Origin of the sequence: Streptomyces sp. NPDC048111 (genome assembly GCF_043202815.1) — a bacterium.
Lineage (GTDB): Bacteria > Actinomycetota > Actinomycetes > Streptomycetales > Streptomycetaceae > Streptomyces.
On record NZ_JBIDBD010000019.1, the window covers coordinates 1 to 57,671 of the forward strand.

The window sequence follows — 57,671 nt, forward strand, 5'->3', positions numbered from 1 at the left end:
ATCAACACCAACCCACAACTCCCCTGGTCATTCCTCACCCACACAGGACTCACCATCCATCCACCACACCCACCAAACTTACGAAAAGATCAGTAAGCACGTGCACATGCGGCCCGCCAACAGCCCGTGATCAGCCGTGCCGCCCTGGCGGGGAAGCGGCTCTGCGACGGCTCCTGCTACCTGAGGCCTCACTGGACACGCTGCCGTCGCGCCGCGAGGCGAAGAGTTTAGGCGAAGTACAGTCCGCCGCACAGTGTGACCCGCATCAGCCAGGCCACCCGGGTAAGCAGAGGCTGATAGCCGAGGTCGACCCACTCCTGTGAACGCTCACGTAATTCCCCAGCCAGAAGTTCACGTAATTCCCCAGGCGCCCGGTCCGGTCCAGGCTCTCGGGCCGACGGCGCGGCTCGTTAGAGTGCCTGCGTGTCGAAGACCAGCGTGAGTAACGAGACAGGCAGCCTGCTCTGCCTCTGGGTGGAGCCGTGGGGAACTGATCACTGGATGCGGCCGGGCGAGGAGTTCAGCGTCGTGACCGAGACGGAGCCCGAGGAATCGCCGTTCAACGTCGTCGTTCATGATCAGGGCATCACGGTGTGGGTGAACTCAGGAAGCGACGCCGAGGTCTTCGACAAGAACGGCGATCCGGCGCCTTGCGGGCATCAGCGGCCCGCCGACGCCGGATCCTGACCGGCCGGCCCGCCGACGCCGGATCCTGACCGGCCGGGTCGTCAGGCGAGGGGCTTGACGGGCCTGTCGGTGGGGTTCTTGGGCCGCTTGTTCGGGCGGTAGCTGGGCCCGTTCATGATCACCTGGTGGCTGGTGTTGATGAGCCGGTCCAGGAGGGACTCGGCGACGACGGGGTTGGGGAAGAGGGGATACCAGTCGCTGGGCGCCCGGTTGCTCGTGATGATCAGCGAGCGTCCCTGCCGCTCGGAGACGAGTTCGTAGAGGTCATCGGCCTGGGCCGCGGACAGCTGTCGCATCGCGAAGTCGTCGAGGATGAGGACGTCGGGCCGGATGAGTTCGCGGATCCGTTTCTCCCAGGTGCGGTCCGCGTGGCCGCCGGCGAGGTCGGCGAGGATGCGGCTGGTCTTGGCGAAACGGACGTGGGCGCCCTGGCAGACGGCGAGGTGCCCGAGGGCCTGGGCGATGTGGGTCTTGCCGACGCCGACGGGGGTCGGCAAGACACACATCGCCGTCGCCCTGGCCGTCGCGGCCTGCCGGGCAGGCTACTCGATCTACTTCACCAGCCTCGACGACATGGTCCGCAACCGCAAGACCGCCGAGGAGACCGGACGGCTGTCCAGCAAGCTCGGCACCTACTTGCGGCCCAGCGTCCTCGTGGTCGACGAAGTCGGCTACCAGCCTCTCGAACGCGCGGAGGCGAACCTGGTCTTCCAGGTCATCTCCAAGCGCTATGAGAAGGGCTCCATCATCCTGACCTCGAACAAGACCTTCAGCGAATGGGGACAGGTGTTCGGCGACGAGGTCCTGGCCACCGCCATCCTCGACCGCCTCCTCCACCATTGCGACGTCATCTCCATCAACGGCCCCAGCTACTGGCTGAAGAACCGCCTCATGGCCATCGAGCGAGAGAACGACGTCGCTTAGGGAGAACCAGCCCTTGGCTGGGAGGCCCTTCCTGCCTCACTCGGGCTTCATTACCTGGGCCAGGCCCTCGGGGGTGTCCTTCACCTCCGGCGGCGGCCCCGGATTGCCCCGATAGGTCACACCGTCGATGGTCACCTTGCCCGTCGCTTCGGCCAGCGGCCGGTGTTCGGTCAGACCATCGGCCGGACCGCCGACGAAGGTCACCAGGACAGTGATCGAGTTCGGGTCCATCGAAGCTGTCGCCTCCACACGCTCTGCTCTACTTCACTCGGGCCTGCAGCACCGTCGCTGGAACCACTGCACCCCACGAGCGCAACCAGCAGGCCGGCGCAGCCCACCATTCTTCGGATCTGCATTCAGGCATCCTGCCAGGGCCAGGTCAGACGGCCTACGGCAGAGACGATCTTGTGACCTCGGCGCAGCCCGGACCCCGAACGCGCGCCATCAACTGGGGACGTTCATCCGTACGCAACTGGGGAGCTGAGGCCGTACTCCGACAGTTGCGGACCTGGTTCTGTCGACCCCGCGCGTGCGGGGATAGTCCCGGCCACAGGCCGCACACCTGCACGCTGGTGCCGTCGACCCCGCGCGCGCGGGGTCGACTTGACGTAGTGCCAGCGGGCCCGCGGTCCAACGGACTATCCCCGCACGTGCGGGGATAGTCCGCGAAGACGATGCCGAAGAGCCCCACCGCGAACACCACCGCGGGCCTCGATGTGGTGGGCGCCGCTGCACCTCGACGGCAAAGCCGGTATCAACCTGGTAGGCCTGCTTCCGCGATCGACCCCGCGCTCTCGCAGCAGATGGCGCTGGTCCGCCGCTTGGTGGAGCTGGGCCGGGCGACGCGTGCGGAGTCGGGCATCAAGACCCGTCAGCCGCTGTCCCGGGCGCTGGTCGCGGTGGCGGGCTTCGAGGCGCTCTCCCTCGAACTGCACGCGCAGATCACGGAGGAGCTGGAAGTGTCGTCGCTCGCCTCGCTCTCCGAGGTGGGCGGCTCGCTGGTCGACACCACGGCGAAGGCCAACTTCCGGGCACTGGGCAAGCGGTTCGGCAAGGGCGTCCAGGACGTGGCGAAGGCCGTGGCCGCGGCGGATGCGGCGGCGCTCTCGGCCTCGCTGCGGGACACCGGCGCGGCGGCGGTGGAGGTGAACGGCGAGCAGGTCTCGCTGACCCCCGACGAGGTCATCATCACCGAGACCCCGCGCGAGGGCTGGTCGGTGGCCTCCGACTCGGGTGCGAGGGTCGCCCTTGATCTGGAGATCACTCCGGAGCTGCGGCTCGCGGGCCTGGCCCGTGATGCGATCCGGCTGATCCAGGAGGCGCGCAAGAACAGCGGGCTCGATGTGGCGGTCCGGATCGCGGTGCCCTGGCAGTCCTCCGACCCTGAGGTCTCCTCGGCCCTGTCGGCCCACGCCTCCCTGATCGCGGACGAGGTCCTGGCCACGGACTACGCCCCGGGCGCTGCGGACGACTCCTACGGCGCGCCCTTCACGGACGAGCCCCTGTCCCTGACGTTCCGCCTCCGCAAGGTGTAGCGCCCTCTGAGAGCGGCCCGCTCCTCCCCGGCCGGGGGTGGGCCGCTCTCGGCTATGCGACCAACGGTGCAGAGAGCATCACATCACCCGCGCTGCCCGAGCTGGCTCGTCGCGGCACCACCGGTGACTATCACCCAGGCCGCTGCCTGAGCGACCTCCTGACTGTCGTCGCCCGGGTCTGACGCGAAGCACACCATCGCCCTGGCCCACCACACCGCGTCCCTTGACCGGCTGGATGGCCTTGAAGCCGTAGGGCCAGGCCTTTCCCTGGGCCACGCGGCCCGGGCCCTCAAACCCCTGGCCCGCGAGCTGGCCGCCCCCGTCATCGTCACAGCCCCGCTGTGGGCCGTCTCGCGGCGACCACACTGGATGCCGGCTGGAGGACCTGCACGACGAAATCGCCTTCGCTGCGGACACCGTGATCCTGGTCCACCGCGAGGACGCGTACGACCGGACGTCTCGGCCCATGGAAGCCGACCTCGTGGGTGCGAAGGCGCGGAGCACCCGGCCCACCATCGCCGCCGACACGTCGGCGGCCGGGAGGTCCGGTCATGGGCTGTCGCGGACTCATGTGGGTGCGATGTCGGTAAAGCGCGTGTAGTAGGCCTGGAAGGAGAACATCCTGATCAGGTCCAACGGCACAGCCACCGCGGTGGACTTCGGCATCACCAAGAGCAGCGACGGCCGCAACGACGTCACCACCACCGGCGTCCTGATCGGCACCCCCGCCTACACGGCACCCGAAGCCCTCGCCGGCACCTTCGACCACCGCTCCGACCTGTACTCACTCGGCTGCGTGCTCTACGAGATGGTCACCGGCCGCCGCCCCTTCACCGGCACCTCCTGGCACCTGGTCAACCAGCACATCAAGGAACAGCCCGCACCACTGCGCACCCTGCGCCCGGACGCGCCCGTTCAGCTGGAGCGCTCGTTAGCCAGCTCCTGGCCAAGGACCCCGCCCAGCGGCCGGCCTCAGCGCGCAAGGTCCGGGACGTCCTCAAGGAGATCAACGACCGGAACTTCGGGACCACCCCGCCCCGCCGCGGCCGGGACATGGCGCACGACATCAACGTCAGCGCGGCAGAAGCCGCAGACGGCGCGATCATCCCGCTGCGGTTCACCACCCGCACCGCCTGCCCGGCCTGCGCCATCAGGACCGACGAAAAGGCGGCACGGGCGTGCGCGACCTGCAAGGGGGAGGGCAGATCGTGAGCGAGCAACGCACCTACAAGGTCCGCCTCCCCGCCGGCATCAGGGACGGCCAAGAGGTGCGGCTCAGGGAACTGGGCGAGCCGGGGAAGAACGGCGGCGCCCCTGGGGACATGTACGTGACCGTGCACGTTGACGCCTGAGCGGCCTCCTCGGACCCGGCCGGCTGCCCGGCGCGTTCGCGACCGGATGAACCGCTGTGCCTCAATGCCGCTGATGGCCCCATGAGTTGGGAGGAAGGGCGGGGACTCGGTGCGCGGCGACAGGCGGCAAATTCAGACGGCAGTCCGCCGAGCGCGCCGCCCTGCTGCGCAGCGCCGTGAAAGCCGCTGACCGGCAGAGCGTGGCCCGGGCCCAGCAGGAGAGCGTGCAGGAAAAGGCACGTACCGACCCGAAAAGCCTCGCGGAGGGCGAGCTTGAGGCCGCGCGCGAGGAGTTCGAGCAGGCGCACCAGGAGTGCAGCGACCTGTGCTGGGGCGGTGTCGGCGGAGTCCGCCGGATCGGGCAGGCTGGTGAGCGCTATCTCGCCGTCGAACTTGACGCGCTCGCCCAGCGTGCAAGCGCGCTGTATAACGACCTCGCCGGCACCGCCGCCTTCACCGCCTGGCGCGCCCGGCACGTCACTGCCGATCCGCTCTACGACCTGTGGCTGGATGGCGGGTTGAGCATGTGGCATGCCCCGCCGGTCCTCTATTCCGATGAGGACGCCTTCTACGCCGCTTGGGAGCATCGTGACCTCGCTGCGGCGCGGAAGGTGCTTCTGGAGATCCGCCCGGGTGCCTCCCTGGGCAGCGGGATCGGCGAGGTCGCCGCCCGTCTGCGCCCCCTGTAGCCGAAGCCGGGCAGGGGAGAGGACCCGTGATCGTGTGAACGCCGGCGGTGATGAGGATCTGCGAAAACCGGCCAGGCCCGCTCTCGATTCCCCACTTGGTTGAGCGTGCATCGAAAGCCGGAGTGCCGTCCCCGTATGGTCCGGCGTGGATGGTCTTCGTCGGCCCCACTCGGACGGTTTGTCCGGCCCCTTCGAACGGTCAGCGGGTGACTGCTTCGCCTGCTACTGGCGAGCAGTACCGGGGCAGCCGTTATCGCTGAGATGAATCACGCTCTGAGGCTGTAGCACGGGCGGCAATGACAGCCTCGGTTCGGACACGCTCGTCAAACGGTCCGCCGTCGGGAGCGAAGGTGTTCAGGGCCTGGCGGAGGTCCTGCTCGAAGGCCGCCCGGTCGGGGCCGAGTGCGGCCGGGCTGGTGAAGCTGTAGGAGAGCTGAAGACCGACGATCTCGTCCACGTTGCGGCTGATCGTCCGGTCCCAGTGGACCTCCTCGATCCGGGAGAACGGCGAGCGAAGCAGGACCTCCTGGTGACGCACGTCGGGGTATCCGGCCGGCCCGGATCCCCGCAGGCGTTCCGGGGTCAGGTGGCGGCGGCGGACCTCCTCGACCACGTGCAGCCAGGGCGGCGGTTCGAGGTCGTCGTGCTGGGCACCGCAGTTCGCCAGTACCACCGCGCCTCCGGGCTCGATCAGGGTGTCCAGGTCGCGTAGCAGCCGTTCCCGGTCCGTCCAGTGGAACGAGGCTCCCATCACCGTCAGCAGCACCGGTCCGACGTCCATCGCGAGGAGCGTCTCGGAGCTTCCGGGTCGCCAGTCGATGCCGGTCACCCCGACCCGGGCGGCGAGTCGGCGGCCTTCGGCGAGCATGGCAGGCTCCGGATCGACGGCGATCACCTCCCGCAGGAGGGGAGCCAGCGGCAGCGTGAGAGCCCCGCTGCCCGCCCCCAGGTCCAGCACGCGCTGGGAGCCGTCCAGAGCGAAACGCCGGCCGAGCAGAGCGAACAGACGGGGGTCGTACGCGGGCCGGAACCTCGCGTAGTACGGCACCGTCGAGGCAAACAACCCACCAGGCGAAGGCTTCACGGCTCCATTGAAGACCACCCGCCAGCGCGGGCCGATCCGGCCACCGTGATCATTCTCGGTGTTGACCGCTGCCCGCCTACTGCTCGCGGCTGGCGACGGGCCTCCTGCTGGCCAATCAAGTGAGCAGGTCTGTCCCGTACCCGAGCAGGGGGTGGGGATTTTCAAGGTTCTGACCGTGATTCCGTGAATTCCCAGGTCAGAGAATGCATGCAGGAACGTTCCTCCCGGGGATTACTCGATCATGGGGGCTGGATCGCTCGAAGATGTGTTGTTTCCCGGGATCGATGTGCGGTTGGAGCGGGTGAGCATCTCCGCCGAGGTGCTTTATATGGAGGCAGCCGCCTGCGGTCCGCCACCTCGGTGTCCCGGCTGCCGGGCGACGGCGAGGCGGGTGCACTCTGCGTATGAACGTAGTCTCGGCGAACGCCCTCTCGGTGGGCAGCAGTTGGTTGTCCGTCTGCGGGTGCGGCGGTTCTTCTGCGACCGGTCTTCATGCCAGCGCCGTACCTTCGTCGAGCAGGTCGACGGGCTGAGCGAGCGGTATCGACGCTCCAGTCTCGGCCTGAAGCAGTGGCTGCGGGCCGTCGCCATCGAGCTCGGTGGCCGGCCCGGCGAACGGCTGTGCCGCAAGCTGCACTTGGCTGCGGGTCGCAGCCGGCTGCTGGAACTGCTCGAAGCACCGCCGGTCGCCGGCCCGGCCCCGCGAGTGCTCGGGGTCGATGAGTTCGCGTTTCGCCGCGGGCGCCGGTACGGCACGATCCTGGTCGACGTCGAGGCCGGTCATGTGGTCGATGTGCTGCCCGACCGCACTTCGGAGACCTTCGCCGCCTGGCTGACCGCTCATCCAGGGGCGGAGATCATCTGTCGCGACCGGGCCAGTGCCTACACTAAGGCGATCAAGGAAGTCGCCCCGGCTGCCCTTGAGGTCGCGGACCGCTGGCACCTGCTTCAGAACTTCTCCGATGCCGTTGAGCAGACCTGCCATCAGCATCGGCCGTGCCTGAAGAAGCACGCAGAAAGGGGAAGCGAACGCCCGATCCAGATGCCGCTGGTGGACGCCTTGCCACCCACCCGCATCGTGCAGCGCGTCCTTCACCACCATGCCGAAGTCACGCGCATGGTCGCGGCCGGTCACCCGGTGAGCGACATCGCCCGCCGCCTCGGCCTGGACCGCAAGACCGTCCGTCGCTACCGGGATACCAGCCTTGATCACCTTCTCGACAGTGCCCGAGACCGTCGCTCCGAGCGGTTGGACGCCTTCAAGCCGTATCTCCAGCAGCAGTACGCCGCAGGCATCACCGACGGCCGCACGCTATTCCGGCAGATCCGCGAGCGGGGATACGGCGGCGGATACTCGACCCTCACCCTCTACTTGCGGACCCTGAAAGCCGGAACGGCCCCGGCCGCACCTGGGGAGATCCCGAGTCCGCGCCGAATCACCGCATGGATCATGCGCAACCGCGACTGCCTCAGCACTCAAGAGGTCGAGCACCTCGACCAGGCCCGCCTCGCATGCCCAAACATCGCGCGGGCCTGCGACCTCGCCCGGGCATTCACCGACCTCGTCCGCAACCGCCGAGGCCAACTGTTGCCCGCCTGGATCCGCCAGGCCGAACAATCCGACGTCGCCCCGGTCGCAAAGTTCGCGGCGTTCCTCCGCCAGGACTTCGACGCCATCACCGCCGGTCTCACCCACGAGTGGAGCTCCGGCAAGGTCGAGGGGCATGTCAATCGTGTCAAAACGATCAAGAGAGCCATGTACGGACGAGCCGGATTCCGACTCCTCCGGACCCGCATCCTCACCCGGCCATGACTTTCACGGAATCGCGGTCAGAACCAGATTCACCGAGCCCCATCAGGGGTGCCCGGACGAGCCTAGGGCGCCTGCCCCCATCGCACCTGCTCAAGGCTCTGTGTCAGGGCGGAGTTCGGGTTCGTCAGCCATGGCACGCAGGATCGCGACGGTCTGAGCGTCGGTGAGCACGGCCCCAGTGGCCCGGCGATGGGCATCCTCGGCAAGGGCGGCGAGACGGCCGTCGGCGCCGCGCTGATCGCGCTCGTCTTCATCCTCGATCACTCGGTCTGGTGGCTGGTCCTGCTGGCCCCGCACTCCGCGGGCACGGTGGCCGGCTGCTTCCGGAAGGTCGACGTCGAACAGCACCGTGACCGCCGTTTCGGAGCCGTCGGACTGCACGTGGTCGCGCTCTTGATGGCCCTCATCAGCCTGAGCGTGATCAGCCGGTGGTTCATCATCGCCGCCGCTATCGGCTGGATGCGGGTAGGCGGGTCCACAGCGGACAGCACGGACATGGGCCCGAAGGAGTCGCGACGGTGAGCGAGGACTACGGCCACCAGGTCCGCCGGCTGGAGAGCCGGACCGGCGGGATGGAGCACGAGTTGCACTCGCTGCGCTCGAAGCTGGGGGAGGTCGAAGACCTCGACTACGAACTGCGCGACATCCGCGGCGACATCCGCAGCCTCGAGGACGACCTCAGCACCGTCCGTAACGACCTCACCGAGCTGGACGACGACGTACGCGCCGACATCCAGGACACCGAGCAGGCCCTCAAGCGGCTGACCGGCCGCGTCCAGGCCCTCGAAGCGCACCCGCTCGCCGCGGGCCCAGCCCCACTCGCCGGCCTCGACACCACCGACCTTGAGCGGAAGAAGCTGGCCAGGGCTGCCAGCCACGGCTGGAACGTACGCGCTGGCCTGCTCCCCGGACACCAGCGCGAGGCTCACCGCCTGAAGGTCCGCGAGTACGAAGGAGCGGTCGAAGAGCGTGACGAGCACCGCGACAAGGTGGTGGAGGCTGCGGGCGTCCTGGCCAGTCAGCCGCGTACGTCCCGCGAGTACAAGCAGGCCGTCTGGGACTTCGGCATGTCCCGCCCTCTTGCTGAGCAGCACGATCAGCGGTCCAAGAGGCTGGCCGGCCCCGCTCAGAGGGCTCGGGCCGCACTGGCCCAGGAGGACACTCTGAGGCAGGCGAAGGCATCGTTGAGCGAGCAGGGCGACAAGGCGGAGCGGAAGCTGAACTGGCTGCTGCGCGGCCGCCTGGCCGACGCGGTCCGCGACCGCGCCCTGCCGCCCATGTGGTTCGTGACCGTCCTCGGTCCCGTGCCGCCGGCGCACAAGACCCAGACGTGGTTGGACCTCGCCACCCAAGTCCTGGCCTACCGGGTCACCTACGGGATCACCGACCAGGTCGTCGCGCTCGGACCTGCGCCCGACGAGTACCTGCCGCGCCGCACCGAGTGGCACGGCGAACTCGTCAAGAATCTGCGCCGCTGGTAACGGGCCAGCTGTCGCACCGTTGCGCGTGGCAGCAGCCCCCTATCACGCAAGGCGATGTGTACCGAACTGTGTGCAACCGGTACGGTCACCGCATGTCTGGGGAGCACAGCACACAAGACGCTGCTCGCGGGGGAGTTGGCGTGGGGGTGGTCGAGACCGGCCTGCCCACGCAGAGCGGACCGCCGCTGACGGAGTTCGAGCTGTCAGCCGGCGAGCGGAAGACCCTGCAGTTCAAAAGGAAACCGCAGATCACGGCCGTCGCTGAACTGGTGTGGAACGCTCTGGACGCCAATGCCACCGAGCTCGACGTCGAGCTGCGCCGATCCAGCATGAAGGCAATCACCGACGTCGTGGTGACCGACAACGGCCACGGCATGACACCCGAGCGAGCCCGCACCGCTTTCCAGGCCTACGGCACCACCTGGAAGACCAGCAGGACACATACCGAGGGCGGAGAGCGGATCCTGCACGGCCGCAACGGCGAGGGCCGCCTCTTCGCCTTCGCCCTGGTGGACCAACTTGCCTGGGAGTCGGCGGCCGTAGTTGACGACACCCTGGTCGGCGTCAGGATTCGAGGTAACGCCGACCACGCCACCATCTGGCAGGTTGAGGAGACTGACCCGCCCGGGAGAAGCCCGGCACGACCGTCCGGATCTCCCGTGCCCCAGGGCAAGCCGCTCAGCCGCCTGGAACGCGACGACGCCGCCAATCTCACGGCGAAGCTGGCGTTCTACCTCCGCGCCCACCCACACGTGCGCGTCACCTTCGACGGCAGACGGCTCGACCCCAGTGACATCATCGTGGGCGAACCCGTCGACCTGGAATTGGACCTGCCCCAGGAGTACGCCGACGAGGACCCGCCTCCGGTCGTCACATTCGTTGAGTGGAACAAGCGGATGGGCGACCGCAAGATGCTCCTCTGCAACGCCGACGGCATCGCCCTCGGAGAGCACGGCAGTGACTGGTCCGACGGCATCATCAGCTTCACCCCCTACCTGCGGACCAACCTGTTCAACGGCCCCTCCCGCCGAGGATCTGCACGGCCTGACCATGTCCCACTCCGGACTCCTGGACGCGGCAGTCAAGGCCGTCCAGCAGCACCTGGCGGTCCGCGGCGCCCAGATCTCGGCAGAAGTCGTGCGACAGCTCAAGACCGAGGGCATCCACCCCTACGACGACCAGCCAGCCACCGGGGCACTGGCCATAGAGCGCCAGACCTTCGACGTCGTCGTCACCGCCGCCCGTCACGCCCTGCCCAACCGGGGACCAGCACGCAACCTCTCCGTCAACCTCATCCGCACCGCCCTGGAGAGCAGCCCCGGTGACCTCCACGCCACTCTCGAGAAGGTCCTGGCCCTCAGCGACGACGACCGCCGACACCTGAAGAACCTGCTCGACAGCACCGACCTGACCCACGTCATCGGCGCGGCCACCACGGTCACCAACCGCCTGAATTTCATCCAGGCGCTGCGCAAGATTCTCGCCGACGAACACCTCCGCAAGAACCTGCGCGAGGTCGACCAGCTTCACCCCATGCTCAACAAGAACCTGTGGCTGTTCGGCGAGGACTGGCACATGACCAGGAGCGAGCTGGGAGCTGGGACTCACCAACGTCCTCCAGGCTCACCCGGAAGACCACCTCGGTGAAGACGTCGTCCTGGAACACGAACTTGAAGCCGTGACCCAACCGGACGGGCGCAGCGGCCGGGTCGACATCCTGATGTTCCCCAGCCGCCGGGACGACAACTCCAACGAGCGCCTCGACGACGGCGGTGTCAGGCCCAGACAACGCCCAGCTTTCGTAGGGCGTCGCGCTGTTCCACGGTGAGCTTGTCCCGCCGGCTCTTGGTATTCGAGAGCCACACCCCCAGCTTCACCGGCACCGTCTCGCCATCGACTACCACGTCCACCACCGCGCCGCGCGGGACGGACCGCTGCCCCTCCGTCTCCACTCACTGCTTCAGGGCGGCCAGGCCCCGCTGGAACGCGGCCTCCGCCTTGCTCCCCGGCTTCTACGGCCCCTCAAGGGCGGCGGCCAGCGCCGGACGGAGCTCCGCCGGGGCGGCGGCCACCACAGGGAGGGCCGCGCCCCGCACGCCCAGTGCCTCCAGGCGCTCGCGCTGCTCGGGCATCAACTGCGCCCACGTGCCCGGCTCCTGCTGCCGCCACCGCCACGTCCCGATGTCATCGCCCTCGAACGTGACGCCCGGCGCGATGTAGGGCAGGACGCCATCGGCGTCGACCAGGTCGGCATCAAAGCCACGTCCGGAGCGGAGCTCGACAGGCGGGGGTCAGCGAATGGTGGGCCAGGCGTTGGTGCCGGTGGTGATGGAGCCCTGACCATTGCCCCGGTAGAAGTTGAAGCGCTGCTGGTTGTTCCACAGGCCGCCCATGTCGGTGTTGCCATCGCCGTCGAAGTCGCCGGAGAGGATGACGGGCATGGTGCCCCAGCCCTTGTCGGGCCACATGGCCGCGGCGTTGTCCAGCCCGCCGCTGTTGTTGCCGTGGTAGCGCAGGAGGCGGCCATCGCCGGCGAGGGCGACGACGTCGTCGCGGTCGCTGCCGGTGAAGTCGCCCGCGGTGATCCTCTGCATGTACTGCCAGGAGTTGTCGCGCCACATGTTGCGCTTCTGACCGTTCAGGACACCGTCGGCAGCGGTGCTGTAGGCGTATATGGCGCCCTTGGGGCCGCCACCCCAAACGGCGAGCAGGCCGTCTCGGCCGGAGCTGTCGGCCTTGAACCGGGTGAGCTGGAGCATCTGGCTCCAGTTTGTGCCGTCCGGCCACATGCGCTTGGCCGGGGCCAGCGTCTCCCCGGCTTGGCCGGCATAGAGCTGGAGGCTGCCGCCGGGCCAGATCGCGGCGATGTCCCCGCGCCCGTCACCGTTGAAGTCACCACCGATGATTTTCGTGACGTTCTTCCACGATCCGTCCTGCTTCCACAGCGGGCGCCCGTACTCGAATGTGCCGTCGCTACGGGCGTAGAAGGCGTGCAGATTGCCGTCCTTGGTAACGGCGGCGACGTCGGTACGGCCCTGACCGTTCGGGTTGAAGCGTCCGGTGGTCATCACAGCGGTGACGTCGGGGACCAGGGTGGCAAGACGGACCTGTCCCACCCAGCCGGCCACGTCATCGAGGCGCGTATTGGCAGCTGCGGTACGGGTCTCCTTGGCGTCGGTGCCGATGCAGCCGCCCTGCCAGGAACGGGAATTGACTGACACCACTTCGTAGCCGCCGCTCGGCTTGGTGCGCAAGGCGGGACCTCCGGCGTCGCCCTGGCACAGGGCGGCGTGTGCGGAGCCGTCCAGTTGCATCGTCGTGGCGTCCACGGTGCGAATGGTGAGGTCGGTCTGGTGGAGACGGTCAGGTACCCAGGCATCGGCGGTACGCCCGAACCCCAGCGCCCTGATCCGGTCACCCGGCTTGGGAGCAGTGGTGGCGATGGGCAGCGGTGTGACGCCCACGATCCGCTGGGCGAGCTTGACCATCACCACGTCCCGGTCCGCGCGCGGCACCAACTCCACCGCCTCCTGGACGCTGGCGCCGGGTTGGGTGAGGTCGGTGCGGCCGACCGTGACGGTGGTCTTCTGCTTCGGCGGGCCCGCCTTCACCGTGTCTGTTCCGTCGGCGAAGCAGCTGGCGGCGGTCAGCACCCACTCGGGCCCCACCAGCACCCCCGAGCAGGCACGCCGGACATTGCCGACCTGTAGCTGGGCGGTCGCGGCGTACGCGGCGTCGGTGGCCTTGTCGCCGACCAGGGCGTCGACGGGAGCCGCGGTGACCAGGCTCGCGGCCGTCATCGCGGTCAACGCGGCGGCGGCACCGGCCGCACGGGCACAGGGTGAGGGCATGACGAATGTTCCTTTACCGTGATGAAGGCAGTGGCGCGCAAGAGGAGCACATGCCGGGGCGCGGTCGGGGTTCCGCGCGACAGCGGTTACTTGCTGGTGCGGATTTCAACAAGGGTGTGGTCGCGGCCCTCGGGGTCGGTGGTCTCGCCGATGCCCTGCCAATCGTTCTTGCCGACGTCGTAGGACTTGGTCTTGTCGTCGACGGTCATGTCGATGTGCGCCTTGTGGTCGGTGGTCTGCACTCCGGTGACGGCGGGGACCTCCAGACTGAGATAACCGGTATCGCCGATGGTGCGGAAGCAGAAGTCGTCCTTGTCGCGGCCGATGAACTTCATGAGCTTCGGATCGCTGTCGCATTCGGCCAGGACGATGTGTCCATCGCCGCGTTTGAGTTTGAGGTTCTTCTCCTTGAGGATCTTTTCCGCGTCCGGATAGCCGAAGGTCTCCACCGTCGAGGGCATCGCCGCATCGGCACTCTTTCCCGAGCCGGCAGATCCGGTGTCGCGGTCGGGGCCGTCAGCGGCGGCTATCCCTGCGGCCAGCAGGCTGCACATCGCCGCGGCGGGAATCATCCACCGCCACCGTATACGCATCACTGAAGAAGCCCTCTCTGGAGTTCGCGGGTATGAGGATGGGCCGCCGACCGGGACAGCAAGGCTCGCCTGGGGCGGCGTCAGTTTCAACAATAAGCACAGGAGTTGACGAGCTCACTGGCGAGTTGACTGTGATCAACATCAACCCGCTCCAGATCTCTGCCAGTTCGGACAGCCCCGTGGGACCAAAGACCTGGCTCCAAAACTGCACGTCAGGACAGCATCCCGGACATCTCTTAAGCGCCACGGTGAGCGCCGCACGGGCCTTTGGTCCTTGATTTACCCGAGACTTAGGCGTGATGGGGTTTCCGATGTCGGGCTTCAGACAGATCCGCCCGAATCCCTTTCCCTGCCCATCTTTCTGAGGATGGTGACACCCCATCATGAAACGGTCCAAGCGGCCCCGCCACACCCTGTCCGGTGTGCGGGCCAGGAGCGCGGCGGTCATTGCGCTCAGCATGGCGACGGTGGTATTCGGAACCACCGTGGCGCAGGCAGCGCCTCCCAGTCCCACCCGAGAACCATTGCCGGCCAACAGCCGCGCGCAGGCGGTCGACGAGTGGCTTGCGGGCGGGAAGGGCGTGAAGCGCGAAGCCACCAAGGCCCTGCTCGGCGGCGATGAGGAGCTGCGGAAGTTCTTCACCAGCGGCCTGCACAAGGCAAGCGTGGAAGACGCCCGGGTCGCCATCCTGAAAATGCTCCCCATGGCAGACAAGGGCGTCCTGGCGGCCGCGAACAAGGCCATGTCCGGCACCGACCAGGACGTGCTGGACTTCGTGAAGTCCGGCTACGAGAAGCCGCTGCAGGACGATCGCAGGGTCTCGGTACTGCGCGCGATGGACGGCGCCGGCCGCGCGGTCAACCGCGAGGGACAGAAAGCGCTGAACGACGGCAGCGCGAAAGCGCTGGACGACTTCCTCGACAAGGGACTGGCCAAGGCCACCTTCGAGGACAACCGCGTCACCGTCCTCGCATTGATGAACTCCGGTGGCCCGGCCATGAAGGAAGCCGGGAAGCGGGCCATGAACGGCAGCCCGGAAGACCTGCAGGAGTTCCTCGACTCCGGCCAATACCTTGCCCAGGCGCGCGACCAGGAGCTGATGACGGTCAGCCAGCTCGCCCAGGTCGCCGTCGATGCGGGCAAGCGGGCCAAGACTGAGACGCAGGCGGCCAAGGACGCGGCCGACCGCGCCGAGCAGGCAGCCACCCTGGCCAAGCAGGCAGCCCAGAAGGCCGCAAAGGAGACCGAAGCAGCCAAGGGCGACGCGGACAAGGCCGGCGCCGCCGCCGGCCGCGCCGCCGCAGCCGCCGAGGGAGCGGCCGCCGCGGCCCGCAGCGCGGTATCCGCCTCCAACACCGCCGTCGCCGCGGCCCGTACCGCCGCGACCGCCGCCTCCAACGCGGCCGCCGCATCGGCTGCAGCCGGGCGGGCCGCCGCCTCGGCGTACCGGTCGGCGAACGCGGCGATCGCGGACCGCAACAAGGCAGGCGACGCACGCAAGGCCGCACAGGCCGCACGCGATGCCGCAACCGGTGCTCGAACCGCCGCTGAAGCCGCTGCCCACGCCGCAGACGCCAGCGACGCCGCGGGCAACTCCGCCTCCGCAGCCGCGCGAGCCGGCCAGAACGCGGCCGCCGCGGCAGATGCAGCCGCCACCGCGAGCGAGCAATCCGGCGTCGCCGCCAGTGAGGCGGCACGCGCCCGCGAGGCAGCGGCCACCGCGCGGGCCGCGGCCACCCAGGCCACCCGCGCCGCCGGCCGCGCCCAGAGCCTGGCCTCGCAGGCCGCCACCGCCGCCCGTCAGGCACGGACGTTCGCCACCTCGGCAGCCGAGCACGCCGAAGCAGCCGCCCAAGCCGCCGACGACGCGGCCGCCCACGCCGGAGAGGCCGACAAGGAGGCCAAGAAGGCCACCGCCCATGCCACCGCCGCCCTCAAGGCAGCCGACGACGCCGCCAAGGCGACCAGGCAGGCCGAGAGCGTGGACAAGACGGCCCGGGAAGCCGAGCAGTACCAGCTCGAACAGGACGAAGCCACCGCCACCGAGCAGGCCAAACTCCTCAAGGACATGCCGCAGGCCACGCTGCCGGACACCGAGATCCGCACCCAGGACCAGCAACTGGACGCCGACACCAAAAAGCTCCTGGCGGACGCGACGGAAGCAGCCAAGACTGACGGTGCCAAGGGCGCGGAGATCGCCCGCAAGGCCGCCCTCAACCTGCTGCAGTCCAAGGCATCATGGACACCCCACGCGGCCAAGGACGCCCTCGCCGGCGACGACACGGATGCCTTGGACTGGCTGAAGACCAAGCGCACAGCAGCCGCCCAGGAAGACGACCGTGAAACCGCCGTCACCCTGGCCGGCGTAGGTAACGAGAAGACGGCCCAAGCCGCCAAGAAGGCTCTGGCCTCCACCCCCGAGGCTGTCAAGCAGTTCCTCACCCACGACGGCTACGAGGCACAGAAGGACGACTACCGCATCCAGACCCTCCGTGCGAAGCAGGGGGCGGGCAAGGGCGTCATCGAGGCCGCCACCAAGGCCCTCGACGACGGTTCCGCCAAGGCCCTGCAGCAGTTCCTGGCCGTCACCTACCCCAAGGTACGTGCCGACGACAACAAGGTCGAGACGCTGCGGATCATGGAAAAGGGCGGGCCGAACGTGCAGTCGGCCGCCCGCATCGCACTGGCCGGGCCCGACTGGATGCGCGAAGCCTTCGTAACCCGCGTCCAGTACAAGGCCGCCGCCGCCGACCAGGCCACCAACGCCCACGTCGAAGCCGTCCGCACCCAGATCAGCATCGCCGCCAAGGCCACCGCCCAGGCCTACGAGGACGCCCAGACCGCCCTCGAAGCGGCCGAACGCGCCCGCGGCGCAGCCGCCGAAGCAGCCAAGGCCGCCGCCGCCGCCAAGAAGTCCGCACAGGAAGCCACCGAACACGCACAGCGTGCCAAAACCAGCGCCGACGCAGCCGACAAATCCGCCGCCCAGGCCGCCGAATCCGCGAAGCAGGCCAAGACCGCCGCCGCCACCGCGAACAAGGCGGCCCGGCAGGCAAACTACGCAGCCAACAACGCCACCGCCTCCGCCCAGCAGGCCGCCAGCCACGCCGCCAGCGCCGCATCATCCGCCGCCACAGCCCGACAGGCAGCCATCGACGCCGGCAAGGACGCCACCGCCGCACGCCAGGCCGCCAACGAAGCACACAGCATCGCGGTCGCCAAGCGCCAGCAGGAACAACAAGCCGCCGCCGAAGCCGCCCGCAAGCAGGCCGAGGAGAACGCCAAAAACAACTACAAACCCCAGGACGACCCCAAGAACGAAAAGGTCAACGAGCCCGAAGACGAAGGGAAATCAGAAACAGCCAAGGACTGGGCCGGACGGCTGTCTCAGGCGAGTGCGTGGGTAGGGGCAGCCTCCGTGGTGGCGGCATTCACCCCTTGGGCTCCGGTCGCCGTGCCGGTGACCGTCGGCTTGTCCTGGGCGCTTGGTATCAGCAGCACCATCGCCACCGGAATCGGCTACGGGTGGACCAGCCAAGAACTCCGGCAATCGGTAGGTAGTCTCGCTCTCAGCGCCGCCACAGCCGCCACGGGATCATTTGCCGCAGCGAGGATCGCTGGCCAGTATGGAAAGAAAGCAGCAGAGGCAGCCTGGGGAATAATACCTTCCGTCATGACCTGGTTCTCCTGACCAGATGAGCACCCTGTGGTCTGGCGGGTCCGCCGATCCGCCAGACCACAACCCCGAGGAGCCTTCGTGGAAGCACCCCATGTCACGCTGACCATCTGGTGGCTTGCCGCTATCACTGGCACACTGATTTTTCTGCTCTATTTCATGCCGATCATGCCCAACCGGCAACAGCAGCGGAACATATGCCTTGCCCCAGCTGCAGGCGCTGCTGCACTTGTGTTGTATGCGGTGTTCCGTCACGAGTCGATCCAGACGCTACTGCCCATGTACACGGCAATCGTTGTGGCCTTCCCTCTGGGGCTGATCGGCCACAGACGCGATATGAAGGAGAAGCTGCGGGACCGGGAGGTGAACGGCCCAAGCCGTGAGAATGAGCCTTCCATTGGCTCGACTATCCAGGTCCTGGTAGCGCTATTCGCTTGTGGCAGTGCTGCACTTTTGTACGTGAATCTCTAGCGCTGGAGATCGCTCCGGTGCGCGTGCTGCACATCGACGCGGAGAACGCGGACTCCCAGGCCCGCCCGTGGCTGCGCCGCATGCAGCACGCAGCCATCGAGGAAGGCGCGCCGGCCGAGCGCGGCCGATTCGCACTGCGGATGATCCCGGAGAGCCTGGACGTCACTCAGGCCGCCGACCGCTCGTGGCTGGCCCGCATGGTCGGGCAGACCCAGCCGGACCTGATCAGCATCGGGTCCCTGTACAAGCTCACCGTGAACGGCGAGAGCGACGAAAAGGCGGCGCGCCCGGTGATGTCGGCGCTGGAGATGATGCACACCGTGTCCGGCGGCGCCGCCATGCTCATCGAGGCGCACGCCCCCCACGCCCAGCCGGGCGGGCGGCGGGACCTGCGCCCCATCGGGTCGTCGTTGTGGCTGCGGTGGCCCGAGTTCGGCTTCGGCCTGGCGCCGGCGTCCGAGCCCGGCGCGGCGGAACCCCGCCTCATGGACTGGGTGCCCCGGCGCGGCGCGCGCTCCGAACGCTCCTGGCCCGAGCAGTTCTGTCAGGGCGTCACCTGGCCGTGGCAGGCGATCGAGTACGCGGGCAACGCCCCGGTCGGAGTCCGGACGCGCACCGCCGACCAGGCAACCGCGCTCGGCCTCGATGTCCCGCACCCTGCCGAGGCGTTCGAGCAGAGCGAGGCGTTCTGAGCCCCTGAGCGCCTCTCTGCCGCCCTCCCGCCCCGCCCGGTTCCTTCCGGGCGGGGCAGGGACTTTTGGGCCGTCAGGGAGGCGTACAGCGGCGCGGGTTGTGTCATGGGCGGAGGTTGACGAGCTTGACCACGCCGATGACTCCGAGACCGATGGCCACCAAAGCCCCCACGCCCTGGAGCGCGGGCAGCACCTGCGGGTGCTCGGTGAAGACGTAGAAGGCGAAGAGCAGGCCCAGAACCGCGACGGCGGCGGTGACGGCCTGGAGGGTGCGGCGCAGCGAGGCCTCGGCCGGGCTCGGCTCCGGCGCTGCGGGCGGCGAGGCCGGCGGCTGCACCGCGGGAGCCGGGCTCGGGTTGGCGGCGGGGTTCGGGTGGGTGGTCATGGCGTCCTCTCAAGTCGGTCGTGTGTACGGCGGGTTGTGGAGCTTGGCTACGGGGAGCGGGGGCCAGATTCCAGCCGGGAAGACAGGTATTCAAGCGTTCGCGAAAATCCGTTGAAACCCAGCTCAGAGCACGTGCGGGAAGGATTCGCGAACCGTTGAATACATGGCTGACTCCTGGTAGGCGGCCCGGTCCTCCCGAGCCGGGCATCACGATGGCGAGCCAGGTAGTTAGCCCCGCAAGTCCCTGCGGCAGCTGCTGCCGTGCCCGTCTGGCGCAGCCACCAACGAGCGCGCGCCCTGGCGGGTCTGCCCCCCGGTCCCCTGACTCGTTCCGCCGTGAATCGACCGGACCAAAGAGGAAACGTGAGACATCGTCAACTCGGTTGCCAAGCCGCGCCCTTGCTCGGGATTCTGAATTCACCAGAGACCCAAAGGAAGTAAAAATGACCAGGTTCAACACCGCCGACGACTTCCGCCACGAGAAGAGCGAATGGGAATCAATGATCACGAAGCGCCGAGAAGTTCTGGAAGAAGCGCGCGAGTCGGGAGATCAGGGGTATGTGAAACTCGCAGAGAAGCGGTTAGACAGCGCGCTCGACGGCTACTCACTGTGAGTTCTCATTCTCGCTGTAGTAGAGAACGGTCTCTGACCTGCGATGCGGCAGGTGGCTGAGAGGTGTCTTGGGCAGTTCTTTCGTGTCGTAACGGTGTTTGACCTGCGCTGCAGCAAGTTGGATGAAGAACCCGCAGATGTATTGAGAATCCTGGGGTCCAGCTGAGGATTCTTCGCCGCTCGCGCGGGAGGCAGCTGGCTCCGTCCTGCCTGGGCGGGGGGCAGCTCGCAGACCACCGGGGAGCGCCTTCGCTGGGTGAAGTCGGGAATTGGCTCAGTCCTGCCTGCGGCGTTGGCCGTACTGGAGCGTGCCCAGGGCTCGGGGATAGAGGTGGGGGCGATCACCGGCCCGGCGAGGCCTTCGCTTACGGAGCGCACAACTTCCTGATCTTGACCTTCAGGGGACCTCAGGTAACGGGAGACGTCCGCACATTCGGCTGGAGGAGTTCCGACGCTTCACCCGCTATCGGTCCTTGTGCTGTGAATCAGCCCGGATCCGCGGAGATCGAGTCGAGTGCGAGATCCCGTTCCCCGGCCTTGGGGCTCTGGGGCCAGTGCGTGAGCCAGTACGCCAGCTCGGCCACGGGGAGTAGTTCCTCGGACCACGGCGCGCGGTCGTCGTCCCAGACGGTCAGCTCCGCGTCGATGTCCGGGAGCAGCACCGCAAGCGGCCCTTCGGCCCGGCCGGGAACGCGTCGCGATGGCCAGCTCACCTGACGGTGCGACCGTTTCTGATCGCTGGGGCCCCTGTATCTGCTGGCCGTAGCCGGTCGGCCACGGCAATGACGTCATGAGACGAGGCGCTGCTCACCAAGTTCGGCGGGCGTCGAAAGTGAGGTCTTCTCTGCGGACTGAGTCGATCTGTCTGTTTGCGTAGTCCTGCAGTGCGGCGTACAGCCGCTCCTCCGGGGAGCCGGTGCGCAGCGTCGCCCGGACTTCCGTGGCGCGCTGCAGGATCTCAAGATCTTGCGGGTACGGTTCGCCGGGGGATGTCGATTTTGATCCGTCTGTCACGGAGCTCATCAGCCTGCCGCCGACCTTGCGGTACAGCTCCTCCGAGAGCTGGATGGCGGCGCTCAGCACCTCGGCCACGAACTGGGGCTCCTCCCAGAGGAGTCCGCGATGTGCGCCGCTCAGCAGTGGCGCAACAGCGTCTATCCGCTGGTGCTCACCCGACCTGAACACCTCCAGCAGCACGTCACGTGCGGCACTGTCGTACACGTTTCCGGTGACGGTCGCGAAGAGCTTGGTGCCGTACAGCTCGCGCCGCCAGGGATGCTCACGCTCTTCTTCGAACCATCGCGTCACCCTTCGCAACAGCTCGACGCGGCGCGGGCTGTTCGTGAAGGGGGATCGAGCATGCCAGGCGAAGGGCAGCGGATCGAAGCCCGGCTTGGGATCCTGCTCCCACGACTCCAGCCGTGCCAGCAGCAGGTCCAACGCTTCGTCTTCGTGACTTTCCGACAGTGCCGCGATGGCCGACTTGACTCGATGGTCATCGATCGTCCGTGTCTTGGCCAACTCCGCCAGACACCATTTCCGTTGCTCCGGAGTGAACTCGGACCACGACAGGCCGGCCGGGCCGATGAAGGCCCAGCAGAAGTCCGCCGCCCCGCGCGCCAGACCGGAGAACGGAACTGAGCAGACAAGCGCGATGGCGTCTTCGCGCGAAGCCGCATTGCGGATCATCGAGACGGCCAGGCGCAAGACATCCGTGCCCACGGGGCTGTCGGCACGGATGGCCAGCTGACGGGCAATCGCGAGTTCGTGCGGATGCAGTACGTCCCCTGCCGCCAGCCGTGCCGCGCTGGCCCGGAGCACGGCGCGGACCGGTGCGGCACGACTGGCGTCCGCAAGTTCCGCCGCCATCTGCCAGGCGGCGTCGGGCTCGTCCTTCCACAGGGCTTTCAACGCCTGCGGAAGGACGAGCTCCGCTGTGATGTCGCTGCACTCCAGGGCCCCACGGATGATTGCCGCCGCACGCATAGGTCGTTCCGAGGCCATGCCGGCGATGAGGGCCGTGCAACCTGGCGGAACCTCGGCGAATATCTGCATCCCTTGCTCCAGCAGGTCGCGCAAGACGTCCCAGGCCGTGGCGTCGTCCCAAACTGTGGCCTGGGAGGATGCCTCGGCCAGGCGACGGCTCCAGCTGTTCTCGGTCGCTTCGTAGTCGTAGTCCTCGCCTACCGACCATTCGTGGCAGTCGCTGTGCAGCAGTACGGCAAGCCGGTGCGGAAGCGAGTCGGGCAGGGCTTCCAGGACTCCGCACGCTGCGGCCGCAGCGTGCGGAGTCCTGGAAGCCACATGCCAGTGGACCGACCGCCGCACGGCCAGCGCCACCAATGGTCCTGGCCGGACTTCACGTGTGCGCGCGGCCAACGCCTCCAGGGCAGGCACCAGCCAGTCTGCGAACTGCCCGACCTGGCCGCTGAGAGCCTCCGCGAAACTCCGTGCCGCCACGCCCGCCCTCATACGGTCCGCCGAGCCGTACGCCTCGAGCAGTACCCGGTACGCCCGGTCGCGCACTGGCGCCACACGCTCAGCCAGCACTGGCAGACGCGAGATGGTGAGCGTCCGGCCGTCGAACTCGTGGCCCTCCGCCACGGGTTCGAAGATCCGGTCCAGCAGGGCGAATGGCATTCGGTCGGCGGGGCGCACCGGGCCTTGGCGCGCCCATCGGGCGACCGCTTCGACCACCGCTTCCTGGTAGAGCAAGGGCTTGTCGGGTGAGTAGGAGGCGAGGTCGCTCAATAGCCCGAGTGCCGACTGGGAGGACGAGCGGAGGGGGCGCATGTCATGCTGTCCGAGTTTCCACAGCAGGTCGAGGGCCTCACCGAGATGCTCGGGGTCCTGCGCAACCGCAGCCAGCACTGGAGGAACGTCGTCCAGCAGGCGAGGCGCATCGGCCGGGCCAGCCTCCACCTCTGGACGCAGGAGGCCGAGGACGCGCCGTGGCTGGAACGGGGCGATGTTGCGTATGACCTTCAGGAGCCGGCTGCGGGTCGAGGCATCGCCGTCGGTGTACTCCTGTTCGATGGTGTGCCACAGCGGCTCGAAGGGGGACCGGCCGGTCGGCCTGAGCCGGCTCCACTGCCAGTCCACTCGGCCAGCGTTGACCAGTACGTTTGTCAGCGGTTCTCCGTCGGTCTCGGCCAGGACGTGCTCGAGGAAGCCGGTGGAGGCGCCGGTGTCCGGATTGATGGCGGCCTCGGCCAGCAGCACGTCGCCCAGGAGATCAGGAAGGATCCGGTGCGAGGCACCCCTGCGTGCCAGCACTCCGCTGCTCACCAGCCGGCGCAGCTGGACGTGGAGGACGCTGTCAGGGGTGCCGAGCAGTGCCGCCATGGACTTGAGGAAGCACGGGACATCCGTGCGCACGGGCTGCAGAGCCGCGACGGTGTGCAGCACGGCTCTTTCCTGGTCGCGAGTCGCCGGGTCCGTCAGAGCCGTTTCGATGAACGCTTCGACTACCTCCCGGTGCAGGCGGGCATCGCTCTCCATCCGCTGGGGATCGAGCCTGCCGCGCGCGATCTCCACCGCGCTGAACACCAGTAGGAACGGTGAATCACCCACGGTCGCGGCAAGCCGGCGAGCCAGGTGCCGCTTTGCCTCGCCGAGCGCCTGTTCTGCGAGTCGGGAGGCATCTCGCGTCGAGAGTTCGCCGAGTTCCCACGTGGAAACCCGCGCGTCGTCCACCCGCAACTGCCTGAACGTCCCCCTGAGTACTGTCGTGCCGGACGGTCGGGTGGAGACGACCAGGACGGCCCCGGGCCGTTCACGGCGGAGTGCCCGGATGATCGCCGCCAACTCTTCGGGACGTTGGTGGGCGTCCTCGATGATGACGAGCAGGCTGTCGTGTTGAGGCAGTTGCTCAACAGCATGCTGATGTACGCCCTCGGTGGCGAGCAGCACTTGCACGACGCCTTCAGAGCGGCGGGCGAACTCTGCCGCGAAAGTCTGCAGCACACGGCTCTTGCCGCCGCCTGCCGCGCCCACGAGGACACCGAGCCTGCCCTCGGTTTCGTCATCAGCCAAGGCGAAGGAGAGCAGTTGTTCGACGAGATCGGATCGTCCGACCAGGTCCCAATGATGGCTGAAGTATGCGGCAGCCTGCGGATCGTTGAACGCTTCCCGCGGTGTGAGCCACGGATTAGGCGCGCTGGAATCCGCGTGAAAGTACTGATTAACCGTCAAATTACCGTTCTGTACTGCGTTTGCCGTGCCGCCGTGCGTCGCTGAGTTCGTCTGAACAGAAGCGTGAGTGCCAGAGCCCGTAGCGTCAGGAGACGTACCGCCTGGCCTGCTCTTCATGTCCATCGTGCGTCTTTCTTCTCGGCTACGTCAGAAACTGCGGCGCGTGGTACGGAAGCTGGCGAGCAGGCGAGCAGCGAGCTCCTCGGCGACGCTGTCGCTCTTGGCGTTCAGCTCCTTCATGGTGAGCGATTCGTCCGGGTGGACTCGCAAGAGGTCGTGTCTCATCGGGAACTGGGCCGTGCTACGGGGCAAGCGGCTCATGGCGTCTTCGCTGACCATGGCGGCTGGATCGATACCGATACCCAGGGCGACGGACAGCGGGTCGGGCAGTGGCAACCTGAGGAGGAGAGCCAGCAGCCGGGCGATCTGCTGGGGCAGCTCAACCCGGTCGAGTACGGCTCCCATGTCGTCGTGGGGGAGCGGCTGCCATGCGGAGCGTTGTCCTGTGCGCAGGACTGCCAGTCCGGTAGTGCCTTGGCCGCCGCCCGCTGTGGTCACCAGAGCGTGCTGGTCGTCGGCAGCTGTATCGAGTAGCTCGGAGAGAGTGAAGAAGCCGTCTTCCCGGCCGGTGCGAATGAGTTGGTCACCGAGCCGGGCCAGTCTACGTACCTCAATGCGGCTGCCGGAAGGGACCGGGACGAGATGGATCTCCAGGGCGGCCGCACTCGTGCTGGAGGGTGAGTTGTGGCCCGTTCTGCGCCAGTTCACCTCGACGGCATCGGCCATCGGCTCCCACTGGGGGCCCGAGCCGTCGGCCGTTGGCCGCCTACCTCCGTTGTGCGGGGTGCGCGCGGTGCCGACCTCCGCGGAATTGGCGGCGGGATAGGCGTTGGAGGCCGAGGTCGAGTGTGTGAGCGCCGTGATCACGGTGATGGCGGCTGCGGCGGCGTGAGCGGCTGCCTGGGGCTGGCTTCCTCCCACGTCCGCCGTGTGCTTGAGGCCGTCGGCCTTGTCGCTGATGCCGCGGATGGTGAGGGCCTGCAGTTGGTCGGCGAGGTGTGCCGCGCGGGCGAAGCCGGCGCTCTCCATCTCGATCGCCACCGCGTCGTTGTACGTGTGGTGTAGTTGGGCTGAGAGCGCACTGTCGGCTGAGTTGAGTACGACGTCGCCGGAGGCGATGGGCTTGAGGTGCACAGCGGGCGGGCGCGGTGGCCGCTGGCTGCGGATGTGCGAGGTCCACTCGTCAGACCGCAGGGCATGACGGGCGGCCTGTTCAAGCCGGTGGGAGGCGTCCCAAGCGTTCGGGCGGGCCAGGAACTGGGCGGGGTCCTGCTTGCCGCCCTGATAGGCGTAGATCTTGGTCGCAACCACGACGTCACCGAGTTCGACGCCGTCCTTAAGACCTCCGGCGACTCCGACGAAGAACAGGGCGGCCGGCTTCAGCCATGAGTTAATCCGCTCGGTGAGGGCGGCGGCATTCGTGTTGCCCTCACCGACCTCGGCGATCGCCACCCGCCAGGGCGTACCAGGCAGCGAGCCCTCCTCGATCCTGGTCCCCGCCTCGTGCTCGGAGCTCTCCAGGTTGGTCAGGTGCACGCGCACTGCCTGGTACTCCAGAGGAAGTGCGGTCAGGACCACCACACGGGGGTTGTTCGGTTGGGTCAAGGCAGATTCCTTGTCGCTGTCGGTGAGGGAGCCCTGGCGGCGGCTGTAGATCGCGCTTCACGGCTGAGCATCGCATCAGGGCAATGCCTGTTGCCGGGGCCTGAGAGCCTGGGCGAGGTTGGTGCCTGTGTGGGTCATTCGTCCAGCCGTTGCAGTGCTGGGGCACTCGGGTGTTGTGTGAGGGCGAGGCCGTCGACCACCGCCCGATAGTGGGGGCGGGCAGAAGGGGTCACCTCAGAGCGGAGGTCCTGCAGCCATTCGACAAGCAAGAACCCTGCCGAGTCGACTGCTCCGTTGCTGTTGACGCAGAGTTGCCGGACCCACCGCATACCTGGCTCGATCTGTTCATGGATCGGTTGTGCCTTGAGGAACCCGACGAGATTGTCGATGGCGAACCTCTCCGTGCCCGCGGAGGTGGTCCAGCTGTCGATCAGGTCACGCAGAGGGCCCAACGTCAGCCACGTGCGCCGGGCCCTGGCCAGCGTGCTGTCCACATGCAAGTCCGCGCTGGACGGCGTGGGGTTGGGGACCAGCTCTTCCATCAGCCGTTCCTGGTCTCCGAAGCGGTCAACCTGCTCGGTAGACAGTGGGCGGGTCAGAACCGATTCCATGATGTGAGGCCAGACAACGCCGAGAGTTTTCGCCAGCTCGGGACTGTAAGTGGCGGCAATCTTCAGGCCGTGCAGGAGATGGCTGAGCGCCGCGGGGGAGACCGTGAGCGTGTCCACGAAGCCGGTCATCACCGTCGGCTCTTCGGCACCGCTACGAAGGAGCGCTTCCGCCACCGCACCATGCTCTTCTGAGTGCCGGTGGTATCCACCGTCGCCCCAGACGCAGGCCGCGCGCGCATAGGCGTCCAGAACGGGGGCTCGTACTGACCGTGCATGGGCCGTCCTGCAATGCTGCAGGCGGGCGGCCTCAAGGATCGCAGGCAGCGCCGTGCCTAGGACGGGGAGCGACAGCTCCTCGCCGGTCAGCTGGTCCAGCGCCGCCGCAGGCGGGCGCAAGGACTCTGAGCGAGAGGCAAGGAGGCTGTTGGCGTCCTCGACCACGAGACGGAGGCTGGCTTCGACGGCCTCCCACGCCACGGCATGGTGACATGAGCGCACTGTGGCCGAGCACGGGGCGGACCACAACGGACGCAGCCCTTCGGCGGCGTAGGCCCGCACCTCATGGACCGGGTGCGCGCTACACCGCAGGACAGCTTCACGGATACGCCCGACACGCTCGGCGCCAAGAGGGGCCGTGGCCAACAACGCGACCGTCGGCAGAAGGCTGCGTGGTAGTGCGAGGGCCGCCTGACGGCTGCCCTCCCAAAGCTGGATTGTGTCAGACACATTCGCATCGAGATGCGCAGGGGAGTCGAGGATGACCTCCGTCAGAAGATCGACCGACCAGCAGAGTTCCTCGACCGCCACCAGGGTTCCATTCGCCGCCGCGCACACGGCGGCCGCAGCAACCGCATACACGCTGCCGAGCCTCTGTGTGCTGCAATCCGCGTGGTCGAGAAGGCTCCGTGCCGTCTGGAGGTCGCTCGCCAACTGGCTGGGTTCTGTCAGCGCCGACGGACCGATGCGGCCGGGAAGATCCTGGTGCAGCGCATATCGGTTGAGCAACTCATACTGCTTGGACGTGAGGTCCGACCGGCCGCGGCGCCGCTCAAGCTCCTGCCGGATGGCCTCGGACGGTTGTACCTCGACGGCCGCCTGACCGCCGTCTCTCACCAGAACGAAACGTTCACAGTCCAGGTGATCGGCCCAGAATCTGAGTGTCAGGTCATCAATGACATCGGTCGCGGCTGAACGAAGCCGTTCTGCAACGGCCTGCAATCGTGCCGCGGCCGCGTTGTCCCCACGTCGTTTGGCATAGATAACCAGAGACATCGCCACCTGGGCGGGGGAGAGGTTCAGGTGCTCCTCGCCCGGGAGCTCGTTACTCCTGCGGAACATCATGTCGGCGACGGTGCGACCGTTCTCAAGCTCCCAGACCAGGGGTGAGGCCAGGAAGCCGTCCAGCTCGTCGCTGATCTCGTCCAGATGCCGTACCAAAATGCCGTAGGCGAGGCCGGCCCCGGCCACGGTCCCCACCCGTCTGAGTACCAGTTCCGCAGCCCTGCGAGCTGGCATGACACGGCCCTGGACCAGCTGGTCCAGCCAGCGGTCGAGAGCCATGAGGGCGCTCATGCACGGCTGCGGGCCGTTCAGGGCGCCTCGATACCAGGACCAGGCGTCCCCGCGGCCGGGATACTCGCAGTCTCCCGTTCCCAGGAAGTCGCCACGCAGAGCCGGGGCAGAAGCGCTGTCCGGATCCGGCTCGTCTCCGCTCTTGTACCGGTCCTCCGGCCGGACGGCGGCAGCCAAAAGTGTGCTGATCAGCTCCATGCAGCGCACGGGATCCGTCTGCAGCAGGGAGAAGAACGGCCCCCGCCACCAGGCAGCCTGCCCTTGTGAGCGGATGCCGAGGTACTCATGCCTTCCCACTGAACGGCCCCGCACCTCACCACGCAGACGCAGCGGGTCCGCCGACGGCGCGTAGTAGGCCGCTGCGAGCTCCGTGAGCAGCGCCGGGTTCGTCGTGGCGAGGCACCGGGCAGACCCGCCACGGTCCACTGCCGGCATCAAAGTGTGGGCGCGTTCGCGGGCCAGCCGTCGCAGCAGGGTGTCGGCGGCGTCGTCCCGATCCGCACCGAGCAGTGCCAGCGCCTCGATGAACGCGGGCGGGGGGAACTTGGGCACCGATCGAAACATCGCCTCGCGCAGTTGGACCCGCACCGGCCGGTAGTCCGGAACGCCGTCCCCCAGGATCTCTTGTTCGGAGACACTCCGCAGCCACGTCACCACGAGCGTGTCGCACGGCTCGCTGCGGTAGTCCGTGAAGACGTCCGTGTGCTCTGCCAGCCAGGCGACGACCGGGGCCGCGACGAGCGGCTCGCCATCCTCACCGAAGCGCAACGTCACGCAGCGCAGCAGCTCGCTCAGAAGCTCGGGGCGGCGCACCAGGTCCTCAGTCAGTGCGGCGAGAGCCTCGGCGCACCACCCTGAGGACAGCACCGCCTCCCAGGGAACCTCGTTCCACCGCGATCCGTGCGTGGCCGCCAGCTGCTTGAACTGCTGGCGCACCTGGTTCCACCGCGTGATGAACCCTCCGGCCACATCCGCCCCGGACCGCAGCCTGATCTGGCAGAAGATACGGCTGGCGCGAATGGCCCACCGCGGCCCGTGGAGGTCCAGCAGGGACAGGCCGTCGTCCAGCAGCAGACGCTTGGTGGTGGCGTAGTCCCGCAGTACATCGTGGGCGAAAGCGTGCTCCTCGTTCGAAGTCGCCGACGACTCGCCGAGCGGAGCGAGGATGCCGTCGGAGCGCAGTGAAGCCAGTGCGGGGCCGGGGAGGGACGGTGTGCGGCGGCCGGTCAGCCGTCCTTCTGCCAGAGAGACGAGCGCCGCTCCGCGGTCTTCGGGCACTACCCCGTTGGCCATCCGCTGGTTGTTCAGCACGAACGCGAGCCAGACATGGGTGTAGACCTCGGCCTCACTCGCCAGCTGAGCAGGCAGTGCTGCGCCCCGCCTGACGGAGCGCAGTAGCAGATCGATGAGGGCGAGCCGGCGCAGCAGCCAGCGTGATCGGGGATCACTGGCGAGCCGTGCCAACTCCGGTGCCGAGGCCAGGATCTCGGTGATCTCCCGGTCGTCCAAGGACGGCACGATGACTTCGCTGACATCTGTGCATCCAGCCCGGTCCAGCAGGTCCCGGAGAGTGTCCGCCGCGTCGTCCCGGCTGACCAGAACGGCGGTGAGCCCGGCACCCATCGCTGCCTCCACGGCTTCCACGACGAGGTTTTCGAGCCCCTCCTGAGCGGCTTCAGCACCATCCAGGACCAGAATTCCGTGAGGAGCAGATGCTTTCGATGTGCCGTCCTGGGCCCCGAGTGCGTGGATGAGTTCGTCCAAGCCGCCCGCGTACGGGGACATTGCCGGTGCAGCGGCCGCCAGGACGTGTACGGACCGGGTGCGCAGTTCGTCGATGGACCGCAAGACCAGGGCGGTCTTGCCGACACCGGGTTCCCCTCGGACGAGGAGCACATGACCTGCCTGGGCCGTGCTGAGGGCGTCGGTCAGGGAGGCCAGCGGAGTCTCACGTTCCATTGCCAGTACCTGGCCCGGAGCGATGCTCAACGTGCCGGGAGTGCGCCGCAGACTCCTCTCCCATTGCGTGAAGAGCCGCTGCGCATCAGGTCCGAGGAAGTTGTTGATGATCTGGTTGCCGTGCTGGACGGCGTTGACTGTGCCACCGGTATCGGCGCTATTGGTCTGTGTCATCGAAAGGTCTTTGACGGGGTGCGGATTTTCGGGCTGCAGACCATTGGCCTGCTCGTCGCCCCCGTTCACCGCTCGGTCGCTTGCGACCCGTGATGGTTGATGGTGAGCGAGCCGTTCTGAACGGCGTTGACCACACCCTTTCGGTCCGCCGTGTTGACCTGTGTCAGCCCTTGCACCGCCGCACCATCAGATGTGCTGGAGCCCTGCCCGTCGGCACCGCCTTCACCGACGCCGAGGGGAAGGGCAGCGAGGGCAGTCATCGCCGCTGCTGCGGCGTGGGCCGCGGCGACCCCCTGCATACCGCGAGCATCGGCCGACGCTTTCGCGTCGTCCGCGTAGTCGCTGATGCCCCGGATCGTCAGGGTCTTGACTCCGCCGATAGCGGCCGCCTCGGCCAGCCCTGCGCTTTCCATCTCCACGGCCACCGCATCGTTGAAAACACGGGTGAGCCGCTCACGCAGCTCGGAATCCATCGAACTCAGCAAGGTCTCACCAGCTGCGACGGGTTTGAAGTGCACCGTAGGCGGACCGTCTGACTCGAAGGCTCCCGCACGGACGCGGCCGGTCCACTCGGTTCCGCGCAGCGCATGCTTCGCGGCCTGCAGCAGATCGTGCGAGGCCGCCCAGGCCGCCGGGCGTGCGAGAACCTCGTCGGATACGTGCTTGGCCCCGTCGTACGCATAAATCCTGCTCGCGACCACGACATCGCCCAATCTCACGTCGGGCTTCAAGCTGCCTGCTACCCCGACAAAGATGATTGCCCGGGGTGTGAACCGAGTCCTTGCTTGCTCGGCGATCACCGCCGTCGGCCGGTTCCCCGGTCCCACCTCCGCGAGAACGACCTGACGACCCGAGCCTGCGACCTCACCGGCTTCGAACCATGTTCCCTCGTGCACCACTCGACGCGGATTGATGAGGTGTGCACGCACAGCCTCGTACTCCAGACCGATAGCCGTCAGCACAACGACCGGATTATGTAGACCGAACTCACCTACGAGCAAAGGATGTTCCCCTCACAACCGCAACGTCTGCTGAGCCTACCGCCGCCTCACCGCAGCCCCGTCCCACCCTCGGCGCCGCTCTCGAGTTGATCAGCCCGACCACATCGGAACGGCCTCTGATTTCCTTCCCACCACTCCTTGGCGGGTACAGAATTGGCCGTCGACGCACCTTCGCCCCGAACCTCTAGGACCAGGCGTGACAGCTACAGATGACATCACCATTGGCAAGCTGCTCCTGGCTGAGTACGACAGAGTGAAGGAAGAACAGAAGACCCGGATAGGTTTCCGGGACAACCTCCTCTACGTCACCCTGGCCGCGATGGTGACGGTACTGATCGGCACTGCCCAGACACGCCACGCCGAACTGCTGCTGGCACTGCCCGCCGCCACGTCCGTCCTGGGGTGGACATACCTGGTCAACGACGAGAAGATCAGCGCGATCGGCCGCTACATACGGACCGATCTCGGGCCCCGTCTGAGCGCACTCGCAGGGGAACCGGAAAGCCTCTTCGGGTGGGAGGCGGCGCACCGACGCGATACCCGCCGGGCCCAGCGCAAGGTAATCCAGTGCGCGGTGGATCTCACGGCCTTTGCCGCGGTACCGCTGGCGGCTTTGACTGTCTTCTGGGTCTACGGAGCGGGCGCGGCCGTCCCGCTTGTCATCTCCCTGCTTGAGGTCGTGGCCGTCGCCGTTCTGGCGGTCCAGATCACTCTTTACGCCGAAACCGGGCCGTAGTGTGCCTTCTCGTTCATGGTGAAGCTGTGTTCGCGGCCTGGCCTGTGTAGATGTAGGTAGCTGAGAGACGCTGAAGCGGACGTTCAATAGCGCTTGGCCTGCACGGTGGGAGAAGGCTCCATCTGGAGTGAGGGTTCCTGGGTCGGGTGGAGGCTGATCCGGACTGGCTGTGTTCGGAGGTGTCCGTGGCGCTCGGCGGGTGGCGAGGACTGAGCGTTCGCGGGGAGGGCGGGAGTTCGTGCGCAGGGCGCGGGAAGCGGACTGGGGCAGGCCGCCGGGGCCCGGAGCCACGGGGGCTTCGGGATCTGAGTGGGAAGCGTGCGCACGGGCCTCCGCCTGCCGTCGGGCTGGCGGAGGGCGGAGGCCCGAGGGCTGGGGCGGGGGACCAGTTGGCGCCGGAGTGTGTTACTTCGCCGGGCCGGGCATGCACCCGGATTCCGAGTTTGTTCTGGCTGCCGCACTCGCTGCGGCGGCGGATGCCCCAGGCGTCGGTGAACCGGATGTGGGTCAGCTCCGCGCCGGTCGCGCAGCAGGTGGAGCAGGTCTCGGTGTGGATGCCGCGCGGTGCTTCGTCGTGCGCCATCGTCATGGACCGGGTCTCCTTCGTGTCGAGGGTCGGAGTGGTGAAGCCGTTCTGGAGTCAATTGAGTTGGTTACTTCAGAACTTGTTGCGAAGTTAAATGTTGGGTGGTAACTTTGCAACAAGTTGAAGAGTTCAGGTTCTGGGAGGTGGACAGGTGTTGCAGATCCAGATCGGTCCCGAGCGTGAGGCGGACCCCGACGACATGCTCGGGCGGTCGACCATCGGATGGCGCCCCGGCATGAGTGAGGACGAAGTCTGGGAGGTCAGTCGCGGCATCTGGAAGTTCAACGCCGACCGCGCTCTCGCCCAGGACGAAGTGCAGATCATCAACGCCGAGGGCACTGTCCTCGCCGTTGCGACGATCACCGGGATCTCCAAGCACGGCGACCGCTACGCCCTCCAGGGAGAGCTGCTGCGCGGCGACGACCGTGTCGGCCGCGCCACCAAGAGCCCGCACCTGTCCCGCAACCCCGTCACCTACATCTGAAAGGGAGGTCCCGGTGAGTGACTTCGACGCGATCGACTCGCTCCTCGCCTCCGTCGGCCCGCAGACCGACCTCCCGGACCCCGAGGCCCGCCGCGCCTTGCGCGAGCAGGCTCAGCTGTCCAAGGCGCAGGTGGCCCGTACCCTCGGGGTGAGCCCGTCCACGGTCAGCGCCTGGGAAGTCGGCCGGGACCCGGTCGGCGAGGTCCGCGTCAAGTACGCCTACCTCCTGGACGGGTTGAGCGCCAAGCTCGCCACCGACACCACGCCTGAAACTGAGCCAGCGGTGGAGTCCGCTGTGGCCGAGCCGGTCGCAGCGGATGCTGCCGCTGCGGCCGGGCCCGCTTCCTTCGAGTTCGAAGGCGGGGACGAAGTCGAGGTACTCACCGCGCCGGAGCCGTGTGTGCTGTGCGGGCGTCCGGCCGGACAGCGGGTGGAGGGCTTCGCCCAGCACCTGGACCCGGCCGGATGCCAGGGCGGCACAGTCGAGGCGCAGCCGGCCCCGGTAGCCGGCCGGCCCGCTCCGGCCTCGAAGCTGTCGGAGCGGGCCAAGGGCCCGGCCCGCCGGGCGTTCCAGGAGCCGTCAGGCCCGGTGGGCTTGATTCATGCGGCGGTTGAGGGAGCGCTCGCCGAGTACCAGGGCGCCGTGGAAGCGGCCACCGCGGCGCTGTTGAAGAAGGCGATCCCGGACGCGATGCGCCTGCTGGACGAGACCCGCAAGGGCGCCCGCTACGACGTGATCGCCCATCCCTGGATTCCCGGCATCCTGAAGAAGCAGACCTCCCGGGGTGCGGACCAGATCTGGGAGGCCCGCCCCAAGTGGACCCGCGCCGAACTGCCGCCCGGCGTTCATGAGGTGACGGCACTGGACATCAACGGCGCCTATCTGTCTGCCCTCAAGACTCATCTGCCGCTCGGGCAGCTCGAGCACACCACCGGCATGCCGCATGACCGCCGCCGTGCCGGAGTCCACCTGATCACCCCACCCGCCTGGGAGCACGGCGCCGTGCTGCCCAACCCGATCGGCGAGCGCGACGAACCCGGACCCCTGTGGGTCACCGAACCCACCCTGCGGCTCCTGCTGCGCCTGTCAGGCCCGAAGTACGGGCTGTGCGAGGCGCCGGAAGTCCACGAGTCCTACACTTCGGGGGCGACGGAGAACCTGCTGGAGAAGTTCCGCATCACGCTCAAGGACGCCCGCGACACCGCCATCGCCGACGGTGACGCGGTCACCCTGGAGTACGTGAAGGCGATGTACGCGAAGTTCGTCTCCACCATGGGGGAGTCGAACTACAACCGGGAGCTGTACCGGCCGGACTGGATGCATATCATCCGCTCCCAGGCCTTCGCCAACCTCTGGATGAAGGCGCTCAAAGCCCACGACGAAGGACTCGCTGTCGTCCGCGCGATGGGCACCGACGAACTCCACGTCATCGGCGACTGGCGCCGTGTCTTTCCCGAAGGCCGCGGGGTTACCGAGGTCAAGGTCAAAGACCTCTACACCGCGGGCACCGACACGATGGGGGAGGAGCAGTAGATGCCGGAGAGGAACAGTGACTTCGGAAGGTTCGGCGCGAGCGGCGTCAGGGGAAGCGAACTCGTCGGGCGGAAGCTCGACGACCTCGCTGGCGGCATCGCCACCCCCGTCACCGCGAAGCGCGGTCTGATGGCGCGCCTGAACTATCTGACGAGGTCCGACCACGCCCGTCAGGCCGCCAGGGATGCCAGGCTGACGGTGACTGACCGCACGCTGAAGGCGTGGCTGGAGGGCAAGCGCCACCCCTCGGCGAAGAACCTGAAGAAGATCGACGACGCCTACCGGGTGGTGCGCCGGCAGAACGTGGCCCGGCACCTGCTCAAGCGCCTCAACGCGAACGGCGGCACCAGGGTGGAGATCCACCCCCTCAACCAGTCCGGCGTAGCCCGCCCGCTGCAGCGCGACGTTCCCTTCCGGCACATGAACGTGCGCCGCTGGGACCGGATCGTCGGCGCGTGGGCGGCCGGTGACCACCACGGCTTGGACGCGGCCTGGACCGACGACATCCTGCCTGATCTGGGATCCCAGTACGGAGCGTACGAGTACTGCACCAACGTCGGCTTCGCTGCATAGCCCCCGGCCGGAGGTGGTCTGTGGACCTCGCAGGATGGCGTACGGTTGGCTTCACCGACGCGGGGTGGAGCAGCTCGGTAGCTCGCTGGGCTCATAACCCAGAGGTCGCAGGTTCAAATCCTGTCCCCGCTACTGCCGAGCAGGGTCCGGATCCTCGAATGGATCCGGACCCTGTCGCATTTCAGGGGTGCCCGCCAGATGCGGGCCCGAACGTGTGCGAGTGCCCCGGCACGGCGTGCGAGCGGCCCGCGTACTCGTCGGTGGTGAGAGCCCGGCATCCGCGCTCTGCGTCACCACGCCTCGTCCATCGTGCCTGCCGCGGGCAGATCGAGGTAGCGGGCTGCGTCGTGCAGGATCTCCGGTGTGATCGCCTCTGTGCCGTCGAGGATGGCGATCTGCGCGGCCATGCTGAGCAGCGGTGTGAGGTTCTCCATGAGCCCGTCGGTGATGTCGTAGAGCTCTTCGGCGAGCTCCAGGAGGCTGTTGGGCCGGTGGTGGCACAGCTGGAGTCTTCCGTCGAAACTGGCCAGGGCGCGGGGCCATTCGTCGGGGTGTTCGGGGCTGCGGGGCGGTAGCCGGTTGACCCACAAGGTGGGTACGGACCGCTGGCGCAGCGGTGCGGCGTCGCTTGTCCGGCACAGGGCGGGGAAGCGGGCGGTGCGTGCTTCGCGGAGGATGTCGCTGGAGCCGATGCCGCTCCAGAAGACCGTCAGGCTCAGTTCGTCCGCGAGGTAGTCGAAGAAGTCGAAGGTGGGCTGCAGGTCCTCGGTGCGCAGCCGGTCGATCCCGTCGACCAGGCACACCTCTACGTGGTTGGTGCGCATTACGTGCACGGCGGGCCCGGTGAAGTCCTTCATGCGCTGCACGGGCCGGCTGTCGGTGTCCGAGCGGTAGAGGTCCCAGCCCAGGAACGTGGCAAGGGCGGCGGACCAGTCGGCCGGGGTGCCCGGGTTGGGCGGGGCGTTGAGGCAGATCACCGGGATGCGGGTGTCGTCGATGCCGTGCAGTTTCTCGCGGCGCCCTTGGTGGCCCATGCCGATGTGGTGCAGCAGCGTGCGTTTGCCTGTGCCGCGGTAGTCGCTGTCGATGGCGATGTGCGGGCCGGGTTGGCGGCGTTCGCCGTTTCGCCGCAGCATCCGCCGTGCGAGGAGCAGTCCGCGCTGGATGTCGGTGGTCTCGACCAGGCCGAGGTCGGCGTGGTAACGGACGCGGGGATCGTTCTCCCTTTTCTCCCCTTCCTCCTCGCTGTTGGCGGAGGAAGGGTCTTCCGGCGGCAGCGGAACCAAGGATGGGAGCTTGGAGGACGGTTGCCGCAGGCGGGTGCGCCACCCCAGCAGGGTGGTCGGAGGGCCGACAGTGTCGGGGGCCGGCGGGGCTGGGGGAGCTGGTGGGGACTGCGGATCACGTACCGGGGCCTTCAACGGTCCTCTCCTTGCTGGCCGTTATAGCCGTTATCGCCGTCTGCGGGCGGGTTCAGTTCGGGCAGCGAGGCGAGGAAGGCATCGACGCTCTGTCCGCTGTCCTTTACGGGCTCGCCAGCGGTGAAGAGTTCGGCGGCGGGGCGATCGAGGCGGCGGAAGGGTCGCACCGCTTCCGGATCCAGCGGCGGCATACCGGCGGCATAGGGCTCTTTGGGTGCCGCCGGCCGGGAACGGGCAGAGGCAGCGGGTGCGTCGTCGGGCCCGGGCCCCTTAGCTGCTTTGGACAGCAGGCGGTGCGTGGCCCGGGCGATGGCGGCCTCGTCGTGGCGGTGTCCGCCGGCGGCGAGATGGACCTGCAGTCCTTGCTCCCAGCTCTCTTCGGTCCACCGGTCGTGCAGGATCCGCCGGTGGATGAAGGGCACCTCCACCCACGGATCGCTGTCTGGGGCGGCCCGGTGGTTGAACAGCCAGGCGGCCTCGGGCTGGTTGGGGGAGTAGTGCACCTCCCACCTTCCCTGGAAGGCCGCGAGCCCGGAGGAGCCGCGGAAGGGATCCAGTGCTCCCTTGTCCAGGTTGTAGGTGCGGTTGTTGATCTGGAAGCCCTTGCGGTTGATGCGTGTCCACACGGTCGGCAGCAGCTTGCGGTTCTCGCTCTCGGTCAGCGCCATGGCCCGGTAGCCGCGCAGCGAGATCAGCGCCGCATACATCTGGTTCGGGGTGAGTTTCAGTCCCGGGGTGAAGGGGCTGCGCAGCGCGCCGTGCGGGGTCTGCTGCCAGCGCAGCGCCACCCACTGCTCGAACAGGTCCTGCAACTGGGCGATCGTCCACAGCGGCTGCTTGCGGAGGTGTTTGCCGCGCAGGTCCAGACGGTGGTGGGTGTAGGAGGCCAGGTGCTGGCTGAAGCCGGTCTTGATCGCCAGCATGGCGCGCTCGACGATCGCCTTGTCGACGGGGGTGCGCAGCCGGGCCTCGCGCACCTCGATGCCCAGACAGTTGCAGGAGCGGGTGAAGTCCGCGGAGACGAACGGTGAGCCGTGGTCGACGACGAGCGTCTCGGGTTTGATGACCGGCCGGGCGGCCGCACCGGCGAACCGCTCATCGGCGGCCAGCAGTTCCTCGAAGGGCAGGTCCGAACCGTCCATGAAGGTTTCCGGGGACCACCCCGGCCGTACCGGCAGCGGTGCGGTGCTCTGCGCCACGACCTGCACCGTGTCGAAGCTACGAGTGGCCCGCCCGCCCAGCCACCGGCCCGCACCGGCACCACGGCGGAACCGCTTGGGCACGATCAGAGCACCGACGATGCTGCGGGTGGCCACATCGATCGCAATGGTCAGCTCCACCGAGATGATCTGTCCGTCGTCGCCGACGACCAGGACATCCAGTCCGGTGGTGTCGATCTGCACCAGTTCCCCGGGCCAGCACGCCGTGGTCGCCCGCCGGCTGCCGGGCCGCAGCGCCGAGAGCGGCGGGCCGGCAGCACGCCGGGCCGCCGCGGCATGCGCATTGTGTGCCGTGATCCCCAGACGCTGCAGCAGCCGGTAATACGTGGGCTGGCTGGGCAGCAGCGCAGCGACGGTGGCTGCATCGGCGTCGGCGAGCTCACGGGCGTAGCGGGCTCGAACCGTCTGCTGCACACGGCCGATCAGCCGCGACAAGGTGCCCGGCGACAGCCCCTGGTCGCGTTCGCCGTCCAGGATTTCCCACACCAGGTCGATTACCCGCTGGTCGACGCGTCCGTGCGCTGAGGCCGCGCGCTGGCCACGCCGGTCGATCAACCCCAGCAGTCCCTCCTTGCGCCAGGCTAGGCACTTGCGCTCGATGGTGGCGGGCGAGGTCGGCCAGCCGGCCTCGGTCAACTGGTCGGCCTTGGTGCGGTAGCGCTGCTTGAGAGTGTGGAGCTCCGGGTCGAAGGCGGGTTTGGGCCGGGTGGCCGCTGGCACGTTCGGGGCTTGCTGGTGCAGCACCTCCTTCACGATGCGCTCCCATCGGGTCACCTCGCGGCGCAGTGCGGCGGGCAGGGCTTTCAGCTCGTGCCCGCGGTGGGTGACCACCGTGCGGGGAGCTGCCCGGTTAAGGACCGCGAAGTCCTTCGCAGAGGTCAGGACCGGCTGGAGGATGATCAAAGGCTCGGCTGTGGTCTCCCCGGGGGTGGTGAGGAAGACCCGCGGACCGTGAAAAGCGGTCACCAGCCAGCGCCCTCCGCCGAAGGCGATGGCGTCGCCGAGGGCCAGGGTGTCGGCGCCGTCCCGTACCGCGCCGTCCGGTACCTCGTCGTGCGGCGCGGTCATCCCTCCTCCTGCAGCCACGCAGTCGATGACGGTGTCAGGGGCCTGGTCATGTCGGTATGCAGCTGCCGTTTCCAGATCAGGTGATAGGCCAGGTCCACGCCCGCAAACGTGGGCAGGCCCGCGGCCCGCACCCCGGAGCGGATGGTGCGCGCCACGGCGAAGCGGTGGGCCAGCGCCACGGCATCGTCCACGGCCAGCCGCTGCGGGCTGCGGGCGGCGTACAGCAGCATCAGATTGTCCAGCTCCACACCATCCGGCGGCCGCATGACGCGCACCCGCCAGTCGGCCACAGCGGTGGCCCGGGCCAGCAGTTCCTGCCCGGCGTGCCAACGGTCGGTGAGCTCCTCCGGAGCCACGCAGATGACCTCCCGCCGCCCTGCCCGCAAGGCGACGAAGTCCGGCCGCAGGCTCTGCGTGCAGCCGTCCTGTGTCCAGTGCAGCTCCATCGGCCCGGCGCTGCGCGCGGCCACCGCCGGATCCCGGTCCAGCAGCATGCCGCAGCGCTGCTGGCGCAGTGAACCGCACGCCAGCGACTGGCAGGTGGCCGAGGCCCAGGCCTTGGTGACGAAGGACTGCCGACCTGGATAGGGCACCGGCATCTGCAAGGGCGCCAGCTGTTCGAACGGCACCTGAGCGGCCTGCTCCACCGGCAGCTCACGCCGACGTCCGAACCGGTCGAGATAGCAGACGGTGATCGCCTGCTGGTCTAGGGGAGCGTCCGGCACGTAGATACTCCTCCGTCAGCTCGCTGCCCGGCAGACTCGCTCCATGATTGCCGACCCGGGCCCTCTCGTGGCCGCAGCCGCAGCCGGATCACCCGGACGAAGAGCATGGCGAACGCCGGTCCGAAACCTGCCCAGTTGAGGTCCTGCGGGCGGCGGCCCGCGCTGCCGCTCCGGCGTCACACGGGCACGGACGGGTCGTTCCAGTCCCAGGGCAGACAGCACCGCTCGGCCAGGGATTGCTGCTGCTCGTCGTCGGCGTGTATGAGCGCCGTCACCGGCCTGCCCGGCTCGCTCGTCTGCGCCACCGGCGGCATGCACCGGTGATGCTGGTGCAGCCACTGTGCCACTGGGATCCGCCACGTCCCGGGCGGCAGCTCGAGCACATCAGCCATCTGCGCCAGGTGCTCGAGCAGCTGCGCCTCGGCCACAGCCCATGGCCCGCCGGGGCGCATCGCGCGCTGCCGCTCGTAGTCCAGCAGAGCGCGGGCCACTTCGAGTGCCTCCGGGTGCATCCACAGCCACGCCGACTCCAGGCTGCTCTCCGGCTGCCCGGCGAGCTGTGCCCGCCGCGCCCAGCACTCCACGACCGTCTTGCGCCACCACCATCCGGTGATCGCGAACGCGTCCGCGATCAGGTATGCCCCAATGGGGCCGTGTCGGTGTTCGAACCGCTGTCGCTGCCGGTGCGCCCGCACCACCTGCGCCAGCGGGGCCAGATCCATACTGGAGCCGGACTGGCGAACATGGGTGAACTGGCCATGCCGGTCGCAGATCTTCCAGGACTCGGGCCAGACCAGCCAGATCGGCCCCCACCCGCCGCCGCGCAGCGCCACGCACCGGCTGCAGGCCGGGACCAGGTAGTGCTCCATCGGGTACCACGGCCATTCCCACCGGGCCTGCTGCCCGGGCAACAGGTGGGTCTCGCGCAGATGAGGCAGCGCCCATTGCAGCCGTGACAGTTCCACATTCAGCATCGCGGCGAGCCGCTCGGCAGCCCGAGAGCTCAAGAAGACCTCGGCCAGATGCGGCTGTACCGCCTGCTGTCCCGGCTCTCCGTCGCCCAACTCGTCCAGCAGGAAGGCGATATCCACTCCCTGGGCCGCCGCCACACGCCACAGCAGTGAGCAGTTCGACTCATGGCCGGCCAGCCGCACGGACACACGCGCCAGACTCCGGCCCCACGCCATACGACTCCCGCCCTGTCCGCCAGACATCGGCCTCGCACAGTCTTCACCCGTGCGCTGTACCTGCACAGTTACATAGCGCCTAGGAACAGAACGGGCCTGTTTCGTCTGGCAGTTCACCTGATCGTGTGGCGGTACCGCAGGCGGGCGGCGCGGGGGCGTTGTGCTGCGCATTCTTCCTGCAGACCCACTGACCTGCCAGAACTGCGGAGTTGGCCCGTGCAGCTTGATCTTCCCGGCGAACGCCTGTCCAGTGAGCTGTGGACCCGCCAGCGTGATGCCGCGGACTGTGTGCTCAACGCGTTCGCGAGGGACGCACACGACAGCAGGTGATCATGCCGTGCGGTACCGGAAAGACCCACCTCGCCGTCCACGTCGCCCACGAGATCACTACCAACAGCCGCAGCCTGACTCTGCTGCCCACCCTGGACCTGCTTAACCAGACCGCCCGCGTCTGGTACACCGCCGGCCGCCCGGGCCGCTACCTCGGGGTCTGCTCCGACCGGCAGACCAGCGAGCCCGTCCTCGACGGCATCCTCACCATGACAGGCGACCCGGCGCAGCTGGCCCATGCCGTGCGAGACGCCGACGGCCCGGTCAACGTCTTCGCCACCTACGCCGCACTGAAGAAGCTCCGTCTGGCCCACCACGATCATCAACTGCCCCGCTGGGACATCGCCATCGTCGATGAAGCCCACCGCACCGCCGGAGCGCGCAGCAAGGCCTGGGGCACTATCCACGACGACGACGCGATCCCCGCCCGCCACCGCCTCTACCTCACCGCCTGTGAAGTGCCGTTGCGGTGCCACTGAGGAGATGTCGTCACTGAGGCAGTGTCAGGTGTCGGAGATAGATCATCTGACCTGCGGTTGAGTGCGATGCCCTAGGTGGCGGCTGCTGGCATCAGTCGGTGGCGTCAAGTGACGATCTTGCTGGACAGATCGATGGCACTTCCTATGCCGCCGCAGGACTGAGCCCTAAGGTGAAGCGGACGAGGAGCCGCAGCTCTTGGACTGTCGCAGCGAAGGTTGGGTCTTCTCACCAATCGTCCCTGCGGTTCGGGGCACCTCTACACCGAGCAGTACTTCGGCGACGAACAGCAATCCGTCGCCGATGCGCCGCAGTGGGAACAGCAGGCGTTGCCGACGACGAGGCTGAACGTGCAATACAGGAACCCGTACCTGGACTCCATGATGGCGAAGGTACTGCTGGGCGACTACTTCGACACCGGGCGTCTGCCGCCCGCGGAGGTCGTCGCGGCGGTACGGCACCAGTCGTGGAGGGACCTGGAGTACAAGGGGGGTCGCTCGATGTCGTCGGTGACCGGCTATACGTCCTGTTCTTCCGTTCCATGTGCTCGAAGCTGTCGTACGTCAAGGTCGGCCGGACGAAGAGGGAGGACAAAGCGCAGGTCCGGAAGCGGATCAGGGCGCATGAGGGCGAGGCCAAGATCGCCCAGGCGGTCCTTTTCGACGCGTGGATCTCCCGTCCCTGCGCGTCGGCCGTCCTGTGGGAGAAGGGCGTCAAGGCGCATTTGAGTGCTGCGGCGGATGAGGACGTCATTCCAGTCGAGCAGGTGAAGGCGGAGTACTTCCGTGGCATCGCCTTCGACACTGCTGTCCGGGTGGCCCGGATGCAGGAAGACTGCAGCGGGGTTGTCTTCCTCGCGCCGTGATGTCCGGTCCGGGGCGTCGTCCTGTGCTGCGTGTCCGACGGTTGCGGAGCAGGGGGCTCTTGCGGTCGCTGCGCGCAGCGCGTGCACTGTAGTGACTGCCCGCCGCGTTTGCCGCCACTTGGCCGGACATCGCACGCGAACTGGAGCGCGGCTCGAGGAGGCCAAGCGCACCACACAGGGCACGATCGACCAGGCCATCGATCTGACGGCATCCCTCATTCTGCAGACGGGGAACGTGCAGGCGTCTACGACGACCTGGTCCGTTTGCTCGACCGGGCAGATCTGCCCGCGGCCAAGACCGGTTCCTGAACCGGCCCGGGACGGCGACCGCTTTGCCCTCAAACCGCGGGAGCACAGTCCATCACGCAAATTTCGGCAGCGCGCACGCCACGTGTGCTGCCCGCTGTAGTCTTCGGATGCCTCCCGACTGGGGCGGGGAAGCGGCGTCCCCGTGCTATCAACCGCACCGTGGCCAGCTGCTGCTCCAACTGTCATAGCCACGTGTCACGATGGGCGCGTGGAGCTTGATGACGAGGCCAGGTACGACGGCCGCCTCCCAGCGTGGCTCACCGACGCCCCCACGGGGGCAACAGTGCCGCCTCCGGTTGAGACGTCTCCGGAAGTTCTGCCGCTGGCCGAGGTGACCTGGCAAAACACGGAGCGGCTGTTCTTGCGGCTGGCAGAGCGCTCAGGCACCGCCGAGTACGCGCAGCAGTACGGAACTCCTGGCCAGAGGCAGGACGGCATCGACCTCTATGTACGCCTCGCCGCTTTCGACGCGCCCAGCAGCAGCCGCCGGTACCTGACCCTCCAGTCTCGCAGGGTCAAGGATCTGACACCCGCGAAAATACGGGCCGCGGTCGATGACTTCCTGGCCGGCACATGGGCCGCGCGCAGTGCGACCTTCATATACGCCACCACCCACTCCCTGAAACCGACCCAACTCGCCGAAGAGATCCTCAGGCAGGCCGACCGGCTGGATGAAGCAGGCATCACCTTCATCCCCTGGGGCCTGGAATCGGTCTCTGAATGCCTGAGAGACCTCCCCCATATCGTTGAGGAGTTCTTCGGCCCGTCATGGGCAACCCTCTTCTGCCGTCACCCGCCCACTGCCCGCCAGCAGATCTCAACCGCTCGACTGCCCGAGACCAGCAAGGCCACAGCTGACTGGAGCGCGCAGCTCCTGGGAGTGCACCCCGCAGCGCCGAGTCCGGGCCAGCGCCTTCCAGCCCCCGGATTCGTGCTGCCGGCCTACGTCCCTCGCCCCCACGACACAGAGATCCGGCGTCGGCTTCAAAGGATCGCTGACGGCAGCCAGTTCGAGTTCCTGGTCGTGCGCGGATCATCTTGCACAGGCAAGACGCGAACCGCCTACGAAGCCGTCCGCGCCGTTGTGCCCCACTGGCGGCTGATCCACCCCAAGACTGCCGAAGCCGTGGTCGCGCTTGTCGACGCACAGACCGTGTCCAGCCAGACGGTGCTGTGGCTCGATGATGCCCACCATCTGTTCAACGAGCCCGCCGGTGAAAGCGCCGCGGCTGCCCTGCGGCACCTCCTGGAACGGCCAGGTCCAGGACTGCTGATAGCCACCATGTGGCCCCAGCACTACGACGCCCTCGTCACCCCAGAACCGTCCGGAAACGATCTACACCCGCAGACACGCGAGCTGCTGCGCCCCTTTTCTGCGATCGACGTCCCCAACCGCTTCCACGGCCGTCCGTTGGAGGAGCTCAACGACCTTGCACAGCACGACTCCGCACTGCGCGCCGCTCTGGAAACAGTCTCCGAGCCAGGAGCCGTCGCCCAGACACTCGCCGCTGGCCCCGACCTCCTCGATCGCTGGGAGCACGCCCGCTGTCCCTACGGGCGAGCCGTCCTGACCGCAGCCATCGACGCCCGACGCCTGGGCATGCGAACCCCCCTGACGAAAGCCTTCCTCCACGACGCCGCCCCCGGATACCTCACGGACCATCAACGGGCCGCAGCGCCGGCAGACTGGTTCGAGCGCGCCACACAGTATTGTGAGCAGCCGATCAAAGGCGTCGCCAGCGCCCTGCAGCCCGTCGCGCTCCCCACCGGCATGGGAGCCACACCCGGCGTCTACACCCTGGCCGACTACCTGGAGCAGCACGCCGGCGAGAAACAAGCAGACCAGCCGCTTCCCACCACCTTCTGGGAGGCCGCCGAACATCACGTGACGGACGGCGCAGACCTAACCTGGCTCGCCCGCCACGCATGGAGCAGGGGCCTGCGCAAGCGCGCAGTCCTGACCTGCCACAAGGCACTCATCCTGCAGGCGCCCTTCGCCGCCGGATGGCTGGTGAACTTCATCCGCCAGCTCGAAGCCGAGGCACACGCCTACTCCTGGATCGCACGTAGAGCCCCGCTCACTGACTCCTATGCGGTCAGTTTCCTCCTGGACGAGCTGAAGGAAGCAGGCCATACCGATGCGATCGACATCATCTTGCGGCGCGAACCCGAGCTGCAAGCGGCCGCCGACAATCCCTACTACGTCGCATTGCTGATGAACAGCTTCAAGGCCCTCAACAGGCTCCAAGCCGTCTTCGAGCTGGCCGAGCGAGCAGCCCGGTCCGTACCGCTCGAGCATGTCGGCGCCGTCGCCTACCTGCTAGAAACTCTTCTGGAAGCCGACGCACACCAGGCCGTGCAGACTCTGCTGCGCCGTGACCCGGCTTCCAGCGTCCGCCTAAAAGAGCACTACGACATCTACGGCGCGCCGGACGATGACACCTACGACGCGATCATCCTCCTGGAGCTGCTCGGCGAGGCAGGCGCACATCAGGCAGCGGACGCTCTCGCCGGACGCATCGCAAAGCTTGCTCCCGCGAACAATCCCTGGGACGTCGGTCGCCTACTGACGGCACTGGACCAAGTGAAGGCAGATAGGCACATTGACACAGTGATCAAGCGAGCCGTCAGAGAGGTCACCGTCACCGACGGGGTCGCAGTTGCCAACTTCCTGACAGCGATGCTGAACGAAGGCACCATGGCGGGTGTTGACGCATTCGATGCCCTTCTGGACCAAGACCCGGTGCATCACGTGAGGCTCGACGACGCACGTACCGCGGCCCGCCTGATCAATACGATCTCGATCGCGGAATGGCACGAGGAAGCGCTTGAGGCCCTCCTTGGACGCGACCCCGCCTCCAGCATCGAGCTGACAGAGGCTATGGGCGTTGCCATGCTGCTCGAAAGCCTGCACGCAGTCGGCGACAGAGAATCAGCGAGCCGGCTCATCTCCCGCTCGCCAGCTGCCCACGTCGAGCTGACAGACGCGGACGCAGCCGGTGTGGCCCGGCTGTACCGGGTCTTCCTCGCCCTTGACGCTGTGGATGAGACTGAGACTCTGCTGACACGAGCTCCTGTGGACACGGTCTGCGCCGACAGCTTGAGGAAAACCGTGGATCTCATCAACCTTTACGACTCCCTGGGCAGAAGCGAGGAGGGCAGCCGGCTCGTGCAGCGGGTCGCCTCACGGATGACTGACTGGGAACCGCTGCTCGACGTCTACCTGGAGGACCTCGCATGTGATCAGATGCGGAAGGAATTCCTCAGGACCCTCGCCGTCCATGTCGAACTGCACAGCCCGCAGACGGTCACCGGGCTGCTGCGGCTGATCCATAAGCAGGACGCCACTGGCGCACTCACGTTGCTTCTCGCCCGGAAGCCGTCCGAATGCGTCACGGTGCACCAAGCCTCCGCTGCTGAGGAGCTCATCGACGCGTTGGCCGAGGCCGCCGGCCCGGCCGAAGCTGCCCGCCTCGTCGCGACGGGCATGACAGACAACGTCTCCTTCTACGGACACCACGATGTGAGCGGCATGTCCAGAGCACTACTCAGGCTTGGAGCTGACGAGGAGAACGCACGTCTTGCTCGAAGAGCCCTGCATGCGGGCTCTTTCAACACGTACGTGCAATGCATGGACCGGAACGCCTCCGACTACCGATACGGCATTGAAGCGGACGAGCAGCCCTCCCCTCCCTGGTCCCTGCGGCCCTCGCTCTGGGACGAACTGTTCCCGAAGGACGCACAACAAGCAGGCTGACCGGGCGATGTACCAAGCCGAACTGCGCTGCTTCGGCCCTCTCTGACCCGGTTGCCCACCTCGCTTCCGCCCGATCCGGGAGAGCGGAACCGCCTCATCAGGATCCGGAACCACCTCATCGACCGCATCGCCGAGGCCGAACGCGAAGACTGGCTCGGTGACTGTCAAGAGACTCAAGATCGGCCATCGTCAGGCAGCGCGCGCCTCGTCCATGACGTGCAGGAGCCGCCTCAGCAGAGCCACGCCACAGCGCAGGTGCAGAGAGCGGTCTTCCGGATCCGCAAGCAGTACTACCGGCTGAGCACGTCGGCCAGGGCCGATGCAACCGAGGCGGGTGCTGCCCCTAGCCTGTCAGAGTGTGGGCCATAACCGACGGTCTTTGCACCATACGTTGCCCCGAGGATGCAGTGACTGGTGAGGAAGTGGGTGACTTGGGCCGGTGTGGTCAGTCATACTTTGAGGCGAAACATGGAGGGGATGTGCGAGTGATGCAGGGCTGCCGGTGAAATGTCGTGTCGGCCCTCACGGGGTACATCTCTTTGATCGTCGCACCGGCCTGAACGTCCTCTTCGACGAGGTCGACGCCCCTCAGACGCAGTGGGCGCGTGCGCCCCGCCAGGTATCGATCGCCCTGACCAACGCGTGCGACCTTGCCTGCCCGTTCTGCTACGCCCCCAAGACCGCTGCGGTGCTCGACGTCGCACGGCTGTGCGCATGGATCGATGAGCTGGACGCGGAGGGCTGCCTCGGCATCGGGTTCGGCGGCGGAGAACCCACCCTCTACCGCCGCCTTCCGCAGGTGTGCCGTCACGCTGCTGAGCGCACGGGCCTGGCGGTGACGATGACGACGCACGTACACCGCTTCACCCCCCAGTTGATCGACGCGCTGACCGGAGCGGTCAACTTCATCCGCGTCAGCGTAGACGGAGTCGATGCCACCTACGAGAAGCTGCGCGGCCGCCCTTTCGCCGAGCTTGTTCAGCGGCTCACTCGGATCGGGCAGGCGTTCCGGTTCGGGCTCAACTGCGTCGTCAACGCTGACACATTGCCGGATCTCGACGCGGTCGCCGACCTGGCGGCCTCGACCGGGGCCGCGGAACTCCTGCTGCTGCCCGAGCGCCCGGCACGCGGCCGCCCGGGCACCAGCCCGCACGCGGTGGCCGCCCTGCACCAGTGGATCACCAACTACCGTGGGCCTGTGGCCCTCACCATCGGCGAGGGCGACAGCGGTGCACTGCCGACTGCCCAGCCGCTGCCGGGCGAGACGGGACTGCGCGCCTACGCCCACATCGACGCCGCCGGAACCCTGCGGCGCACCTCCTACCACTCGGCCGGCGAACCGGTCGACGACCGCGGTGTACTCGCTGCGCTCGACCGCCTGCAGCAGAAGGGTGTCGCATGAAGGTCTGGTACGGGTACGGCACCGAGCACTCCATGAACCTTGTCATGATCGGCCGGTTCAAGGACGCCAGTGCCGCTGAACGAGCCCACACCGTCATCAAAGAGTTCACGAAGGCTCTGCAAGCGGAGGAGGAAGCCGGCCGCCTGATCGTCGGCGAGCCGGACGACCGCTTCAGTGACGAGGTCTTGAAACTGCTGAGCAACCTCAACCTCCACAGCATCGGGCCGCGTGAGCTCGAGCAGTTCTTGTACGACCTCACCATGCGACGCGAGGGCGACTCCATCGTGGTGACCACCGATGAGACCGATGTCCAGGCGCTGCTGAAGGTCCTCCTCGACAAGGGGGCCCGCATCGAGGTGTATTCCGCGCACGACTACCCCGGCACTGGCCAAGGCCGGGGCGAATAGGGGGCGAACGATCCGATGACCGGGCTGGACTGGGAGAAGTTCACCGCGCTGCCGGGAAGCCGCCGGGACAACTTCGAGCTGCTGTGCCGGGGTGCCGTCACCCACGCATACGCTCGTTACGGTCGCTTCATCGCCCTGGCCCAGCAGCCGGGGGTCGAGTTCCACCTCGACATCGACCAGCCCGCCTGCCCGCTCGGTGAGCCCGGTCGCTGCTTCGGGTGGCAGACCAAGTGGTGGGACATCCCCGCGGGCCGCGCCATCGGCGCCGGCCGCCGAGCCGATGTCGAGGACTCCCTCGAGAAGACCGAGAAGCATTTCCCGGGCATCACCGACTTCGTGCTGTGGACCCGGCACCCCCTCACTGCCGGCGACCAGACGTGGTTCCGCGGTCTGCCCACCCGGATGCATCTGCACCTGGCCACGGAGGTCGAACTCGACCATCTCTTCGTCGGCGACGCCGTCTTGCTGCGCGAGTCTTACTTCGGTTCCCTCGTCCTGACCCCGCAGCGTCTGGCCGAACAGCATGAACGGGCCGCCGCCGAGGCGGGCGAACGCTGGATTCCTGAAGTGCATCAGGCATCGGCTGCCGAGCACCGGGTTCGGCGGATGCTCGCCGAACCCGACGCGTGGGACGACCTGAGCGACACGCATCACAACGTCACCCGCTTCGAAGCGGCCCTGGACGACGCGGCCACCACCTTGCCGGCCCCGCTGGCCGAGGAGACCGCGACGATCGTCGCCACCGGACGAGACATCTCCGAACTCCTGCACGAGGCACACCAGCAGATCCGCAACAGCTGCCCCTCCCCGCTGCTCGGCGCCACAGACCGCACCGTGCCCCCGGCCCCCCTGGCGCAGCCCGCCGTGCTCCGGCGGCTACGGGCCCTGGGGCACGCTGCCGCGTTGCCGCTGACCAACCTGATCGCCCACATCCGCGACGCCGCCGCTCTCGCTCACCACGTCACCGATCACCTGTCGACCCGACTCGCGGTCGTCACCGGCGACGCCGGATTCGGCAAAACGCAACTGTCCGCGACGCTCACCGCGCCGACAGCGGCACGCCCCGCCGGTGTCCTGCTCTACGGCAGGCGCCTGAGCGCCCGCCAGACCCTCGACGACCTCGCCGGTCAGATCACCGCGGCGGGTAAGCCCCTGGCCTCCTTCGAGGAACTCCTCGCCGCCGTCGATGCGGCCGCACAACGCGCCGGATGCCGGCTGCCCATCGTCATCGACGGCCTGAACGAGGCTGAAACCCCCACCATGTGGCCGCCGTTGCTGCGTAGCCTGCAGGTGACCCTCAAGCGGTACCCGTCCGTGCTCGTGGTGTGCACGGTCCGCGAGGCCTTCCTCGACGACACCATCCCCGCCGGCGTGAACGACATCCTCGAGCTCGACGGATTCGACGAGGACCTCGACAAAGCCATCGCCCGCTACTTCACCCACTACAAAATCGAACCCGGCGGTGCAGACCTGCCGCGCGAACTCCTCAGCCATCCGTTGACACTGAAGATCTACTGCACCGCAGCCAACCGGGACCGCAGACAACCCGTCAGTGCGGCGGGCCTGCCCAGCTCCCTCACCGGAATCTTCAGCGACTTCCTCACCTCCGCCGCTCGCCGCGTCTACGAACTCATTCCGTCCATCCACCCCAACGACGTCAACCAAGCCCTCGACGCGCTGGGAAACGCCCTGTGGGAGAACCAAGCCCGCGACCTTCCCGACACCCAGGCGAAGCAGCTCTGCCAGGACCCCTATCGCCGCTGGCAGGAGAGCCTTCTCGCAGCCCTCGAACACGAAGGCGTCCTCCTGCGCCACCCCGACGACGCGGGCGGCACGGCCTGGTCGTTCGTCTACGACCTGATGGCCGGACACGTCATCGCCGCCAGTCTGGTGCATACCCACGGCAGGGGCATCGACCAACTGCTGAGAGAAGACACCACCACGGCGCGCTTCAACGGCAAACCGAACGAACGCCATCCGCTCGCCACCGACATCTTCCAGGCCCTGGCAGGTGTCCTGCCCCGCGCCGGCGCCGCGCAACTGTGGCAGTCCGTCGCCGCACCCCTCCGCCTGCGTGCCCTCCTGCACGCCGCCCGGCTTGAAGCAGACCACCTCGACTCCGCCACCGTGGACGCCCTCGCCACCCACTGCGACGATCTCCGCGGAAGAAACGACATCCTTCAGCGGCTCTACAGCACCCGCGCAGCCCCCGGGCACCCCCTCAACGCGCATTTCCTCAACCGGATCCTGCGTGACCGCGCCGTCGCCGACCGCGACCTGCGCTGGAGCGAGTGGCAGCGCGCCCACAGCCGCCCCCTCCTCGCCGACACGACCGCCCTGGCCACACGCTGGCGCGACCATCCGCACCGCGCGGAAACCGACCGACTGCGGGCCCGGTGGTTGATGTGGACGCTGACCAGCACCGACCGCGACCTCCGCGACGCCGCCACGGCCGCCCTGTACTGGTACGGCCGACACGACATCAGCGGACTGTTCACCCTCACCCTGGAAGCGATCACCGTCAACGACGCCTACGTCGGCGAACGCATGGTCGCCGCCTGCTACGGCGTCGCGACGGCCCACCCTCTCCATGACCCGGACCTGGAAGCCGCCCTGCCTGACTACCTTGCAGGACTGCTGAACGCCTACACCGGGCCCCGGGCCACCCACCCCATCTTCCACGCCCTGACCCGGTACTACGTCTCCTCAACGTTCGACCTCGCCCACCGCTGGTATCCCGCCACGGTGCCCGCCGCAGCCGAACTACCCCTGACCTTCACCGCAGCACCGGCAATCACCCCGCTGCCCGAGGGCGACCCACGCCGGGACGACGTCAGCCCGACCCTGGGCATGGACTTCGGCAACTACACCCTCGGACGCCTGTTCCCGGACCGCAACAACTACGACGACTCCCACCCCGGCCACCGGGAAGCCACCGCTGTCGTCCTCGGCGTAGTGCACGCACTGGGCTGGCGCCCCGGCCTGTTCGACGAGGTCGAAAACCGCATCACCTCAGCAGCCTCTCGCCAGCGCCACACCCCCGGCGGCCGGATCGACCGCTACGGCAAGAAGTACGGCTGGATCGGCTACCACACCATGGCGGGCATGCTCGCCGACCGCGGCCAGCCACCCGAGGACCTCGAAGTAGACATCGACCCGGCCTTCCCCCAGCCCCCGCAACCGGTCCCGGTCCCGCTCGGCACCTGGACGCCGCGGACACCAACCGACGACCTCGAATGGCTGCGCCACGGAATCGCCGACGTGCCAGACGACTTCCTTACGCCGGCCCGGCTCGATGAGGACGAAGGCCCATGGCTGCTCGTGCACGCAGAGATCGACACCAAGGATGTGACCACCGGGCGCAACGCCTTCGGCCTGTTCAACACCGTCCTCGTCAGTCAGGAGAACCTGACCGACCTCCTAGAGGTGTTCGATGCCTCGCCCCACCCGGGCCGAGACATGATCGACCTGCCCGCCCAGTACTACGTCTTCGCCGGTGAGATCCCATGGCACACCCGGTTCGCTGCACCTGAACCGGGACTGACCACCGAGGACCTGTACAGCGGCACACCGCGCTACGACCGGCCCGACCTCCCCTTCGAGCGGCTGGCCCACCACTTCACCTGGGAGTCCCACCACAGCAGCCAGAACCAGGCGACCGCCTACGTCCCCAGCCGGCTGTTCTCACAGGCTTTCGACCTGCGTGCTCTCCCGGCGGGCTTCGACCAGTGCGAACCCTCCGGCGCACTCGCCGCGCGGTCTTTCGCGGCCCCTTCCGGCTTCTCGGGCGGGCTGTTGTATCTACGTGCCGACCTCCTTCGACGCTATGCGGCCAGCCGTGCGATCGTCACCCTCTGCTGGGGGGAGCGGCAGATCAAAACCGCCTGGCCCGAAAGACCATCCGGTGCCTTGCGGGATCTTTACCGGGCCTATCAGAACGTCTGGCGCCAGACGAAACAGCACTGAAAGCGCCGTCCTTAGGTGCGCGTGCACATCCAGGCGAGGTATGGCGGAGCTCTTGCTCGCGGCGTATCGCGCACAGCGACGGCGCTACCAGCGACTGCAGGTGCTGCCACCGCCTGGCCCAGCGTCTGTGGGGCAGTTCTAGAAACCGGGGCGTCTCCTGAAGGCACGACCGTGCACAGCGCCCCAGAACCGACGTCTGCACCATGCGTCAGCCGGCGATTCCGTGCCGCGCACGTGCTTTCGGCGGACGCGGCTGCCGCCTTCCCACCGCACCGAGCCCTTCCATTGGTTCAGTTGCGTTCCCGCGGGCGGGCGGCCGCAAAGAACGGTGAAAGCAACTGTCAGTGTCGGGAGTTAGCCTGCCTTGCTATGACATCTGCACGCCGAGCAGCCACCGCCCATCACGAGGGGGGGCAGGCACGAGGTACCAGCCTCAGGCTGGCGGCCCCACAGGTAGCCAGCGAGTGGCATCCCAGCCGTAACGGTGACACCACTCCGGATTCGGTCGCAGCAGGGTCAAGCCGAAAAGCATGGTGGCTCGGAGCGTGCGGTCACGAGTGGCAGGCCGTGATCCACAGCAGGAGCCGCGGATGCGGGTGCCCCTATTGCGGGAACCGTAAAGTGGGATACGGCAACGACCTGGCGGCCCAGTGTCCCGACCCAGCGACACCAGGGCACCGAGAGCCGCGAAGCCCTTCCAAGTGGCAGTCGCAGTGCTGCAGAAAATGATCGACGAGGACTACCTCCCCGCGGCCGCTGCGCACCAGGCGGCCGCAGCATACATCGCCGGCGGCCGACTCGTCGCCCAGGAAGAAGCAGACCGCGCCGTGAACGCGCTGCGCGCTCGGGACCACGGAGACAGATCCCTCGCAGCACGGTTCCCCCACATCGCCGAGCAATGGCATCCGCACCGAAACGGCGAGCTCACTCCGACGCAGGTCACCGCCGGCTCCGGCAAAGAGGTGTGGTGGCTGTGCGCAGCCGGTCACGCATGGCGCGCCGGCATCGACCAACGTGTCGGCAGGGGAACCGGATGCGGCTTCTGCTCCGGCCGCTACGCCACCGAGGCCACCTCCCTTGCAGCACAGAGACCGGACCTGGCCGGGCAATGGCATCCGACCCTCAACGGGACTCTCCTGCCAACTGACGTGACGCCGCATAGCGGGAGCGTGGTGTGGTGGCTGTGCCCGCTGGGACATGCTGCCGAAGATTCCGTGGCCAAACGGAGCAAAGGGATGGTCTGCCAGCACTGCCCTCGGTCACGCAGAGGCCGGAATGCCTGCTGAAGGCACGATCGTGTAGCCCTGCACTGTGGTTGTGGACGCGGTCGCTTGGTTTGACGCGGCAGATGGCTAGGAATGTTGCCCTGCTTCTCGGTTACGGACAGTGTGCGGTGGTTGATGGCGGTGTAAAGGGTCGTGTGAGGGATGGGCGTCAACCCTGCCGTAGGGCGGGTCAAAGGGCTGAGGGAGCGGGTGCCAGGCTCCCTGTAGGCGTTGGCGAGCACGGCGTCGAGTGCACTGGTATCGGGCGTCGTGGCGAGCGTGGTGGAAAGCGTGGCCCGCGCAGAAGAGCGTCGAGGACTGCGGGGGAGGGGAGCTGGGGTGCCGGCCCCAATACACCGAAGGCGGCCCGAACACCTCACATAGTTCCATCCGAGGGTGCTCGCCCTCGGTGGTCGGGACGCGGACGTCAAGGTCTAGCCGGCCGTTCAGTACGCGCAACTGCTCGGTGTAGGCGCGAATAGGAGCGTGCTCCTCCTCAGGAGACCGTCACGAAGGTGCGGTCGTCGATGACAGTCGCACCCTTTGCCGTGGCGTTGTGGGAAGCAGTGTCGCCCGCGGTCACGGCGCCACCACCACAGGCCGCCACCTGTTCCGGGCGCCGGGCTGCCGTCGTCACCTCCTCCTCAGCTGCCGCCTCATCCGGCGCCTTGGCGCTCATCGCTCCTCGACCTCGCTGCTGGCGCCCGTAGCGTTTCCGATCGCGTCTCCTGCGGCCGCCGCGCGGCCCTGAAGTACTCACCTGGCGCTGACCGGCTGCATGGATGCCTGGACTGGCGCGGGAGCCGCTCGACGGGTCAGCCCCCTGGCAGCTCAGCCCACCCGAAACTGCCACTCGTCCTAGAAGGAGCTCCACCGTGCGCTGTGCTGCGGGAACGGATCGCACGTCCAGGCGCGGCCGTCCCGGTGCCCGGGTGCGCCGGGCTCCGTGTGAGAGGAAGAGCCCGCAAGTTTGCGTCAACACCCTACCCAGAGGCTCGCCCCCGGCCAGCGGCCGGCAACGGAACGTGAGACACCATTTGAAACAACCCCTCCTCCCCGGTGCGAACGGATGTGCGCAGCCGTTGCCATTCCCGCCAGCCGTGGCTCGCTACCATGATTGAGACGGGTGTGCGAATTTATGCTAGGGAGAGCGCCGTGGCCTACGAACTTGAAAAACGCCTGGTCGTCGGAATCGCCTCCAGCGCGCTGTTCGACCTGGCGGAGGCGGATGCCGTCTTCCGTGAGCAGGGAGAGGAGGCCTACCGGGCCTACCAGGAGCAGCACCTGGACGACACGCTGGGCAGCGGGGCCGCGTTCCCCTTCATCCGCAGACTGCTGTCCCTAAACGACCTCTCGCCCGACGATCCTCTGGTCGAGGTCATCGTCCTGTCCCGCAACGACCCCGACACCGGACTGCGGGTCATGCGATCGATTCAGTCCCATGGCCTGCCGATCAGCCGGGCCATCTTCATGCAAGGGCGCTCGCCTTACCGCTTCATGCCGTCCCTGAACATGTCCCTGTTCCTGTCCGCGAATGAGTCCGACGTCCGCGAGGCCGTCGCCCTCGGGCTGCCCGCCGGCCGCGTCCTCGGCCCTGTAGCGGCCGACGAGAGCGATGACCAGGACCTGCGGATCGCCTTCGACTTCGACGGGATCCTCGCCGATGACGCCTCGGAACAGATCTACCAGACCGACGGCATCGAGGGGTTCCGCTCCCACGAGACGACGAACGCCGCCACCCCGCACGACCCGGGGCCACTGCGGGACTTCCTCGCCAACATCAACCGGCTCCAGCAGCGCGAAGAAGAACAGCGGGCCAAGGACCCGGACTACAAGATCCGCGTCCACGTCTCCCTCGTCACCGCCCGCAACGCCCCCGCTCACGAACGCGCGGTGCGCAGCCTGAAGGGCTGGGGAGTAACCGTCAACGACGCCTTCTTCCTCGGCAACATAGACAAGAGCACGATCATGGGCGTGCTCAAGCCCCACATCTTCTTCGATGACCAGGTCCGTCATCTGGCCGGTACCGCCCGCAGTACGCCCAGCGTGCACGTCCCCTTCGGGAAGATGAACGAGCCGGAGCGCCCGGCGCCTGATGAAGCGCCCCAGTGAGGCCTTGCGCCGGGCAGAGCCGTGGCAGACTCACGCCGGTGCGGCCCTGCCCGCCTTTCCTGCGGCGGCGTAACGTCCGTTGCATCAGGGGCGGTTGGCTGCGCCGGATCCTGCTGCCCCGGCAGATGGCTGCCGCTGGCTCTACAGGCTGCAGTACACGGTGAAGGTGCCATTGGTCAGTGCCCGGGCGTAGGAGTGGGCGCCGGCGAGGAGGCGCTGTTGCTCGCTGCTGCAGGCGGCGGCGGACAGGCCGGGCTGGGCGATAACGGTGTTGATGTGCGGGCGCAGGTGGGGCGCGCGTTCACGGATGCGGTACAGCTCATCGATGCTGCCGATCAGGGGTCTTGCCGGGGTTTCGGGCGGCGTATTTCCCTGCCCTGCGATCCAGGGTTCGCAGCAGTGCGTCTGTGCCGTACTCGCGCCATTTCGCGCCGCGAGCCGCCTGCCCGCACACCTCGTACAGATCGTCAACGCGGGCTCCGGGGAAGGGCTCGCAGGAGTACTTGCAGTGCACGAGGGTGATGGTGATATCGGTGTCGTCCGCGGTAATGCCGACGAGGTCGGAGACTTCGCCGGAGCCGTCGTCGTTGACCAGGATGTCGAAGTGCTGCTCGCCGCTGAGGTGGAGGGACATGTAGTGCTGGACGGAGCGCGCCAGCCGGTCGGGCCCCATGGACTCGATCTTGATGTCGATGCCGTTCCAGCCCAGAGGTTTCAGCAGGGACAGGTCGAAGGGCGGCAGGTCGGTGCGGGGTGCGTGCAGCCGGTCGTCGGGGGTCAGCAGGCGGTCGCCGGCGAAGTACAGGTAGGGCTTGTGCTTGTTGATCCACTCGGCGGCGGGCACCGTCGTGCGCTGGTGGCGGACCAGAGCGTCGTCGGCGACGGGTGAGCAGACCAGCCCCTGGTCGGTGAATTCGGCACTGTAGGCGACGTGCCAGGTGGGGGAGTGGCAGAGGCCATCTCCCAGCGGAACATCGCAAGCGGCCCCGCGCCTGGTCCCACTGCGCGACGCATCGAAACGCGCCCCTCACCATCAAGGGGCGCCGTCGGCTGGTCGAGCGTTGCCGGACGAGCCGAGCGAAACGGGCACGGTTGGGTGCGTAGTTCTGCTCGTCTTCTGCTTCTTCACTGTCTGTGCAGGGCTCGTCGTCGAGGTCGGCGCACTGGCTGCGGAGGAGCCAGCACATCCGCTCGGCCTGACAGACAGGCGTATCGACCCGACAACATGCCGCAGTTGGCCCGCGGCATGCCTTGCCTAGCGGGTCGCCTCAGTCCAGCTGATCGAATAACGACGGCTGGAGGGGGGCGGATGATGCAGAACGGGGCCGGGGGAATGGACGGGCGGAGTCTGGGGGAGGCAACGGGATGCCGTGTCGACCCTCCGTCAGCGTATGGCGACACGCCTCCCTCAAGGCAAGCAGTTCATGTCGTGCACCGAGCAGGCCGAGAAAGTCCTCCACGCTCCAGTTGATGAGCGCGCCCTGGCGCGAGAGGTAGAGCGCGACGGTGGTGATGGAATGCGTGTCGCTGTAGTCGAGCAGCAGGTACCCGGCCAACTGGTAAATCTCTGCGCGGCTGATGCGTTCCGGGCGGATGGTTGCCTTGCAGTCGATGAGTGAGCCATCGAGGATGAAGTCGGCGTCCGCTCCGCCGACCTGCAGGCTGCCGTCGAAGACGGGACCGCAGGCCCGGGCGCTGGCAGGCAGGAGTCGCATGTTCTCGAACGGTCCTGGGTCTGCGGCGAGTTGCATCTGCTGGCGGATGTCACCGACGACGTAGTCCGGCACAGCATCGACCAGGTTGTCCAGGGTTGCATCGGTAGCACAGAGACCGAGCGTGTTCCCGCGCATCCAGCCGCAGTGGCGGAAGATGGCCTCGAAACTGGAGGCGACATGGCACAGCCGGATGAGCCGGTCTTCGTCCGTCGGCGCGAGGCACAAGGGTTGCCCTGCGTCGCCTTCGTACCGGGCCAGCTCTTCCACCATGGCGTCGCCCGCCTTCTGCACGGCGCGGATTACTTCCTGGCTGGGCCAGCCGTCGTCGTCGATGACGGCTCGGACGATGCCTTCCGTGATGGGGGAGCCGGTCGGCGCCCCCAGCGAGATCCGCAGGCGGTGATCGATGGTGTGGCCGAGCATCCGGTACTCGGGCTTCAGTCCAGCTTTTGCCTGCGGCCGCAGCGGGGCGGGGAAATGGGCTAAACGGTCGCGGTAGTCGGTCAGGA

44 protein-coding genes, 1 tRNA gene and 5 pseudogenes (1 of these 50 running past the window's edge) are annotated in these 57,671 nt (G+C 67.7%); 30 read left to right on the top strand and 20 right to left on the bottom strand.

Annotated elements, in window-relative coordinates; translation table 11 throughout:
- Positions 1-423: 423 nt before the first annotated feature.
- Positions 424-687, top strand: a complete 264-nt coding sequence (locus tag ACGF3I_RS25215) for a hypothetical protein (RefSeq protein WP_393135683.1) — start codon at positions 424-426, stop codon at positions 685-687.
- A gap of 41 nt (positions 688-728) precedes the next feature.
- Here ACGF3I_RS25215 and ACGF3I_RS25220 read toward each other — a convergent pair whose 3' ends face one another.
- A complete protein-coding gene (locus ACGF3I_RS25220; protein WP_393135685.1) occupies positions 729-1,193 on the bottom strand; it encodes an ATP-binding protein in 465 nt (154 codons plus the stop codon).
- On the opposite strand from ACGF3I_RS25220, the pseudogene ACGF3I_RS25225 reads away from it, so the two are divergent.
- Positions 1,168-1,611 (top strand): annotated as a pseudogene (locus tag ACGF3I_RS25225) (ATP-binding protein); the annotation flags it as partial. The gene ACGF3I_RS25220 and the pseudogene ACGF3I_RS25225 overlap by 26 nt on opposite strands.
- Before the next feature lie 36 nt (positions 1,612-1,647).
- Here the strand turns inward: ACGF3I_RS25225 and ACGF3I_RS25230 are convergent.
- Entirely contained in the window at positions 1,648-1,860 is a 213-nt protein-coding gene (locus ACGF3I_RS25230; RefSeq protein WP_355856619.1) for a hypothetical protein, read from the bottom strand.
- A 509-nt stretch (positions 1,861-2,369) separates the two neighbouring features.
- Between ACGF3I_RS25230 and ACGF3I_RS25235 the strand changes: the two are divergent.
- Positions 2,370-3,146: pseudogene (locus tag ACGF3I_RS25235) on the top strand (DUF5915 domain-containing protein); the annotation flags it as partial.
- Positions 3,147-3,713: 567 nt separating this feature from the next.
- On the opposite strand, the gene ACGF3I_RS25240 reads toward ACGF3I_RS25235, so the two are convergent.
- Positions 3,714-3,869 carry a hypothetical protein gene (locus ACGF3I_RS25240; protein WP_393135687.1) on the bottom strand — a complete coding sequence of 52 codons (156 nt, stop codon included), beginning with the start codon at positions 3,867-3,869 and terminating at the stop codon, positions 3,714-3,716.
- Between ACGF3I_RS25240 and ACGF3I_RS25245 the strand changes: the two are divergent.
- From ACGF3I_RS25245 to ACGF3I_RS25260, 4 genes and pseudogenes are all read left to right on the top strand, one after another.
- A pseudogene (locus ACGF3I_RS25245) lies at positions 3,799-4,059 on the top strand (protein kinase); the annotation flags it as partial. The gene ACGF3I_RS25240 and the pseudogene ACGF3I_RS25245 overlap by 71 nt on opposite strands.
- 140 nt (positions 4,060-4,199) lie before the next feature.
- Positions 4,200-4,358, top strand: coding sequence for a hypothetical protein (locus ACGF3I_RS25250; RefSeq protein WP_393135849.1), 159 nt, complete (start codon positions 4,200-4,202; stop codon positions 4,356-4,358).
- The gene (locus tag ACGF3I_RS25255; protein WP_393135689.1) at positions 4,325-4,498 is read left to right on the top strand and encodes a DnaJ C-terminal domain-containing protein; all 174 of its coding nucleotides are present in this window, start codon (positions 4,325-4,327) and stop codon (positions 4,496-4,498) included. Before ACGF3I_RS25250 ends, ACGF3I_RS25255 begins: the two co-directional genes overlap by 34 nt.
- Positions 4,499-4,674: 176 nt before the next feature.
- Entirely contained in the window at positions 4,675-5,187 is a 513-nt protein-coding gene (locus ACGF3I_RS25260) for a hypothetical protein (RefSeq protein ID WP_393135691.1), read from the top strand.
- A 250-nt stretch (positions 5,188-5,437) separates the two neighbouring features.
- On the opposite strand, the gene ACGF3I_RS25265 is transcribed toward ACGF3I_RS25260, so the two are convergent.
- Complete coding sequence (locus ACGF3I_RS25265) at positions 5,438-6,250, bottom strand: class I SAM-dependent methyltransferase (RefSeq protein ID WP_393135693.1); 813 nt, start codon at positions 6,248-6,250, stop codon at positions 5,438-5,440.
- Positions 6,251-6,599: 349 nt separating this feature from the next.
- Here ACGF3I_RS25265 and ACGF3I_RS25270 point away from each other — a divergent pair, with 349 nt between their 5' ends.
- From ACGF3I_RS25270 to ACGF3I_RS25290, 5 genes and pseudogenes are all read left to right on the top strand, one after another.
- The gene (locus ACGF3I_RS25270; protein ID WP_393135843.1) at positions 6,600-8,084 is read left to right on the top strand and encodes an ISL3 family transposase; all 1,485 of its coding nucleotides are present in this window, start codon (positions 6,600-6,602) and stop codon (positions 8,082-8,084) included.
- Positions 8,085-8,273: 189 nt separating this feature from the next.
- A complete protein-coding gene (locus ACGF3I_RS25275) occupies positions 8,274-8,606 on the top strand; it encodes a hypothetical protein (RefSeq protein ID WP_393135695.1) in 333 nt (110 codons plus the stop codon).
- Positions 8,603-9,565 (top strand): hypothetical protein, encoded by a 963-nt coding sequence (locus ACGF3I_RS25280; RefSeq protein ID WP_393135697.1) that lies wholly within the window; start codon positions 8,603-8,605, stop codon positions 9,563-9,565. The genes ACGF3I_RS25275 and ACGF3I_RS25280 overlap by 4 nt, the downstream gene beginning before the upstream one ends.
- Positions 9,566-9,657: 92 nt before the next feature.
- Positions 9,658-10,044: pseudogene (locus tag ACGF3I_RS25285) on the top strand (ATP-binding protein); the annotation flags it as partial.
- Between the two features lie 571 nt (positions 10,045-10,615).
- A complete protein-coding gene (locus ACGF3I_RS25290; RefSeq protein ID WP_393135851.1) occupies positions 10,616-11,212 on the top strand; it encodes a hypothetical protein in 597 nt (198 codons plus the stop codon).
- A 128-nt stretch (positions 11,213-11,340) separates the two neighbouring features.
- Here ACGF3I_RS25290 and ACGF3I_RS25295 read toward each other — a convergent pair.
- The 3 genes and pseudogenes from ACGF3I_RS25295 to ACGF3I_RS25305 all read right to left on the bottom strand — a co-directional run.
- Positions 11,341-11,817: pseudogene (locus tag ACGF3I_RS25295) on the bottom strand (helicase associated domain-containing protein); the annotation flags it as partial.
- A 39-nt stretch (positions 11,818-11,856) separates the two neighbouring features.
- The gene (locus ACGF3I_RS25300; protein ID WP_393135699.1) at positions 11,857-13,416 is read right to left on the bottom strand and encodes a trypsin-like serine protease; all 1,560 of its coding nucleotides are present in this window, start codon (positions 13,414-13,416) and stop codon (positions 11,857-11,859) included.
- A gap of 86 nt (positions 13,417-13,502) precedes the next feature.
- Entirely contained in the window at positions 13,503-13,988 is a 486-nt protein-coding gene (locus ACGF3I_RS25305; protein ID WP_393135701.1) for a hypothetical protein, read from the bottom strand.
- A 404-nt stretch (positions 13,989-14,392) separates the two neighbouring features.
- Between ACGF3I_RS25305 and ACGF3I_RS25310 the strand changes: the two genes are divergently transcribed.
- The 3 genes from ACGF3I_RS25310 to ACGF3I_RS25320 all read left to right on the top strand — a co-directional run bounded on the left by ACGF3I_RS25310 (position 14,393) and on the right by ACGF3I_RS25320 (position 18,849).
- Positions 14,393-17,701 carry an ALF repeat-containing protein gene (locus ACGF3I_RS25310; RefSeq protein ID WP_393135703.1) on the top strand — a complete coding sequence of 1,103 codons (3,309 nt, stop codon included), beginning with the start codon at positions 14,393-14,395 and terminating at the stop codon, positions 17,699-17,701.
- Positions 17,702-17,767: 66 nt separating this feature from the next.
- Positions 17,768-18,157 carry a hypothetical protein gene (locus tag ACGF3I_RS25315; protein ID WP_393135705.1) on the top strand — a complete coding sequence of 130 codons (390 nt, stop codon included), beginning with the start codon at positions 17,768-17,770 and terminating at the stop codon, positions 18,155-18,157.
- Between the two features lie 17 nt (positions 18,158-18,174).
- Positions 18,175-18,849: an AAA family ATPase gene (locus tag ACGF3I_RS25320; RefSeq protein WP_393135707.1), complete on the top strand. Its 675-nt coding sequence runs from the start codon at positions 18,175-18,177 to the stop codon at positions 18,847-18,849.
- Between the two features lie 103 nt (positions 18,850-18,952).
- Here ACGF3I_RS25320 and ACGF3I_RS25325 read toward each other — a convergent pair whose 3' ends face one another.
- Positions 18,953-19,234, bottom strand: coding sequence for a hypothetical protein (locus ACGF3I_RS25325; protein ID WP_393135709.1), 282 nt, complete (start codon positions 19,232-19,234; stop codon positions 18,953-18,955).
- A 443-nt stretch (positions 19,235-19,677) separates the two neighbouring features.
- Here ACGF3I_RS25325 and ACGF3I_RS25330 point away from each other — a divergent pair, with 443 nt between their 5' ends.
- Complete coding sequence (locus tag ACGF3I_RS25330) at positions 19,678-19,848, top strand: hypothetical protein (protein ID WP_393135711.1); 171 nt, start codon at positions 19,678-19,680, stop codon at positions 19,846-19,848.
- Between the two features lie 484 nt (positions 19,849-20,332).
- On the opposite strand, the gene ACGF3I_RS25335 is transcribed toward ACGF3I_RS25330, so the two are convergent.
- The 5 genes from ACGF3I_RS25335 to ACGF3I_RS25355 all read right to left on the bottom strand — a co-directional run bounded on the left by ACGF3I_RS25335 (position 20,333) and on the right by ACGF3I_RS25355 (position 30,984).
- Positions 20,333-20,509, bottom strand: coding sequence for a hypothetical protein (locus ACGF3I_RS25335; protein WP_393135713.1), 177 nt, complete (start codon positions 20,507-20,509; stop codon positions 20,333-20,335).
- A 145-nt stretch (positions 20,510-20,654) separates the two neighbouring features.
- Positions 20,655-24,041: a hypothetical protein gene (locus tag ACGF3I_RS25340; RefSeq protein WP_393135715.1), complete on the bottom strand. Its 3,387-nt coding sequence runs from the start codon at positions 24,039-24,041 to the stop codon at positions 20,655-20,657.
- Between the two features lie 147 nt (positions 24,042-24,188).
- The gene (locus ACGF3I_RS25345) at positions 24,189-25,706 is read right to left on the bottom strand and encodes a hypothetical protein (RefSeq protein WP_393135717.1); all 1,518 of its coding nucleotides are present in this window, start codon (positions 25,704-25,706) and stop codon (positions 24,189-24,191) included.
- Positions 25,707-25,840: 134 nt separating this feature from the next.
- Complete coding sequence (locus ACGF3I_RS25350) at positions 25,841-30,091, bottom strand: AAA family ATPase (RefSeq protein ID WP_393135719.1); 4,251 nt, start codon at positions 30,089-30,091, stop codon at positions 25,841-25,843.
- A complete protein-coding gene (locus tag ACGF3I_RS25355; protein ID WP_393135721.1) occupies positions 30,088-30,984 on the bottom strand; it encodes a nucleosidase in 897 nt (298 codons plus the stop codon). Before ACGF3I_RS25355 ends, ACGF3I_RS25350 begins: the two co-directional genes overlap by 4 nt.
- Before the next feature lie 235 nt (positions 30,985-31,219).
- Between ACGF3I_RS25355 and ACGF3I_RS25360 the strand changes: the two genes are divergently transcribed.
- The 5 genes from ACGF3I_RS25360 to ACGF3I_RS25380 all read left to right on the top strand — a co-directional run bounded on the left by ACGF3I_RS25360 (position 31,220) and on the right by ACGF3I_RS25380 (position 35,068).
- Positions 31,220-31,759 (top strand): hypothetical protein, encoded by a 540-nt coding sequence (locus ACGF3I_RS25360; RefSeq protein WP_393135723.1) that lies wholly within the window; start codon positions 31,220-31,222, stop codon positions 31,757-31,759.
- Positions 31,760-32,496: 737 nt separating this feature from the next.
- Positions 32,497-32,829 carry a hypothetical protein gene (locus ACGF3I_RS25365; protein ID WP_393135725.1) on the top strand — a complete coding sequence of 111 codons (333 nt, stop codon included), beginning with the start codon at positions 32,497-32,499 and terminating at the stop codon, positions 32,827-32,829.
- Between the two features lie 13 nt (positions 32,830-32,842).
- Positions 32,843-34,363 (top strand): helix-turn-helix domain-containing protein, encoded by a 1,521-nt coding sequence (locus ACGF3I_RS25370; RefSeq protein ID WP_393135727.1) that lies wholly within the window; start codon positions 32,843-32,845, stop codon positions 34,361-34,363.
- Complete coding sequence (locus ACGF3I_RS25375) at positions 34,364-34,936, top strand: helix-turn-helix domain-containing protein (RefSeq protein ID WP_393135729.1); 573 nt, start codon at positions 34,364-34,366, stop codon at positions 34,934-34,936. It abuts the gene before it with no gap.
- Between the two features lie 58 nt (positions 34,937-34,994).
- Positions 34,995-35,068, top strand: a tRNA-Met gene (locus ACGF3I_RS25380).
- A 158-nt stretch (positions 35,069-35,226) separates the two neighbouring features.
- On the opposite strand, the gene ACGF3I_RS25385 is transcribed toward ACGF3I_RS25380, so the two are convergent.
- The 4 genes from ACGF3I_RS25385 to ACGF3I_RS25400 all read right to left on the bottom strand — a co-directional run bounded on the left by ACGF3I_RS25385 (position 35,227) and on the right by ACGF3I_RS25400 (position 40,530).
- On the bottom strand, positions 35,227-36,222 hold the full coding sequence (locus ACGF3I_RS25385; protein WP_393135731.1) for a hypothetical protein: 996 nt from the start codon (positions 36,220-36,222) through the stop codon (positions 35,227-35,229).
- A gap of 131 nt (positions 36,223-36,353) precedes the next feature.
- A complete protein-coding gene (locus ACGF3I_RS25390) occupies positions 36,354-38,645 on the bottom strand; it encodes an integrase (RefSeq protein WP_393135733.1) in 2,292 nt (763 codons plus the stop codon).
- Entirely contained in the window at positions 38,642-39,370 is a 729-nt protein-coding gene (locus tag ACGF3I_RS25395) for a hypothetical protein (protein WP_393135735.1), read from the bottom strand. The genes ACGF3I_RS25390 and ACGF3I_RS25395 overlap by 4 nt, the downstream gene beginning before the upstream one ends.
- A 176-nt stretch (positions 39,371-39,546) precedes the next feature.
- Positions 39,547-40,530: a hypothetical protein gene (locus ACGF3I_RS25400; RefSeq protein ID WP_393135737.1), complete on the bottom strand. Its 984-nt coding sequence runs from the start codon at positions 40,528-40,530 to the stop codon at positions 39,547-39,549.
- 311 nt (positions 40,531-40,841) lie between these two features.
- On the opposite strand from ACGF3I_RS25400, the gene ACGF3I_RS25405 reads away from it, so the two are divergent.
- The 8 genes from ACGF3I_RS25405 to ACGF3I_RS25440 all read left to right on the top strand — a co-directional run bounded on the left by ACGF3I_RS25405 (position 40,842) and on the right by ACGF3I_RS25440 (position 53,356).
- On the top strand, positions 40,842-41,366 hold the full coding sequence (locus ACGF3I_RS25405; RefSeq protein ID WP_393135845.1) for a DEAD/DEAH box helicase family protein: 525 nt from the start codon (positions 40,842-40,844) through the stop codon (positions 41,364-41,366).
- Between the two features lie 539 nt (positions 41,367-41,905).
- Positions 41,906-42,229, top strand: coding sequence for a hypothetical protein (locus ACGF3I_RS25410; protein WP_393135739.1), 324 nt, complete (start codon positions 41,906-41,908; stop codon positions 42,227-42,229).
- A gap of 517 nt (positions 42,230-42,746) precedes the next feature.
- Positions 42,747-46,295 (top strand): hypothetical protein, encoded by a 3,549-nt coding sequence (locus ACGF3I_RS25415; protein WP_393135741.1) that lies wholly within the window; start codon positions 42,747-42,749, stop codon positions 46,293-46,295.
- A gap of 502 nt (positions 46,296-46,797) precedes the next feature.
- Positions 46,798-47,697 (top strand): radical SAM protein, encoded by a 900-nt coding sequence (locus ACGF3I_RS25420; protein WP_393135743.1) that lies wholly within the window; start codon positions 46,798-46,800, stop codon positions 47,695-47,697.
- Positions 47,694-48,104, top strand: a complete 411-nt coding sequence (locus tag ACGF3I_RS25425; protein WP_393135745.1) for a DUF6375 family protein — start codon at positions 47,694-47,696, stop codon at positions 48,102-48,104. The genes ACGF3I_RS25420 and ACGF3I_RS25425 overlap by 4 nt, the downstream gene beginning before the upstream one ends.
- A 15-nt stretch (positions 48,105-48,119) precedes the next feature.
- On the top strand, positions 48,120-52,070 hold the full coding sequence (locus tag ACGF3I_RS25430; protein ID WP_393135747.1) for a hypothetical protein: 3,951 nt from the start codon (positions 48,120-48,122) through the stop codon (positions 52,068-52,070).
- Between the two features lie 369 nt (positions 52,071-52,439).
- Entirely contained in the window at positions 52,440-52,799 is a 360-nt protein-coding gene (locus ACGF3I_RS25435; RefSeq protein WP_393135749.1) for a zinc-ribbon domain-containing protein, read from the top strand.
- A complete protein-coding gene (locus ACGF3I_RS25440; RefSeq protein ID WP_393135751.1) occupies positions 52,796-53,356 on the top strand; it encodes a zinc-ribbon domain-containing protein in 561 nt (186 codons plus the stop codon). Before ACGF3I_RS25435 ends, ACGF3I_RS25440 begins: the two co-directional genes overlap by 4 nt.
- Positions 53,357-53,831: 475 nt before the next feature.
- On the opposite strand, the gene ACGF3I_RS25445 is transcribed toward ACGF3I_RS25440, so the two are convergent.
- The gene (locus ACGF3I_RS25445) at positions 53,832-54,014 is read right to left on the bottom strand and encodes a hypothetical protein (protein ID WP_393135753.1); all 183 of its coding nucleotides are present in this window, start codon (positions 54,012-54,014) and stop codon (positions 53,832-53,834) included.
- A 476-nt stretch (positions 54,015-54,490) separates the two neighbouring features.
- On the opposite strand from ACGF3I_RS25445, the gene ACGF3I_RS25450 reads away from it, so the two are divergent.
- A complete protein-coding gene (locus tag ACGF3I_RS25450) occupies positions 54,491-55,447 on the top strand; it encodes a 5'-nucleotidase (RefSeq protein WP_393135755.1) in 957 nt (318 codons plus the stop codon).
- 319 nt (positions 55,448-55,766) lie between these two features.
- Here ACGF3I_RS25450 and ACGF3I_RS25455 read toward each other — a convergent pair whose 3' ends face one another.
- Both ACGF3I_RS25455 and ACGF3I_RS25460 read right to left on the bottom strand, forming a co-directional pair.
- Positions 55,767-56,291 (bottom strand): hypothetical protein, encoded by a 525-nt coding sequence (locus tag ACGF3I_RS25455; RefSeq protein ID WP_393135757.1) that lies wholly within the window; start codon positions 56,289-56,291, stop codon positions 55,767-55,769.
- Between the two features lie 424 nt (positions 56,292-56,715).
- Positions 56,716-57,671, bottom strand: the 3' portion of a protein-coding gene (locus tag ACGF3I_RS25460; protein ID WP_393135759.1) for a hypothetical protein. Its footprint extends 82 nt past the window's final position; the window shows 956 of its 1,038 coding nt (coding positions 83-1,038); its start codon lies beyond the right edge, outside the window; it ends in the stop codon at positions 56,716-56,718.

What these genes read in the sequence shown, in the direction of transcription:
- ACGF3I_RS25220 (WP_393135685.1), bottom strand. Translation starts at nt 1,193, where the DNA reads ATGTGTGTCTTGCCGACCCCCGTCGGCGTCGGCAAGACCCACATCGCC.
- ACGF3I_RS25250 (WP_393135849.1), top strand. Translation starts at nt 4,200, where the DNA reads ATGGCGCACGACATCAACGTCAGCGCGGCAGAAGCCGCAGACGGCGCG.
- ACGF3I_RS25270 (WP_393135843.1), top strand. Translation starts at nt 6,600, where the DNA reads ATGGAGGCAGCCGCCTGCGGTCCGCCACCTCGGTGTCCCGGCTGCCGG.
- ACGF3I_RS25275 (WP_393135695.1), top strand. Translation starts at nt 8,274, where the DNA reads ATGGGCATCCTCGGCAAGGGCGGCGAGACGGCCGTCGGCGCCGCGCTG.
- ACGF3I_RS25290 (WP_393135851.1), top strand. Translation starts at nt 10,616, where the DNA reads ATGTCCCACTCCGGACTCCTGGACGCGGCAGTCAAGGCCGTCCAGCAG.
- ACGF3I_RS25300 (WP_393135699.1), bottom strand. Translation starts at nt 13,416, where the DNA reads ATGCCCTCACCCTGTGCCCGTGCGGCCGGTGCCGCCGCCGCGTTGACC.
- ACGF3I_RS25305 (WP_393135701.1), bottom strand. Translation starts at nt 13,988, where the DNA reads ATGATTCCCGCCGCGGCGATGTGCAGCCTGCTGGCCGCAGGGATAGCC.
- ACGF3I_RS25310 (WP_393135703.1), top strand. Translation starts at nt 14,393, where the DNA reads ATGAAACGGTCCAAGCGGCCCCGCCACACCCTGTCCGGTGTGCGGGCC.
- ACGF3I_RS25325 (WP_393135709.1), bottom strand. Translation starts at nt 19,234, where the DNA reads ATGACCACCCACCCGAACCCCGCCGCCAACCCGAGCCCGGCTCCCGCG.
- ACGF3I_RS25330 (WP_393135711.1), top strand. Translation starts at nt 19,678, where the DNA reads ATGACCAGGTTCAACACCGCCGACGACTTCCGCCACGAGAAGAGCGAA.
- ACGF3I_RS25375 (WP_393135729.1), top strand. Translation starts at nt 34,364, where the DNA reads ATGCCGGAGAGGAACAGTGACTTCGGAAGGTTCGGCGCGAGCGGCGTC.
- ACGF3I_RS25390 (WP_393135733.1), bottom strand. Translation starts at nt 38,645, where the DNA reads ATGACCGCGCCGCACGACGAGGTACCGGACGGCGCGGTACGGGACGGC.
- ACGF3I_RS25410 (WP_393135739.1), top strand. Translation starts at nt 41,906, where the DNA reads ATGTGCTCGAAGCTGTCGTACGTCAAGGTCGGCCGGACGAAGAGGGAG.
- ACGF3I_RS25425 (WP_393135745.1), top strand. Translation starts at nt 47,694, where the DNA reads ATGAAGGTCTGGTACGGGTACGGCACCGAGCACTCCATGAACCTTGTC.
- ACGF3I_RS25430 (WP_393135747.1), top strand. Translation starts at nt 48,120, where the DNA reads ATGACCGGGCTGGACTGGGAGAAGTTCACCGCGCTGCCGGGAAGCCGC.
- ACGF3I_RS25435 (WP_393135749.1), top strand. Translation starts at nt 52,440, where the DNA reads ATGACATCTGCACGCCGAGCAGCCACCGCCCATCACGAGGGGGGGCAG.
- ACGF3I_RS25440 (WP_393135751.1), top strand. Translation starts at nt 52,796, where the DNA reads ATGATCGACGAGGACTACCTCCCCGCGGCCGCTGCGCACCAGGCGGCC.
- ACGF3I_RS25445 (WP_393135753.1), bottom strand. Translation starts at nt 54,014, where the DNA reads ATGAGCGCCAAGGCGCCGGATGAGGCGGCAGCTGAGGAGGAGGTGACG.